The organism is uncultured Pseudoflavonifractor sp., assembly GCF_944387805.1.
In the GTDB taxonomy this organism is placed as follows: Bacteria; Bacillota; Clostridia; order Oscillospirales; family Oscillospiraceae; genus Pseudoflavonifractor.
This window is the reverse complement of sequence record NZ_CALXGI010000002.1, coordinates 1-57,671: the sequence shown is the minus strand read 5'-3', so window position 1 is coordinate 57,671 and position 57,671 is coordinate 1. Positions and strand designations below refer to the sequence as shown.

Below are 57,671 nucleotides of genomic sequence, written 5' to 3'. Positions count from 1 at the left end.
GTGACCTGGTGGAGGGGGCCGCCATGCGCCTCACGGCTCCTGGCATCGGTCGGGAATGCGGCGCTTCTCTGGGCAATAACCGCAGTCTCTATCAAGGACTTTTCCTTGCTCCCCATACCACAGCTCAGGCGGTCAAAACGGCGGTATTTGCCGCCCGAATGATGGAGTTGCTGGGCTATAAGACGGAGCCTGCCTCTGATGCTGTGCGCCACGACATCATCCAGATGATCCACTTCGGCAGTCCTGAGCCTCTCAAACGGTTCTGCAAGGGCATCCAGTTCGGCGCTCCTGTGGACTCCTATGTAACTCCGGAGCCTTGGGACATGCCGGGCTATGACTGTCAGGTTATTATGGCTGCCGGCGCCTTTATTCAGGGGGCCTCCATTGAGCTGTCCTGCGACGCCCCCATGCGGGAACCCTATACAGCCTATCTCCAGGGGGGCCTGACTTATGAAAGCGGAAAGGCGGGCGTCCTGCTGGCGGTGGAGGAACTGCTGAAGGAGAGATGAATTTCCCGTTTTAAGACGAGCCATGCCACGCATAGACTCTCCATAGGGGGTGACCCGTATGGAGAGATGGCGGCGGTACTTCTGGCCGCGCTGGCGGATCCGTCAGCGCGGCAGGCGGCGGGGAAGCGGGATTCAGCTCCTTCTGTCCGCTGCCATTGGCCTGGGACTGGCGCTGATATTTATCAGTTTTTTAGATGGCAAGGCACGGCCTGCCATTGCCGCTATGGCGGAAAGCCGGGTAAAAAATATTGTCACGGGTATTATAGAGAGGGAAATCAGCAAAACCATGGCCCAGGAAGCGGTGGCCTATGATGATATCATCACATTCCGAACTGACAACAGCGGCCGCATCACTGCTTTTACCAGTAATTCAGCTGAGATGAATCGCCTGCGGACAGAGCTGCTTGGCGCGGTTATCTCTCAGATTGATACTTTGGATACCGGGACGCTGGGCATTCCGCTGGGAAATCTATTGCCCTTTGCTGCACTGGCGGAGAAGGGGCCTTTGCTCCCTGTGCGGATTCGCTCGGTGGGCGATGCAGAGGCAGTATTTGAGCATGTATTTGCAGCAGCAGGTATCAACCAGACACACCACCAGATTATGCTGGATTTGACTGTTTCTTTAACCCTACTGATACCAGGCGGGTCAATGAACACTCAAGTCAGCGCACAGGTCTGTGTTGCGGAGACTGTGCTGGTGGGTGAGGTGCCGGATACCTATCTGAGCCTCTCGGGGCAAAACGGCTGAGATTGTAAGAAAAGCGCAGGAAACCGGCCCCTTTTTTGTGATAGAATGGTGTCAAACCAGGTAGAAAGAAGGGGTGGAATGAATACACTGCTTTGGTACTGGGAGATTACCTGGGACTATATCTATGAGATGCTGCCCTGCATGGTGCTGGCTGCTGCGGCTTTTTTCCTGCTTCGTCCCATGCGGCGCTTCCGCCTTGGCCGGATGAACTTGTCCAGCAGTATTTGGCGGGAGGGGGCAATGCTTGTCTTTGTACTCTTCTGCGCCGGGCTGGCGGCGCTGACCGTGTTTCCGGCGGGGTTCTGGGGCGGATTGATGCACGGTTATCTGCCGGAAGCGGGCTGGTTTGGCTGGCACGGCTACGGCATGTACCTCCAGGTCACTATTCTGGCGGAGCTGCTGGAGGGCCGCAAATGGGGCATCTACATGTTGCTGGGCAATGTGGTCATGTTTTTGCCTTTGGGCTTTTTCCCGGCGCTGCTGTGGCGGCATCCACGGTGGTGGCGGTCGGTGCTGGCTGCCGGAGGTGTTTCGCTGTTCATCGAGATTGTGCAGATTTTTGTGGGCCGCAGCAGCGATATCAATGATTTGATTCTCAACACTCTGGGTGGTCTGGCCGGGTATGTCCTTTATAGGTTTCTTGCCCGACTGGCCCCTAAATTCACCCGAAAATTCCAAGTGGAGGTCCCCTATGGACGAGATTCAGGAGATAGCGCTGCTCCGTGCAGAGCTAAATAAAGCCAGCTATGAGTACTATGTGCTGGATAACCCCACCATGTCTGACTACGACTTTGACCATAAACTCCGGCGTCTGGAGGAGCTGGAGCAGGCGCACCCTGACCAGATTACAGAGGATTCTCCCACCCGCAGGGTCGGAGGACAGGTAGCCGAAGGCTTCCAGGAGGTCACCCATGAGGTTCCTCTGGAGAGCCTTCAGGATGTCTTTGACCTCGAGGAACTGGGGGACTTTGTCCGGCGGGTCCAGGAGAGCCTGGATGGCGACGCGGAGTTTGACGTGGAGCCCAAGGTAGATGGACTTTCCGTGGCGCTGGAGTATCAGGATGGCCTATTTGTCCGAGGCGCCACCCGGGGCGACGGCCGGGTTGGGGAGGACGTAACTGAGAATTTGAAGACTATCCGCTCTCTGCCTCTCCGGCTGCCGGAGCCTATCCCCCGGCTTATTGTCCGGGGCGAGGTCTATATGTCCAAGAAGGTCTTTGAGCAGCTCAACGAGGAACGGGAGATTAAAGGTGAAGCCCTCTTTGCCAATCCCCGGAATGCTGCGGCAGGGTCCCTGCGCCAGTTGGATCCCAAGGTAGCTGCATCCCGCCGGTTGGATATCGTAGTATTCAACATCCAGAAGGCAGAAGGGATTGATTTCAGTACGCACACTGAAACGCTGGATTATCTGGAACGGCAGCAGTTCCGTGTGATTCCCCGTACCCTGTGTACCAGCATGGAGGAAATCGGCAGCCGTATCGCTTTAATCGGCGACGACCGGGAGAAATTTCCCTATGATATCGATGGCGCGGTTGTAAAGCTAAATAGCCTTTCAGACCGGAAAATCCTTGGCTCTACCGCAAAATTCCCCCGGTGGGCCGCCGCCTACAAATACCCGCCAGAGCAGAAGGAAAGCGTGGTGGAGGATATTGTAGTCCAGGTTGGGAGGACTGGTGTCCTTACGCCTAAGGCAGTTGTAAAGCCAGTTCGCCTTGCAGGCACAACAGTCACAAATGCTACCCTCCATAACCAGGATTTCATCACGGAGAAGGACATCCGCATCGGGGACACCGTTCTGGTCCAAAAGGCGGGTGAGATCATTCCGGAGATTGTCTCTGTTGTAAAAGAAAAACGGCCCGAAGGGACCGTACCATATCATCTGCCTGACTGCTGTCCAGTGTGCGGTGCACCGGTGGCCAGAGATGAGGACGGCGCCCATATCCGCTGTACGGGTGCGGAGTGTCCAGCCCAGCTGCTGCGTCACCTGGCCCACTTCGCCTCCCGGGATGCCATGGACATCGACGGCCTTGGACCCGCGGTTATGGAAGCGCTCGTCAACGCCGGTATGGTAAAGACTCCGGCGGATCTCTATCATCTAGCTCCAGAGGCTGTGGCTAAGCTGGATCGAATGGGAAAAAAGAGTGCAGAAAATCTGGCCGCCGCTATTGAACGCTCTAAAGGTGCCGGTCTGGCGCGGTTGCTCTTTGCCTTTGGTATCCGCCAAGTAGGGCAGAAGGCGGGCAAAATATTGGCCGCTCATTTCTCCAATATGGATGCGCTTCTTGCGGCCACAGAGGAGGATTTTACCGCTGTCCCGGATGTTGGCGCTATCACGGCTAAAAGCCTCTGGGAGTGGCTTCACAGCCCCCAGAGCCAACATCTTATCCAGTCTTTGCGAGAGGCTGGCGTAGTGATGGAGAATACCGACGCCCCCACAGGTGACGCGCTGATGGGCAAGACCTTTGTGCTGACTGGTTCTCTGGAGCATTTCACCCGTGACGAGGCGGGCGCCCAGATTGAAGCGTTGGGTGGGAAGGTGTCCGGCTCGGTTTCCAAAAAGACCAGCTATGTAGTAGCAGGTGAGGCCGCAGGCTCTAAACTGAAAAAGGCCCAGGAGTTGGGAATTACAGTGCTGACGGAGGAAGAGTTTCTCACCATGCTCCGGGAGCTTGGCGCTACAATTGGATGAGTGCAGAGAGAAGAACAAGCGGCAGCGGCCGGCTCATGTGAGCTGGCCGCAATTTTTCTCCTACTATACAGCTTTCAGCATCAAGACACTTTTCTGCACCACTTTTATCTCCAACACGTATACTGGCTTGGGTGTGCTCCGTCAGGAGACCGAAGCTGAACGGCACAGCCCGGATTAATTAGGAAGGAGGCGCACGGATGCGTCTGCCCAGCAAGCGAACGGTAAAGACTGCTGCAGCCTGCACGCTGGGCGCAGCTGTACTAATCTTTCCCGGAAGCGTTCTGATGCTGGCCGCTGGAGCTGCCCTGGGCTTCTGGGGCTGTACCTGGCTGGAACAGCGAAACCATGAGTCACGGTGAGGAGGGTATTTAGATGAAAATTGTTGTGGTACGATCCCCAAAGGCGCTTCGCGGTATTCTGAGAGCCATTTTTGGCCTGCGCTGACATATTGCTCACTCCTTGTACATAGAATTTCACAGCATGAAATGGGCGGGAACGCCCCGACAAGGAGTGGAATGCAATGGAGCTGACATTAAACCGAAACTGCCTAAGCTGCTATGACACTGTGCTGGAGACCACAGTGTTCCATGAGGAGACCATGGAGATGATTGTCCCGGACGCCTGTCCCGATATTCTCCGCATTGTGGATACTGCCGGACTGGTGTGTGTTAAGGACAAGGGAACCCAGGAGGGAAGGGCGGAGGTGACCGGTACCGCCCGCTGCTCCGTGCTCTATCTGCCAGAAGGGGAGAGCGGCCTGCGCCGTATTGAGGCCAACATTCCATTTTTCTGTACTGCGGACGGCCCCGGCATCACGCCCGGCTGCTCTGTTGTGGCAGTCCCCAGAGTACAGACGGCGGACACACGGATTATCAACCCCAGAAAAGTGGTGGTGCGGGTCAATTTGGCCATTGACCTGCGGGTGTACGCCAAGGTGGAGCACAGCCTTTGTTCTGGTGCAGAGTGGGAGTCCGGCATGGTGGTAGAACAGTTGAAAGAAACCCAGGATACTTACATTGCGGTCTGTATGCAGGAAAAACCTTTTACATTCTCTGATGACCTGACCATCTCCGGCAGCCGCCCAGAGGCAGAGGAACTGCTCAAGTGCCGAGCGGATCTGGTATGCAGCGAGTCCAAAATCATCGGCAATAAGCTGATTTTTAAGGGGGCGGCAGTGCTTCACCTCGGCTATCGGGCGGGAGATAACACGTTATGCACGGCAGACTATGAGCTCCCATTTTCTCAGATTATGGAAGTCTCAGGGGCAGGGGAGGAAGCGGACTGCGATCTGGAAGTCCTTTTGACAGATCTGGCCTGTACCCTGAGCCCGGGAGACGGTCGGACGATTTCGGTATCTATGGGGCTGCTGGCCCAGGCGGTAGTGTGGGAGCGGCGGAAGGTGGAGCTGCTGACGGATTTGTACGGCGTCTCGTGTGAGCTGACGCCGGAATTCCAGCCCTTCATATTCCACAGCATGCTGGATCGGAGCGTTCGACGGCAGACTGCACGGGAGATCGTGGAGACTGGAGCTATGGCTAAGCTGGTGTCTGACGCCAGGGTGAGTATCGGGCAGGTAACCCAGCTCAGAGAGGCGGAGCGGCTCACACTCACCGCCGAGACGATGCTTACGGTGGTATATACCACCGAAGATAACGAGGTCTATGCGGTGTCCAGGCAGGTCTCTGTGCCCTGTCAGCTGGAGCTGCCCGAGGGGAGCAGCTGCTCCTGTGTCTGCCGATGCGCGGGTGAGATCTACGCTACCCCCACCAGCGGAGGCATTGAGGTCCGATTTGACGTGGATTTCTCCTATCTGGCCCAGAGTACCCGGCAGATCTCTGCTGTATCAGATGTGCAGGTAGGGGAGGCGGAGGCCGGGGAGGACGCGCCGTCGATTGTTCTGCGTGTAGTAAGCCATGAGCGGCTGTGGGACATCGCCAAGGCCTATCGCACCACTATGGACGATATTCTCCAGGCCAACGAGCTGGAGAGCGGCGCGGAGCTGACTGGCCGGCTTCTGCTTATTCCCCGGCGACGCTGAATAGGATAAAATGCACCCCCTCCGGCTATGTGGAGGGGGTGTTGTTCTGTATAAGGGCTTGTCCAGAGCGGGGATTTCGCTGTCATAAACTATGGCTTATCCCCATACCTATATAGGGAAAGCCAGGCTTGCTCGCCCATGCCTGAATCGTCCGCAAGGAGGAGTTGAAGTGGAACACCGTAAGATTTATGAGGATATTGCGCTGCGCACGGAGGGCGATATCTATATCGGCGTGGTGGGGCCGGTCAGGACGGGAAAATCCACCTTTATCAAACGTTTTATGGAGACCTTGGTCATCCCCAACATTGAGAATGTCTACCGACGGGAGCGTGCAAGAGATGAGCTGCCTCAGAGCGGCTCAGGCCGGACCATTATGACGGCAGAGCCCAAGTTCGTCCCTGAGGAGGCGGTGGAAATTGCCATGGAGGACGGGGCAGCCTTCTCCGTGCGGCTGATTGACTGCGTGGGGTATATGGTGCCCGGCGCGGTAGGGTCGCTGGAGGACGCATCCCCGCGCATGGTGACCACTCCCTGGTTTGACCACGAGATCCCTATGTCTGAGGCCGCCGAGATTGGCACCCGGAAGGTCATCGCCGAACACTCCACTATCGGCATTGTAGTCACCACCGATGGCACCATCACCGATATCCCCAGAGAAGACTATCTGGAGGCGGAGGAGAGAGTGATTACCGAACTGAAGGAGCTTGGGAAGCCCTTCCTGGTGGTACTCAACTCGGCGGAACCCGGCTCGGAGCGGGCCAAGGCAATCCAGGCTGATCTGTCATCCCGGTACGATGTCACCTGTATCTGCGTCAACTGTCTGGAACTGGACGAGAACGCAGTTACCAGCATCATCAAAGGTGTACTCTATGAGTTCCCGGTGAAGGAGTTGGACCTGTTCCTGCCATCTTGGGTAGATGCACTGCCCTATGGACACCCCATCAAGAGTGGGCTGTACACTGCGATTCGCTCAGCGGCAGAGGGAATGCGGAGGATTCGAGATGTGGAGCGGGCAGTCTCTGCGATTGGTCAGTGCGAGAATGTGTCCTCTGCCAAGGTCAATACCATCAGCCTGGGCACTGGCCTTGCCTCGGCTTCCCTGGAGCTGCCCAGAGGGCTTTTCTATGACACCATCTCCCAGCAGTCTGGTTTCACCATCCATGATGACGGAGACCTGATGGGACTCCTTACCGAGCTGTCCGGAGTCAAGCGGGAGTACGATAAGGTAGCGGACGCCCTTCGTGAGGTGAAAGAGACCGGGTACGGCATTGTGGTGCCTGGTACAGATGAACTCAAACTGGAGGAGCCGGAGATTGTCAGGCAGGGAGGACGGTACGGCGTGCGCCTGAAAGCCAGCGCCCCAAGTATCCATATTATATGGAACAAAAAGAAGTTTAGAACTGCAAAGTCCACAAAACGGGAAGATGTTACAAGTGGAGTGGGCGGTGCTGATCTGAATGTGAAAAGGAGACGATTCCCCAAAGGGAACCGTCTCCTTTTACAAAGAAAATCGATCGCCAAGCGAGGCAATTTAAAAAAGCTCATAGTGATGACAAACTCCTATTAGAGTAAAAGTACGGTCTCCCAACTGGCGCAAAGACTAACAGCGAGAAATCATCCATAATGGAAATATATGACATAAAGACTTTATCACGCACAAGTTTAATTTTTGAAAATACATGTAATCAAAGTTGAAATGAGTAGAATTATCAGATAAAATACAACTTATATACGTGTTCTCTTCGTAGAACAGACATCAGAACAAAGAATTATGTTAATATTTGAAAGCTACCTGGAGGTGCAAGTTTGTGGAGGAGAACAAAAAAGTAACCGTCTATACCTGGAAGTATGACAATGGCGCCCGGGGGTATGCGGTGAAGCAAGAGGACAAAAAAGGATGGTTGGAGCAGGACGTCTACACGACTAGGAAAGCAGTTATAAAGCGTTATAAAGAGTATAAAAAGCAATTCGATTGTCAGCCTGGCAGAGAAGCGACACCTGTTAGAAAGAAGAAAATCGATATTCTAGGAGGGCTCTACTGTGTCAAACAGAATTATCCGTATGAGCAAAAAGATTATCAGGAGAGGAACGGACTTGACGCAATGCTTGCTCTTCTGAACTCCTGCGGGGAAACTCCGGATGCCAAGAGGGAAATGTTGCGCTTAGTGGCATCTGTTCTGGCTGGGTACTGCGCACATGTATCTTCTAAAAAATATATGCAATATTTATCTCAATTACAGCGACGTGCTCCCATCATAATAGTAAAGCCAGCTCCATTTGCAGGGGAGGTGCTGGAGCGTGTTATTCGTTCCTTGGCACTGGATACTACCGATAATACTTTGTTTGGATACATTAGGAGCGGTCCGACAATGAAGTGTAAATACACTCCTGTCCTCCCCAGAAAGGCTAGCGATATAAAGATTACAGACCGAGCTTTTTTAAAGCTTCAAGGATATAATGAGCGGATGTTACCTCAATACCGGGACACTACTCTGATGGTTTACGGTTGGTTTTTGCGCGGAAATGATAGTAAAATTCTGCAACTAATGAATAAGTGGGTAAGCATAGTAATCTATGGAGCATCTAACAAGAGGGCATCTAACAAGTCAGTGGTGATTACGCCGGTAGAAATCAAGGGTAAGGACTTGGCAAAGTCTGACTGCCAGTGGGATTTGGATGATGTGCGATTCTCTGTGGTACGTTATGCCCGCTATGTATACAAAGCCGACCAGAAGAATCAATGGGAAACAATGCTTCAGTCTGAGTTCTCCAGATATGATGCAATGATCGACTCCCATAATCAGAACAGTAATACCAAAATAAACACAGTGGAAAGGTACCATGTTTCCTTACAGTTGCTGGCCCTTCATCTGTTCCTAAAATCTTGTGTAAGGGGACAGGATTTAGACCAGTCTAAGGTAAATAAACTAGAAAATGAGTGGTTTACTGTGCTGCTCCCAGGCTGTGAAATAATTAGCACTTCTGATTTTGCGGTACAAGAGGAGATAGAGGCCGAGAATAGGGTAAAGGAAAAATTTGAAAGTACGCTATTTAAAATTTTGAAAGAAGGCTTCCCAGATAAGTTTTATATATCCGAAAAAAACTACAAGGTAGGCATGTGGGGCGATATTTGGCTACGTCCTCAAAAAAATCCACCTTCAGGTATTTATTATATTCGGTTTTCGACAGAACATTTTAAGACGCTTTTAAATAATTTTGGCGGAGTTAATGGTGGAACATGGCTATATGAAGAAGTGAAAAAGCTGGACTTAGACTATATAGAATATAGTAAAAAGATGCGTGTCAATGCTACCGACACTAATGAAAAAGGAGTTTTCTTTCAGATCGATAAAATGACATTTTTGCCTCAAGAGCTTCGTGCCAAATTGAATGACGCAGGGCAGCGTGCAGAAAAAGATAAAAACGAGAAAAAGCATAAAAAAAGAAAGAAGTCCTAACTTTATTGAATCGTTCTCTGTTCCATTTGTTCTTTGTTCCAGCGTGCTTAAATAGATAAGCTACTATCCCTGGCAGACGTGATTTGTCCGCCAGGGATTTTTTCATTTCCGGTCTGATAGCTAATATCTCTTTGAAGGGAAGTTTTAGTAATCCGGTTAAAGCCTTATAGTTCATATAGTACCTACTAAGATGAGGGAAATTATAATTTGATTTGCAGCCCAACATCTGTAAAAAGATGAGAGGAGCTCGCAAAATGCTTATATCAGAAGAATGTACCTTATCACAGGATTGCCTCAAAGAGATCAAACTACAGATTAACCAGCGGCTATTCGAAACGGGATTGATTTCTAACGATGTGTACAGGTTGGCACAGGAGCGGATCGTAAGTGAAGAGTAGATTTTTCGTTACTATTAAGTAACGTCTACTTTCCTTCTAATCTTTCTCACATACTGCGGAAAACACCTAACAGGGCACTTCCCACAGAAAATCTATTGCCGGGATACATTGAGTGAAATTCTTAAAATCGTCACCGGATCGCATTAAAAAATGATTTATCTGAAACAGGCGTATAGAGTGCTCACATGAGCTAAGAAAATGTTAGGAGGCAGTTAACATGAAAATCAAGTATGATGTTCAAGACGCTATGGACACAATGGGTATCAGCAAACTCCGCAAACAACAAATCAAACCAATCAATAGTATACTGTCCTGCGAGGATACCCTGATGATTGCACCGACATCATCAGGGAAATCAGCTGTATTCCAGATTCCGGCCAATGTAAGGTGGAAGAAAGAACAGCAATGGACACTGGTCATTGAACCAACGGTTTCTCTCATGGAAGACCAAGTGAGAGAACTCCTTGAGAAAGGAGTCCCGGCAGTTGCAATGTCTAGCCATAATAAAGCAGAACATAAGAATATCTTGGAAAAACTATCCAATCACCAGATTGCGCTTCTCTACGTGACACCGGAACGTCTTCAATCGCCTGTATTCCAGCAGGCGGTGCGCTACAACAGTCCCTGTCTGGTTGTCGTGGATGAAGCCCACTGTGTATTAGACTGGGGATATACATTCCGCCCCAGCTATCTGTTAATCAAGACATTCATCAAAACGCTCAAACAAAGACCTGTCATTGCAGCATTTACGGCTACAGCTCCCCCAGAGTACCACAAGGAAATTAAAAAGTGCCTGGATATGAAAAAGCCGAACATATTTCAAGGCAGTTTGGCCAGAAAAAATATTGCTCTGCTTAAGGAAGACTGTTCCGTTCTTTCCCTTAAGCAACGCCTGTCTCGCGTCAGTTACAGTATTAAGAAATACCGCGAAGAGGGAAGGGTGATCGTCTACTGTGCATCCCGAAAAAACGTGGATCTGGTGGCGAACTACCTTTCCAAGAAGTTCCCGGGCGAGGTAGTCAAATGCCATGCGTATATGGAATCGGACAAACGTGAAAAACATGAGCTCCTGTTCGTTCATGGCGAGAAACCTATTATGGTGGCCTCTACCGCCTTTGGCATGGGAATTAACGCCAAGGATATTCGCCTGGTTATACATTTCAATTTGCCGCTCAATGTGATTGATTACTACCAGCAGATTGGCAGAGCAGGCCGGGATGGAGAGAGAGCCCATGCGGTGCTTCTGTACCATCCAGATGATATTGCACTAGATCACTTCATTTTGGAGAAAGAGGACCTCTCAGAGCAACTCAGAGCGTGGCTGAACAATCGCCTGGAAGAGTTGGTATCTATCATGAGGGGGGATGAATGTCTAGCCAGTCAAATCCTTCTTGCACTGGGGGAGACCCCTGATAAGAATTGTGGACGCTGTAGCAACTGCCAACGGAACAGGAGAAACAGTTATGAAGATTGAAAAGGCCGAGTTTGGTATCCATACGATTGAACTCTATGCAAAAGATCTGAAATACCAGGAAGTGCAGAAGGTGATTGACCATCTGGCAGGTGAGGACAATATCCGTATAATGAGTTCTGACCCATATAACATTGACCGGCACCTAACCAGTACGCTTTTGGTTAATAATGGAATTCGTCTTCGGATACATCAGTCCCACGACAAATCAAATGGTATCGCCTTCATCATAAATCCCAGTACGCTTTTGAAGGGAAAATACCAGCCTACGAAGCTATACCGTCCAAAGGAACGCTCGTGTGAAAAATTGCTGGAGCAGGTCGGCGATGCCTTGATAGAAATAGGGCTTGGCACATACGACGGTAGTGAGCCAGTGTTTATTGTCTCTCCGGACGAATTGAGCCTTAGCCAGATTGATCTCACTGTAAACCTATGGCTTGACAGAGAAACAGATATAGAGGAACTCATCCGGCTATTCTGGAAGGGGCGAATTCCTAAAAACTTCAGCAGGCAGGGCGGGCTATCTGCTGTAGAACGCCAGCATTACTTCGGCATATCTAACCGCACGGTTGCTTTCAAGGCATATGATAAAATTTACGAGTTGGAGAGAAACGGACGATGTCCTAAGAAGCTAACCGGGAGAAAGTTATTACGCCTGGAGGTTAGCTTAAAACGGGAATCTTTTCTTAAGAAACTGGGAGTAGAACGACAAGATTCTCTTTGTACAATGTTAAAGACAGGATTCAATCTTGTGCAGGGAGTTATCTTTCACTATTTAGAAAAGCTGTTTCCGTGCTCTGGTAACCACGTTCGCTACGAAATTGCTAAAGAGGAAATCTTGAACGGCATTGAAGATCCTCTTCTGCGAGAGCAAATGATATTCCTGCTGAGAAAGACGAGCAACGGTGCAGGTCTGGACACCGCCGCTCAAAAACTGAAAAAAGATTATAAAGATGTCAAAGATAAACGGATGAAGAAAATCTACAGTGCCTTTGATACGTTGGACATCAATCCTATCACGCTACCGAACAGCAGTAAGGTTGCACAACTGCCATCCATTAAAGCAGTTGATGAGCTAATTTTCTGATGCTCCAGGGCCGCCGGATTATGCCAAAGTGTAATCCGGCGGCCCTGGAGCATCATCCGCTCAGCTACCATTTGGAGCATCCGAAAGGAAAAATGATTACTTGAGGGGAGACGATTGGTGTCCTGTATTGGCCTGACATTATGATGACTGCATCATATCTATACACTGCGGCGTGTCTCTTAGACCATTCGATTCCGTACATCTGCCAAAAAGGATTTATAAAAAAAGAGAAGATGCGCGAATGATCAGCCTGCAGATTGAACAACAAGATTTCAAAGAAATTAGGAAAAAAGGAAAAAGAAACAGGAAGAAAAGCGAACTTTTTAAGTGCAAAATATTTGCGACTATACTTTTACAAGACAAAGTCCGGAGACATATTCCGGTGGTGTACACCGAGTCTTGCACATGGTGATGGCGATTTATCAATATCGCAATCAATAATCGGATTTTTATAGCAATTATTTGTGAAAAATGTTATATTTCAATAGAAATGTTCGGTGAAAGTGCTGCCGGACAGGACACACCACGCCGCCGTCCGCAGGGGGAAGTGCTGAAGAGAAGCGCAGGGCGGAAGGGTCGGTGTGTAATCTTGAGAGAGGTGATCAGACAATGAAAAAAGCACTGTCCACATTCCTCGCGCTGTGTATGGCAGTCAGTCTGCTGCCGTCCGCAGCCCTTGCGGCTGAGGACGGAGGACTGACCCAGGCGGAGGCCGAGGCCGCAGTGGCGGCCCTAAACGCCAAGGCCGGCTCCGACTTCTACTATGAGCTGGTAGACGACTACGCGGATTCTGAAATTGAGTACCGCACCGAGGTGCGCTGGTGGATGGCCGAGGGCGGCCACACCGATCAGACCCTGGAGGAAGAGGTACAGGCCATGTATGACGCCGGTTTCCGGGGCGTTGAGCTGTGCCAGCTCAATGAGAGCAGCCTGGACGCCTCCGTCTACGGCTACGGCTCCGAGCAGTGGAACCACGACTTCCATGTGGTGCTCAACAAGGCCCTGGACCTGGGCATGACCGTGGGCATTACCTCCGGCACCAACTGGAACACCACCAATGTGCCCGGCCTGGACCCTGACAGCCAGGCCGCCATGCAGGGTGTGTTCGCCACCTCCGAGCTGGTGGAGGGCGGCGCCTCCATCAGCGGCCCGGCCCCCCGTGAGGTACTGGTGGCCGGCTCCTTCGGCGCGCCCGATACCATGCAGCCCGTGCGGGACGAGAACACCTTCATCGGCGCTTACGCCTTCCGGGTGATCGGCCCCGACACCCAGATGGCCCTGGGCGAGGAGGTAGAGATGACCCGTCTGGACTCTGCCAGCTGCATCGACCTGACCGGCCGGATCACTATAGACGCCAATGGCCAGGAGTGTCTGGACTGGACCGCCCCCGACGACGGAGACTACTACGTCTTCTTCTACTGGCAGCAGGGCACCGCCCAGCAGTCTTCCCCCTCGGTGGAGCCTTCCTACTGCGTCAACTACTTTGACATCCGGGGCTTCGAGGCCTTTAAGGAGTACTTTTCCGCCAACGTCCTCAATGACCCGGAGCTCAACGAGAAGATCAAAAACGGCGACGTGCAGCTGTTCATGGACTCCCTGGAGATCAGCCGAGGCAACTGCGTCACCTACTGGACCGAGGATTTTGCCGACGAGTTCATGGCCCGGAAAGGGTATGACATCCGGCCCTATCTGTTCATGAACATCGGCCTGCCCGCTGAGTCTGAGCTGGCCCGCTGGTCTCCGCTGCCCGCCGAATTCGGTACCTTCTGTGTGGAAACCGATGACCTGGGCACCAAGATCTTCAACGACCTGCGGGATGTGCAGACCCAGCTGTACATGGAGAATCTGCTGGAGCCTATGGAGGAGTGGCTCAATGAGTACAACATCTCCCTGCGGGCCCAGATCTCCTACGGCCGCTACTTTGAGATCTCCGAGCCCACCATGGCGGTGGACTACCCCGAGGCGGAGAACCTGAACCAGCGCAACCAGGTGGACATCTACCGCCTGTGGACCGGCGCGGCCAAGCTGGAGAACAAGATTCTTTCCAGTGAGACCGGTGCCCTAGGCGGCATGGGTTACTCCTACGACCACCAGCGCCATCTCCAGGAGGCCTACGCACTCTATGCCGCCGGCTTCAGCCGCATCAACTGGCATGTGTGGACCTCCTCCTGGTCTCCCGAGAGCATTACCCAGAACTGGCCCGGCTTCCAAAGCCTGCCCTTCGGCCCCGGCTTTAACCCCAACTTCAACGTGCTGGGCACCCGCGAGCCGGAGTACGCCACCTACTGGGCGTTCAACCAGCATCTGGGCCGCATCCAGAAGCTGCTGCGCCAGGGCGTGTCCCGCACCGACGTGGGCATGCTGTACCTGAAGTACGACCAGCATATCGCCGCCCAGTGCCTCGCTGAGGACGACATGTGGATGCAGCGCCACGACTATATGCTCTTCCCCTCCACCGAGCTGCAGGAGAACGGCTACACCTATGACTACTTCAGCCCCGCCTTTCTGGAGGACGACGCGGTCTCCTACAACGCTGAGACCGGCACCCTGGAGCAGGCCGGCTACAAGGCCCTGGTCCTCTGGCAGAACTGGCTGTCCCTGGACAGCGCGCAGGAGCTGCTGGACCTGGCCAGGCAGGGCATGAAGATCGTGGTGGTGGACGGCGCCGCTGTGGAGACCCCCTATGACGACGGCCAGGACGAGGCCCTTGCCCAGGTGATGGAGGAGCTCAAGGGCCTGGACAACGTGGCCACCGCCGCCACCGCCGACGATGTGATGGAGGCGCTGGAGTCCCTGGGCGTGGAGCCCTACGCCGGCTTTGTCCAGCGCAACCAGCAGCTACTCACCCAGGTCCGCCAGGACGGCGATAACCGCTACATGTATGTCTACAACTACTGCGACGGATCCCTCCACGACGGAGACGACCCCGACCACGGCACCCACGCCACTGTGGATATTGAGCTGGACGGGCTGTACCTGCCCTATCAGATTGACGCCTGGACCGGCGAGGTGACCCAGCTGGCCCAGTACCGCTATGAGGACGGAAAGACCGTCATCACCGTTGACCTGGACTACGGCAACGTGGCCCTGTACGCCTTTGAGGCCGTGGACAGCGAGGACGTGCATGTGGTCTCCGCCGACCAGGCCGACGCGCTCTTCACCACTGCCGACGGCGCCGTCATCCTGCGTGCCACCGAGAGCGGCACCTACACCGCAACTCTGAGCGACGGCACCGCCTACACCAACACCCTGGCCGTGGCCGCCCCTTATGACATCACCGGCTGGGATCTGACTGTGGAGGCATGGAGTGCCAGCGACGAGAGGTTGACCCGCACCGATACCTACACCGACAGCAAGGGCAACACCAGCGTGGAGTACATCTACGACACCGTCAAGACAGACACCACCGTCCATCTGGACAAGCTGACCACCTGGGACAGGATCCCCGAAATCGGCCAGGGCGCCTCCGGCACCGGCCACTACACCGCCCAGTTCAACTGGGACGGCCAGGCGGACGGTGCCTACCTGGATTTCGGCAGCCTGGTCAACAGCATGAAGGTCTACATCAACGGCGTGCAGACCGCCGACCTGAATATGAACCAGCCTGTGCTGGACATCACCGAGTATCTGGTCCCCGGCGTCAACACCATTGAGCTGGACTACTACTCCAACCTGGCCAACGAGCTGCTGGAGACCGGCGTGCTCACGGCGGGCAACGCCGGTTGGGCCGGGTATGACATTGAATACCGCAGCTACGGCCCCACGCAGGCAGTCATTATCCCCTATGCCCAGATGGACATCACCGATGAAGTGGCCCTCTATTTCACCGACGTGGGCAAGGACAGCCCCTATGCCGGTGCGGTGGCCGCCCTGACCCAGCAAGGCATCATCAAGGGCGTGGGCCAGACTAAATTCCGGCCTGAAGCTGTCATCACCGTGGCTGAGCTGGCCACCTTCCTGGGCCGCATGGATGGCGCGGCAGTAGACAACAGCGCGGCAGCCGCCGGGCTGACTGCAGACGGCTGGTCCGCCGGCTATGTGGCCTGGGCCAGGGAGAAGGGGTTTATGGGCGGACAGGCACAGTATGCGCCCCTGACCACTGAGGAGGTCAACGCCGCGCTCGCTGCATTCTGCGCCTCCCGGGGCGCGACGGCTGTCACCGCCCAGAGCGCCTCCCGCGGCGACGTTGTGGCCGTCCTGAGCACACTCTAAATCTGATAACAGAACGGGACACCCGCAGCAGAATTTTTGCCGCGAGTGTCTCGTTTTTGTAGTTCGCGCCCCGGCTATGCCGGGGAGTTCCGTAAAAGCTTTAGCGGAGAGTAGGAAATAAAAACTCCCGTTGCTATACTGAGAGTGCGGTCTGCCAACTGCACAAAAGAAAGCAAAGGGAGGTCATCCAAATGAATGACACAAATAGTGCGCACTGGGAAAGTTTCAAACGGCACCGAGCATCAGGACACCTACACCTACAATTATGTAGGCGATCTTCTGACCGAGCGCACCGCCGCCAGTGCGCAGAAAGGTCTGGCATATACCGCCCTTTACGAGTATAATGGACTTAGGGAGGCGGTAAAGGTCTACAATAGCTACGACAGCCTTGGGAACGTCATTACTGTTTCCGAAACAGACCAGGAGACTGTTGTCACAAAAACGGATCCTCTTTTGCAGATACCGCCGGACCCAACGCCGGACCCGGAGTTGGAACTGTATTCCATCACCTTCCCGGGCGGATCCGGTGGCGGTGGCGATAGCGGCAGCGGGGACAGCGGCTCCGTTCAGCCCGATTCCACAGAATTGGTCCCGGTATATGCAAAAAACTACGCCTATGACCTGGCCGGCAACCGGGTATATTTCCAGTTGTCCGTCAACGGCAATGCTGTTGAGAACATCAATTACAACTATGATGCCCTGAATCGCCTGATCCAGGTAGTTGGGAGTGGAGCACTCCAGGCGGCCTACACATACGATGTCAACGGCAACCGCGCCACCCTGACCAATGGCAACGGCATCACCACAAATTACGAATATAACCTGGCCAACTGGGTCACCAGTATGTCCGCAGGCAAACGTGGTGAAACGCTGTTCGATTACAGCTATGCCTACTATGCCAGCGGGACCCAAAAAACCAAGACTGACAATCTCACCGGTAAAACCACCAGCTACGCCTATGATGGTCTTGGACGGCTGACCCAGGAGAGTGAGAGCGGCGGGACAACACTGACCTATGTCTACGACCGCAACAGCAACCGTGTCCAGATGAGTGCCACAGGGGCGGAGTCCTATGTGGTGAACTACGTCTATGATGGGGCCAATCGCCTGCTGAGTGAGGCAGAGAGCAAGAACAGTTCCACCACAGTCACAAGCTATACCTACGACGGCAACGGAAGCCTGCTGACCCAGGCGTCCACGAGCCCGAGCGGGATATCGACCGCCTCTTACTCCTACGACGCCTTTGGCCGGCAGACCAAAGCCAGCATAAACGGGACGGTTGCCCTCTACAGCTACAACGCCCAGGGGCTCCGCACCGGTAAGACGGTGGGGGAGCAGAACACCAGCTTCCTGCTGGACGGGGACAACATTGTGGCCGAGACCCGGGGCGGCTCCCTGGTGAGCCGCTACGTCTACGGCGTCAACCTCGTCTCCTGTCGGAGCGGCAGCAGCTTGCTGTACTACCACCAGAATGCCCACGGAGATGTGGTGAAGATTACCACCGCCGCCGGGGCAGTGAACCGGTCCTACGATTACGACGCCTTCGGCAACGAGAAGAACCCCTCTTCCGCCGACGCCAACCCCTTCCGCTACTGCGGGGAGTATTGGGACAGCGAGACCGGGACCTACTACCTGCGGGCTCGGTACTACGACCCAGGCATTGGCCGCTTCACCCAGCAGGACACCCACTGGAACACCGCCAACATGATCTACGGGGACAACCCCCAGAAGATCAATGAGCGGCAGGACGCCCTGGACCTGACCGCCTACACCTATGTCCCCCAGATCTCCGCCATCATGCAGAGCGGGAATCTGTATGTGTACGCAGTCAATAATCCGGTGCTGTACGCTGACCCGAGCGGGGCCGTCATTACACCCGCAAACGTAGTTGGCGCGGTGATTGGCGCAGGCGGCGGCGCTTTGCTGGGCACCTTGGTTGCAGATTATTACGGCTTGACAGGATGGCGAAGGAACGCTGCCATTGCAGGTTTTACTGCCGGCGGTGCGGTACTGGGCTGGTTTGCAGGACCGCTGGTGGAGAAGCTGGCTCTCTCAATTGCTGCCGAATTAAAAATTGTTACATCTTCCACCATACCAATAATTACACAAAAGCTGATTGCTAGCATTGATACGCTCAAGTATTCGAATACGGTTTTGGGGCATACTGAGAGAACGTATACACATTCAATACAAACAATAAAAATGATTATGGAAGCGTGCACTCCTGTTAAAGATGCCTTCTTGCCAAATGGATTGAAGTGGGTTGTAGAAGGCTTTTACAATGGGACATCTGGTTTATGGGAGCTAGTTATTGATTTAGATAAAAACACTATCGTCCACTTTCTTTTCAGATCATAATAGGGGATGTGTTTCCATGCACTTTTTTTATAAAGCAAGTACAAATGTCATGAAAGGTTCTCTTTATTACATAACAGAGGAGCAATCTCTGGCATGTCTTCCTTTACGAAAGAGTGATTATTCTTTGGTGCTGGGACAATCCTACTGTTCCCTTGATATTCTATTGGAGACAAAAGAAGCCGTGCAGATTGCCGGATGGAATTCCATAAAACGCTGGAAGCACCATTCTTTGCAGGCTCCAAAATCATCGCCTGGCCACCTGTATCTTTCTACGGAAGAGAAACTGCTTTCCGGCTCCGGGAGAAATTATGGGCTCCATTGGGAGACATATTATGATCCACGGACAAGCTGGATCTGTATGGGTGAATCTACCAATTTAAGGGGATGCGAGTGTATTGCTTTTCGTGAGGGGCTGATTGCCGCCTTGCGAGAAAATCTGCTGATTTCTATTTGGGGACGGGTACATTTTATTGACCATCTTTTATCGAACAAGAACCAACATTATTTGGACTGAAAAGCTTATGGTCCATGTGCAGACAGCCGGAATACTCACTCATAGCGCGCATCCGAAAGACCTGTTCAACCTGTTCCAATGGTGGCGGAAAATATACCGGATCAAGTGAAGCCTTAGCAAACGCACCGATGGTACAAACCTATTTGGTATTTGGGAAGCCGCTGTGGGCTAAATAATCCTATGTAAATCTTGTGCAGCTGTTGCAAAAAGAGGCTACGGCGCTGTATAGGCTGCTCACCAAAGCACAGCGAATTCCGGGCAGCATCCGTCTTGGGGCAGGCCGCTAGAGCAGATGTTCCAGCGACCTGCCCCTCATCCATTTGAACGGCAAGACGGTGGGGGAGCAGAACACCAGCTTCCTGCTGGACGGGGACAACATCGTGGCCGAGACCCGGGGAGGCTCTCTGGTGAGCCGCTACGTCTACGGCGTCAATCTTGTCTCCTGGCGGAGCGGCACTACCCTGCGGTACTATCACCAGAACGCCCATGGGGACATAGTGAAGATTTCCACCGCTGCCGGAGCAGTGGCCCGATCCTACGATTACGACGCCTTCGGCAACGAGAAGAACCCCTCCTCCACCGATGCCAACCCCTTCCGCTACTGTGGGGAGTACTGGGACAGCGAGACCGAGACCTACTACCTGCGGGCCCGGTACTATGACCCGAGCATAGGCCGCTTCACCCAGCAGGACACCCACTGGAACACCGCCAACATGATCTACGGGGACAACCCCCAGAAGATCAATGAGCGGCAGGACGCCCTGGGCCTGACCGCCTACACCTATGTCCCCCAGATCTCCGCCATCATGCAGAGCGGGAACCTGTATGTGTACTGTGTGAATAGCCCTGTAGCATACCGTGATTCAACAGGAGAGGCTCTGATTAACGCAATATGTGCGGCAATTGGCGCTTTAGCCGGGTGGGCATTCGGAGATTTTGTAGCAAAAAATTTAGGACTTGAAGGGTGGAAATACTGGACTGTCCGTGCTGCGGTTACTGTGGGCGGCGGCGCAATTGGCTGGTTTGCTGGCAGCGCTATCACTTCTGCTGTGTCCAGTTTTTTAACAGCAAACCCTGCTAAGATGCTATCCTTGGCTCACAGTCTTGGACCGTCTGTGTTCTCAACTGCTATGAAATTTCTTGGAATTAACCCTGCACTCTTAATTAATGATTCAGGAAAATTTTATGGTCTGTTACAAACCGCCTTTAACACGCCACATGTACAAATTGGATATGAATGGGCAAAAGCTCTTATCCAGAAAGCACAACAGTTTGGTATATCTGTAAGACTTGATGCACCGCATAATAATAACTGGAATGTCTGGCATCTAAATATTGGAAAATATCATGTAGCTATAAATTCCCAAATTATCGATGCAATAAAAAAACTGCTGGAAGGAAAATAAATGTACTACATTGACCTATTGCCCATATCGGGCAGATACCGGGGCGTGACGCGGTATCTGACCATGCCCAAGCTGAAACTCCGCCAACACCGCGCCTTCTTTGCCGATTACGACCCCTATCTGAACTGGCTGGCAGGACAGGATGACGCCTACCGCCCGGAGGTGGCCGATATGCTGGAGAAACTACGGAGCTGGTACAAGGAGGAGCCCTGCGAGATTATCTGCTTTGCCGATGTGCCGGGGGAATTCCGCCTGCAGGAAGGCTTTTTGGGGTTTGACGTCCTGGGAGATTTTAGAGCATCTCCCCTGGCGGGTGAGATCCCTCCGCCCTTCTGCCTTCAGCTCAACGCCAACGGGCTGTTTTCCACCTATGGAGAGGCCCAGGATTTCTGCGCCTTCTGGCAGGGGCTTATCTCCTCCGACAACAGCCCGTGGGAGGTGGACCAAAATCCCCGGCCCTTCTGCGTCTGGCGCTATCAAAGAGAGGAGAGTGCACGTTATAGGTTATTGCTGGATTGAATTCTTTTGCATACACCCTCTCTTCTCTGGAACTCGGAGACTCTGTTCAAGCGGAAAAACATCCTACGTTTCGCCCCGTTTTCGTCCTTTAGCCTGTAGGGGCTCTAAATAGCGGAGGATTTTCTGCGTGCCCGCCTCCAACTCGCGGCCCCAGTTATTCTGTATCCTGCTCCCGAATCTTTTGCGGTTGAGCCTCAAGATTCAATGTTTTTCACTTGAAGTCCCAATCGCACTTAATCTGTTCTGTGCCACGAAGACCGTAGTCCTGTGTGCATCTGTACATCCGTCGCAAAAAAGATCCCTCAGCACCGCTCACCCAGAGAACAGCAAGTCCCAGACAGAATCCACCTCGCAGCAGGCCGCCGGAGCAGCTGCTCCGGCGGCCTGCCCCTTATCCATTTGAACGGCCCATGCTGCTTGTGACGCCTTTGGCTGGCAGACCAAAGCCAGCATAAACGGGACGGTTGCCCTCTACAGCTACAACGCCCAGGGGCTCCGCACCGGTAAGACGGTGGGGGAGCAGAACGCCACCCTGGCCGACGTTCTGGAGGGCTGCGCCGCCCTTCTGGCCAGGTACTACGGACAGTAACGCTTCATCCTCCGGCCTTAATAGGCCGGAGGATTCCTGTTTTGCCCGGTTACGCTACTTTCTCCCCGTTCGCCCTTTTTCTTTTTGTTTCAAATTATTTTTCTTTCTTTTTACCTATGTGGTTGCACCTAGAAAATCGCGGTGCTAAAATGTGATAAATCATCCTGCATATGTATTACGACTGATAAAAAACTATGGAGCTTGGGCAAAAATGAATTTGGCCAACTAGGGATTGGAAGTTTACAAAAACAGGTATCTCCGACCTTTGTAATGGATGGTGTGCAATACGTTTATGCAAATGAATACCAAAGTTTTGCAATAAGAGAGGATCATACTCTTTGGGGCTGGGGTGATAACGAGTTCGGAACACTTCTTGGGTCAGAAGAATATTACTGCCAGCCCAAACTTTTGATGGATTCTGTTACATATGTAAGTTGTGGCAATCAAATCACTGCAGCTATTAAGCGGGATGGAACTCTTTGGGCCTGGGGAAATAATATGAGAGGCACTATTTTTACGCAGCCTCAATACCACTATTGCCCACCAACACCTCTTATGGATGAAATTGCAAGGGTGTCTCTACCCATCTCAGAAAACTGTGATTATGGATTGGCCATTACAAAAAGTGGAGACTTGTATCTTTTTGGGGGTACTAAATACGGTTCGTTGATAAATAAGCAATTCAGAAAGCAAACAGAAAGAGCCCCAATCAAGTTAGCCAGTAATATTTCCGAAGCATATGCCGGGAATGACTTTATTCTAATGAAAGATTACTGGGGAAGATTATTTTCTTTGGGAAGAAATGATTTAGGCCAATGCGGCAACGGGAAGTCATCCTCTTTTCTTAAAAAACTGAACTGATTATGGGGCATACATTACAAGCTGCAGTCGGACATCATCATGGAATAGGTTTACAGGAAAACGGAAATTTGTGGATATGGGGCGGGGACTATGGCGTTTTAGTTGAGTTTTAAATTTTTACTATTTTAGTGAGGACGAAAACAAGATACATAAGCAGTCCCTCGCCATGCTCTGATGTCACCAACCTGAAGTGGAGCCTTTTGGGGGTGCATACAGCGCCCCTATCCCTGCAGCGATATCTGCTTGAAGCACACCGTATCAATGATCTGGATAAATTCCTCGGGTCCCTCGCCAAAATTGCGCTCCGCCCAAAGCTCAGGGGGCGGGTGCTGTCTAACAGCCACTGGCCATTGCAGATTTTTCCCTTTCTGCAGTAGGGACAGCCCGGCGGGACGACTTTAAGATAATGCTGATATCCGTAAGCCCGGAACTGCGCCAACTAATGTGTTCTGATTTGAGACAGAATAGGCCCCCGGCATAGCCGGTGGGTTTCGGACTACAAAAAGCCGCAGCCACCCCGGAGTGGGGTAACTGCGGCTTTTTGTGTATGGTAGATTTGGTATTTAGGTTTGGGTAAGTCTGGTCTAAGTGATTATCCGGCTTCCAGAAATGTAATTAAATATATGGGCATGAGAAACATTAGAGGCGCTTCTTTATAAAAGTGCAAAAGAGGAAAAACTATGTCCTTTAATGTCCAGGTAATTCCATGCCTCAATAACAAACAATAGAACATCAGCTCTTACGCCTGGTCGAGAATCATAATCGCCTATTTCAAGAACTAAAAATCTCTCTGGTTCTGGTGCTATAAGGGGATAAATTGGAGCATCTTGGGGTATGAGCGGAGCCCATCCCAGACAGTAGTGATGGGATTTTTTTGCAAATAATATGCCGTAAAAAGCCGCCATATTGATCAAATCTTCATAGTTTGCTTGAAACGAGTCCTTCAGTTCGTATAAATTCTTCGGGCGGATTGACTGTAGTATAGAATCAAGCTGTATAAGAGAAGATTTGTCAGGTATCATATGATATTTGAAGGAAAATAGTTCCGCTCGTCGCTCTGGGTGGTCCGCAAGCGCTTGGTAATCTTTTAGACACGGTACAGGGACGGCATATTTCTTCATGTCCTGTATGTAGGGCAAAGCCATATTTACCATAGCGTCAAACGTATGCCGCAATTTACCGTCCAACTCCGCCTGAGTCTCATAAGTCAGGGGATATTCTCCTGGAAAATTCGCCAGGCAAAGCCGCTTCCGGTTCAGATCGCGGACCGTAAAATCGACCTCGATCCTTCTTTCAAAGCGATGTGCCGTACGTGCTACGTGATAATCAATGATAATTCCTGTTTCGTTATTCTCATAGCAATACCATCCCTGGCCGCCATTTACTCTTCTATAGCCAAGTGAGAATAGGATCAGTTCCAATTCCGTTTCAATAATCCGTTTTATTGTTATTTTAGGTCACATCCCTTCATCTGTAACAAACGATTCTTCCAGAACAAGTACCTAATCGGGGAAGGCTACGGCGGAGACCGTGGGCTAGTTCTCCAGGCGCTAGAGAATGGTGGCGATCATACTCCGGGTAGTGGCAATATCCGGCTCGAAGAGGGGAAGGGGAGATGCCTCCCATCAGGTCGTTCTTATAAGCGTAGGCCACCGCGTCGCAGTACCAGTCGGAGGCGGCCACGGTTCCAGGGCCACGATTGCTAGGTGCACATTCTGCCGTGACCGTGCAGCTTTCTCCTGATGGCAGGGGAGCGGAGCCGATACTCGTGGTGGGAAGAAAAGCGATCGGAGAATCGCCGGTGAAGGTACAGCGCTTAAGGTAGATGACGGAGTCACCGCTGTTTGTGACGGAATGATGTGTGTATAGACAACCGGCGAGGTGATCATGGCCTGTATGCCCCCGGTATCTCACCGGGGATTTTTCGCATCAGGCTTCAATGGCCAGTGGATTCGTCAAATCCGATTTTGCTCTCCCCATTCGCACATCCCGTCCAGGATAGGGATGAGGGATCTGCCCCGCTCTGTCAGGCTGTATTCTACCTTTGGGGGAATCTGGGGATATTCCTCCCGGTGGACAAGCTGATCCGCCTCCAGCTCCTTCAGAGTGGAGCTGAGGGTCTTATAGGAAATACCGTCGATGTACCGTTTCATCTCGTTGAATCGAACCACACCGAACTCCATCAGAGTATACAAGATAGTCATTTTATATTTCCCGCTGATCAGGGACAGGGTGTAGCTGAAGCCCGTGGAACTTAGGCACTCACTGGAAATACATCTCTTGCTCATTTGACACTCTCCTAAAAGTAAGTACCACACTTAAATGTGCGTACTTGTTTTTCTTTCTGTGCTTGCTATGATTGTAGTAGAATCTAAGGGAAACGTCAATCCCTGGAAGATTGGAGGAAATATGCTATGAGCAAAAAAATCGTTGTTATCACCGGCAGTCCGCGGAAAAACGGGAACACTTTTGCTATGACGGAGGCTTTTATCCAGGCAGCGGAAGAAAAGGGGCACAGCGTCACCCGATTTGACGCCGCTGCGATGAATGTCGGCGGCTGTCATGCCTGCGAAACCTGCTATAAGAGTGGCAAAGCCTGCTCTTTTGATGATGATTTCAACACCATTGCTCCGGCTATTTTGGAGGCAGATGCTGTGGTCTTTGCCATGCCGGTGTACTGGTACTCCATTCCGGCCCAGATTAAAGCGGTTATCGACAAAATGTTCTCCTTCTGCGTAGCGGGAAAGAATATCGCCGGGAAAGGCTGCGGCCTGATCTGCTGCTGTGAGGAGGACGACAAGTCCGTCATGGACGGCGTCAGGATTCCCATTGAGCGCAGCGCCGCCCTGCTGAAATGGCATATGGTAGGCGAGGTGCTGATCCCTGGTGTGCTGAATGCCGGCGACATTGAGAAAACCGACGGCTGTAAGCAGGCGGCTGCGCTGGCAGACAACGTCTGATTGAGGAGGGGAGTGGTTATGAGCAAGAAGATTGTAATCTTAAACGGCAGCCCCCGCCGGAAGGGGAATACTTCCGCTCTGGTCAAGGCCTTTACCGAAGGAGCTGAAAGCGCCGGCAATACCGTGACGGAGTTTTTCCTGGACTCAATGAACATCCACGGCTGTAAAGGCTGTTTCGGCGGACACAGCAGCCGGGAGTGTCCCTGTGTCCAGAAGGACGATATGGAGAAAATCTATCCTGCGGTCAGGGACTGTGATGTGGTCGTGCTGGCGACACCCCTATACTACTGGAACATGAGCGGTCAAATCAGGACGGCCATCGACCGGCTCTTTGCCTTGGAGGAAGGGGACGGTAACCTGCTTCGTGGACATGACCGTTCCTGCGCTCTGCTGATGGCGGCGGAGGGACACGGTTTTGATGATGTGACGCTGTACTTTGACCATCTCATGGAGCATCTGCGGTGGAAGAACCTCGGCCATGTACTGGCCGGAGGCAACGGGGACATCGGCGACATCGAAGGCAAGCCGGAGCTGCAAAAGGCCTGGAATCTGGGGGCGTCCATTCGATAAGCAGAGTGGGAATATTCACGAACAGAGCATACTTTGACCCATGTGAACATGGGCATGGGATTCAGGACTTCTCTGGTTTCATCAATGCGAGTATCTCTCAGGAAGAATCCCTTCAGCACACGTTCAATGACCTAACAACATAGGCGTGCGGAGAATTCTCCGCACGCCTATGTTGTTTCTGTCTGACTCTCTTGAAGTACTCTGAGCGCACTGGTCAGCATGGCAGTAACGACCTTTATCTGGGACGGTGTTGCAGCTTTCCAAAGCGAGGCCAATTCGTTGACGGTCTCCAGTCCAATTCCTGGGAGGGAATCTATCAGCAATGAGTTTGGAGAAGCATCCAGGGCTTCACAGAGGCTGATGAAAATCGGGAGACTCGGTACTTTTGTTCCACCCTCGATCTGCCGGAGATAGGTCGCATTGATGTTGCAGAGCTCAGAGAGTTTCTCGCTGGTCAATCCCCGATCCTTCCGGGCCTGCCGGAGCCGGCTGCCAAATGCCTTCTTGTCCATGGACATCCTCCATTTATAAGCTGTAAGACAATTATTTGTTTTCTTATAGCTTATAATCTAGTAGACAACAGGAAAAGCATCTGATAAAATACAAAATATAAGCTGATAGACTATAATTCGAAGAAGGCATATCGGAGAGGAGAATAGTATGGTTGAGTATGTGTTATTGGGGAAGCGAGTGGCGTTCGATGACCCGTCCGAGCGCTTTTTTGACCTCCAATACGCCGGCTGGCAGGCGGAACAAGAGATGCAGCAGCGGTTTAATGCATGGTATGACAGCTGCGGAAAGATTGAAAATGTCTTGCAGGGGTACCTGAACGTCGCCAGGAAACTTATCCAGGATGCAGTGTCCCGGCCTCTCTACGAGTCTCTGGCTCAGTACGGAATCTATGACGTGAGCGGGGATGTGTACTGGCAGTGCTGTGCCGACTTTTCGGAGGCGGAGGCCGCGCTGCGCTCCGTCTCTGGGAAGGTAAACGCCATAGAGGGCAAGAAAGAGGCAGAGGAGGAGTACCGCGCGGCGCGGAAAGCCGGGCGGGGCCGCTGGCAGGGAGGCGGATTTGGCTTTTCCGGCGCTGTGAAGGGCGCGGCCATGGCCGGCGGCATGAACCTGCTCTCCGGAATGGCGCACAGTGCGGTCAATGCGGTGGGAAACGCCGGATCGAGCATCACGGCCTCTGGCGAAAAGCGTGCGCTTTATGGGAGGGCAGAGACGAGAGAAATCCTGTTCGATGGGCTCTCAGAGGCGCTCCTCTCCTTTTTTGACGCGCATATCGTTCTGGTCAACGAACGCCGGCCGGGCTGTATCCGCAGCGGCTTCGACCCTGATCGGTCGGAAGCGCTGCTGGAAAATGCCAAAAAGTTGCCCGACAAGCGGGTGGAGCTTCTGGTGCAGGCGGTGCAGCTGTGGCCGTGGAATGTCGAACTGCTCAAGTATATCTTCGTGAATTTTCCAAAAGAAAGAGCGGCCGTCAGCGCCATCGCCCAGCGCTTCCGTGTAGACCTCTCGGATACATATGAGGCGATTTTGGAACGGGAGTATACGGAGAAAGACCGGGAGACGGAGGAGGCCGCCCAGAGGGCCAAGGGGAGAATCCGCAAGCTCATGCAGGAGTACGGCATCCCCGTCAGCGCCACCCTGGACCGCCTGGAGAACGACTGCCTTGCGCGTCTGTGCGGTGGATATGAGACAGCTGGCAGGGAGGCATGCCTCGCCATGGTACGGGCGGTGGAGAGGTACGACGCCTTGGAGAAGAACAAGGCCCCCTATCTGGAGAAGCTGCGCCAGCGGATTTCAGCTATCTGGGAGGAAGAGATGGACGCTATCTGCGCCGGGTATGAGCAGGCGGACGAGGCCGCCTGCAACGACAGAAAGCGGGCCATCCAGGAGTATGACGCCCCGGATGAGGCAAAAGAACCCTTTTTCCAAAAGCTCCAGAAGCGAATAGAGGAGATCTGGTCGGAGGAGGACAGCAAAGCCTTTGATCAGCTCTATCTGGCGACGGATATCACAGATCCCGCCGCCGTGGCGGAGACGCTGAACCGTATCAAAGAGCGGGCGCGGACCTCGTCTTCCGAACAATACATCACCGCGCTTAACGCCTGCACTCCCAAAAATATTGAAAAGGCACGGATATACCGGAGAGGCCGACGCCCCAAGATATACACGGCGGCGGGGCTGCTCTTTCTGTTTCTCGCCCTGTCTGCGCTGTTTATCCTGCATCTCGGCCTCCCAGCCGGGATCTGCTGCATCGCGGCGAGCATTGTCTTCCTGATGCTGTATACCGGCCTCTATCAGCCGTGGAAGGAGCTGACCATCGACGGAGCCGTGGTCCATCCCGTGCTGACGAAGGACCTGCCCCAGCCCAAAAAGGGCGTGCCCGCCGCTCTGATTGCGCTGCTGGCGGCAGCGGTTCTGACCGTTGCGGCTCAGCTGATCCTGCGGGGCGTGGCGGAAGGCGCTAATCCCGGCGCCGCCGGGGATATCCCTTCTGCGGCAGTGGAAACAGAGGCGGTTGAGGACGAGGCTCTGGAGACGGCATATCCCTCGCCTGAGCCTGTCCCTGAAGAACCGGTTGCTTCTCAGACGCCGGAGCTGGCCATTTCCGCCAGTCCGGACAGTGATGTGAGCGGCTTTGACCGCTACCTGGGCGAGGACTACCAGGTATATTGGAATGACGGAACTCTGGACCAGACAGGGACAGAGGAATTTCAGGCTATATGTCCGGATGGGACGGATTTGGCCGGTATTTTTGACGGGGCCATTACCCTGGGGATTGACGCCAGCCGCTACCTCTCCGCACATGAGAATGACCCCGGCACGACAGACGCCTCCGACTCCAGCGGCGGGGAGGATCTCCCGCCTCAAATTACCCAGGAGGACATCCTGGCCGCCCTCAGCCAGGCCCTCCCGGAAGCTGTCGGCACGGGAAACGGGGAGAGCATCACAACACAGGCAGACGATGCCGACCCAATGACCGTCCATGCGTTGGTGGGGGAGATTCGCTCCGCTGACCCGGATCTATATGACACCAGCGCCATGACGGCGGAGCTGACCCTGTACTGGACGGGAGCGGGCTGGGACTGCACCGGGGTTCAGCTGTCCGGGGATCTCCTGCTGGAAACTGCCGGGAGCTACACAGTCTGGAACTACGGCCAGACCCAGAGCATCGACGTGGAAATAGGTCCCTCTGCCTGGATTGACACCGGAGGCAGCTTGGTTCTCCGGGACGTGGCCATCACCCGCAACGGGGAGACGACCAATGTCAGCATGTCCGTAGAGCGGCTGGACAACCCGGCCGGAATGGCGGCGACCAGCGAGACCGGGTCAGTCTATCTGGCGTACAGCGAAGAGGCCGGCGTGCACCTTTACTTTGGCCGGGATATGGTCCCGACCATCTTCAGCCCAGAGTTCTGAGGGGCCTCCTGTTGGAGGCCGGGAATGCCCGCTTCCGGCCACGGAGGAACTCCGAATATAAATTATATCTGTGAAGCCCACCGGCGCGGCATCCGCGCCGGTGGGCTATCTCTATATTCAGGAGGAGATCCCCATGAGAGTATTGCTGGTAGAGCCGGGAAAGGAGCCCCGGGTCTGTGAACTCCCGGACACTCTGGAGGCCATGCAAAAGGCGGTAGGCGGCGCCATCCAGGCGGTGTATCCCTTTGCGGAGCCGGTGGCGCTCATCTGCAACGACGAGGGAAAGCTGGCGGGGCTCCCACTCAACCGCCCCCTCTACCACCCTGACGAAGGCACAATCTACGACGTGATTGCCGGCGCCTTCTTCCTGTGCGCCGCGCCGCCAGACAGCGGTCGGTTTGCCGGACTGACAGAGGAGCAGGCCGCCCGGTACGGGGCCTATTTCCGGCTCCTGTCCCTGGAGGCTGCGCCATGATTGAGCGGCTGCTGGACGGAGAGCGGCAGCTTGGCGGGGAGGAGAGCCGCCGCGCCATCGGCGATATCTTGGCGGCAAGCGACGCCCTGGCCGGCTGTCTGGACGAGACAGGAAAGCAGTGGCTGGAGAAGCTGGGGGACGCCTATGGGCGGCGGGAGCGGTCCGTGATGGAGGCCGCCTTCCGGGAGGGCTTCTGCCAAGCCGTTTTATTGGCCCTGGACGTGCTGGCCTATCAGGCGGACCTGCCGGAGGATTGAATTTCAAAACGGAAGCCCCGGGGGAGACCCTGGGGCTTTTCTCATGACTGGAGGTGTTCATGGACAAACGATTTGCCAGAGTACAGGACCTGGTGCGCGGCCTGGACCGCTGCGGTTCCCATGCGCTGTTCCCCCATGTGTTCCTGGACTGCGACAAATGGCAGCGCCTGCCCTATACCTGGGAGGAGGGGCTGCCCACCAAGCTGGCCGCCGTATGGGAGGCGGAGAAGCTCCTGGGGGACCTGTACCGGCAGGCGGAACAGAAGGTTTGGCGCTATACGGACTCCCGCTCGCCGGACAGCTTCCTGCTCCGGTTCCAGGCCGCCCTGAACGGCCGTCTGTCCGAGCTGCGGGAGGCCCTGGGCCGCTGCCGTACCCGGGATACCGCCGCCCTGGTCAACCGCATCGGCGCCCTGCTCACACCGGAGCAGGTGTTCCGGGATATGGAGCGGGTCAATGCAGAGCTTGCCGCCGCTTATCCTCTGCCGGATGTGGCCCGTTACTTCAGCTGCGCCGAATATATGCGCTACGACCCCTCAGAGTCGGAGGATGGGCTGCTGAAGCTGGCGGCCAGGGCGTTCATCCGCCACGGCTATAACATTCTGCCCGCCATCGGGCAGATGGAGGAGGACGCGGGCAGCCAGCTTGCGGCCTTCCAGAGAGCCTTCGACGCCCAGGCGGCCATCAGCATCGGCAGGCATATCACCGCCCCGGTACAGGCCAAGCTTCCCATCCTGCGGGAGCTGCTGGACCGGGCCAACAACTAGAAATCGGAGGAAGATTATCATGTCAGAACGCACCTTTGTCTGCGACATCTGCGGCCACGAGCGGCCATGGGATGAGCGCGCCGAATTTGACGGCCAGAATTTATGTGCGGATTGTCTGGATGCCCACACCGTCCTCTGCGTGGAGTGCGGGGGGCGGATATGGTCAGACGACAACGCGGGCAGCCGGGACGAGCCCCTGTGCCAGGACTGCTACGATGACAATTACACCAGCTGCTGCCGGTGCGGGCGTCAGCTGCGGGAGGACCAGGCCTACTATGAATCATCCGATGAATATGACGAGCGCCCCTATTGCAGCCAGTGCTATGCCGCCCTGGATAAAGACCAGAGCATCCATCACTATTACTACAAGCCGAAGGCCGTCTTCCACGGGGAAGGGCCCCGGTTCTTCGGCGTGGAGCTGGAAATTGACGGTGCGGGTGAACGTGCGTCTCACGCCCTTGCCCTTCTGAACATCGCCAACCGGAACGGCGACTGCGCCTACATCAAGCACGACGGCTCCCTGGACGACGGTCTGGAGATTGTCACCCACCCCATGAGCCTGGAGTACCACCTGCGTGAGATGCCCTGGGAGGCGCTGTGCCGCAAGGCGGTCTCCCTGGGCTACCTCAGCCACCGGACCTCCACCTGCGGCCTCCACATCCACGTGAGCCGCAGCGCCTTTGGGGAGACGGAGGCGGCCCAGGAGGCCGCCATCGCCCGGGTGCTCTACTTCTTTGAGAGGCACTGGGAGGAGCTGCTGAAATTCAGCCGCCGGACGCCCCGGCAGCTGGAGCGGTGGGCAGCCCGATACGGCTACAAGGAGCAGCCCATGGAGATTCTGGACTTCGCCAAGAAGGGCTACCACGGGGGCCGCTACACCTGCGTCAACCTCCAGAACGCCGATACGGTGGAGTTCCGCATGTTCCGGGGCACCCTGAAGCCCAACACCATCTTCGCCGCCCTGGAGCTGCTGGATCAGCTCTGCGACATGGCGGTCTCCCTCTCTGACGGGGAGCTGAAGGCCATCCCCTGGACCTCCTTTGTGAGCGGCATCCCGGCGGAGCGGCGCCCGGAGCTGGTGCAGTATCTCAAAGAGCGGCGTCTGTACGTCAACGAGCCGGTGGAAGGGGAGGCGGAGAACTGATGTGCTGTCTGTTTGGACTTCTTGACTGCGGCGGCCGCCTTACCGGCCGGCAGAAAGGACGGCTCGTCCGCGCTCTGGCCCTGGAAAGCGAGGCCAGGGGCACCGACGCCGCGGGGATTGCCTACAACTCCGGCGGCAGCCTGCGGATTTACAAGCGCCCCGGCCCGGCCCATCAGCTGAACTTCTTCATACCGGAGGACGCGCATGCAATTATGGGGCACAGCCGCATGACCACCCAGGGGAAGGCGAAACGCAACCGGAATAACCACCCCTTTGCCGGGAAAGTGCCCGGAACGCGGTTTGCGCTGGCCCACAACGGGGTCCTCTATAACGACCGCGCCCTCCAGCGAGAGCGGAAGCTGCCCAGGACCGGCATTGAGACGGACAGCTATGTGGCGGTCCAGCTCATTGAACAGCAGAGAGCCCTCACACCGGACAGCCTGAAATACATGGCGGAGTCGGTGGAGGGCTCTTTTGTCTTTACCCTGCTGGACGATAAAGACAATTTCTACTTTGTCAGGGGGAGCAACCCCCTGTGTCTGGAGCACTTCCCAAGGCTGGGGCTCTATGTGTACGCCTCCACCTGGGAGATTTTGCACCGCGCGCTGGAGAAGACCTGGCTGGGACGGGAAGCGTCCGTCCAGGTCCCGGTGGACAGCGGGGAGATTCTGTCCATTACGCCCGAGGGGGGCAGGCTGTCCCAGCGCTTCGACCTTGGGGCGGACGGTTTCGCCGGCTGGTATTTCAGCCGCCGGGGCAGCCATCTGCGCCACCCGGCCTGCGGCCGGCAGGAGGACCCCTATCTCCTGGAGCTGAAAAGCATCGCCTCTTCCCTGGGCTATTCCGGCGAGGAGATCGACGACATGCTGGACGAGGGCTGGACCACCGACGAAATTGAGGAGGCGCTGTACGGCTGGGAAATGGACGGCCTGCCGTGCATGTGACAGCGCTGGTCCATGCGGCCCGGCTGCGCGGGGTGATCCAAACCCGCAGGCCCAGAGGGCTGTTCCTCGCCCATGAGGGGAAGGTCTGGGTTGCGGTGGACAATTCCACCGGACACGCATGGACAGAGGAGTTTTCATCCCCACAGGAGGCGGTACGCTGGCTGGGACAGGCCCGCCGCAATAACCTTCGTTTCTGGAACGGCGGCGGGAGAGGCGCAGAAGCGCCCCTTTTCCCCGCCGTTTCGGTCCCAAAACCCGTCTCAAAATCCAGTTCTCATTTGCCATGCGTTTATGAAACCGGAGGTGATAAAGCGGTGAAGCATCAGAAGATCGGATATGCCAGGGTGTCCACTGCCGACCAGAATCTGGAGCGGCAGTTGGATATGCTCCGCCAGCAGGGGGCGGAGATTGTGTTTCAGGAGAAGATGACCGGCGCCAGGCGGGACAGGCCGGAGCTGAACAGGATGCTCTCCCACCTGGCGCCGGGTGATACCGTTATCGTGGAGTCCCTGTCCCGCCTGGGCAGGAGCACCAAGGACCTGATGGAGCTGGTGGAGCTGATGGAGAAAAAGGAGGTGCAGCTGGTGAGCCTGAAGGAGCAGATCGATACGGGCACCCCCACCGGCAGGCTGCTCTTCACCCTGATGTCGGCTCTGGCCCAGTTCGAGAGGGACGTGATAGCGGAGAGAACCCGGGAGGGCCTCCGGGCGGCCAGGGCCCGCGGCAGAAAGGGCGGGCGGCCCCGCTGCGACCAGCGCAAGCTCCGGCAGGCCTTGAAGCTCTATGAGACAGGACAGCACACGGTGACGGAGATTGAGGAGCTGACCGGCATCAAGAAGGCCACCCTCTACCGGTATCTGTCAAAGGGACAGTCCTCCCCATGACGGCGGGGGGAGAATACACCCAGAGGAGGCGGAGCTGGCGGAGGGCATCCGAACAGAAGCTCTCTCATACTGATTGCTTTATCCTTGACCTGGGCCTAGCTACGCATAGGAAAAACGTGGAAATCATATAGTTGTCCCATGGAGGGGATGTGATGTCAGGACCAGTGAGAAGTGCGTTAATCCATGAAATTATGCTGCAAATAAACGAAAACTTGTACTTAAAAGGGGAGATCAGCCGGGAACTGTACGAGCAGGCAAAATTAAAGATTGTAGAGAAAAGAGTGTAGTAGCAGAAGATATAGGGTGAGAGATGTTAATGCCGCAAAGATCTCGGAAGGAAATAACAACTGTATCACATCTAAAATATATTGATAGCATCTGAAGAAGATCGGCACTTTCAAAATGGAATAGCCCTTTGAAACGGTGCGGAGCGATCCGCACCGTTTTTACATACTAAAAAATATCTCTCATTGGGATACACAACATGACATTGATTTTTTGATTTTGTTGTGTATAATGGAGATGGGTGAAGAGGATGAATTTGATTTTGAGCACTATCTTGCAGGAGAGAGAACGCATTGACCGTATGCTGGCAAAATACCAGGAGGAATTGGAAACACTCCCCAAAGGCACCATTTCTGAAAAAAAGGCCGGGCAGTCCACCTACTTTTATCTGAAGTACCGTGATGGGAAACGGGTAATTTCCAAGTACATTCCGCAAAAAGATGTGGAGACAGTGCGGGAGCAGGTGGAAAAACGAAGGCATATCGAAACGATGATCCGGTCTTTGCGGGAGGAACGTGCGATTGCAGAGAAAGCATTGGAGGGACAATTATGATTTTATATCATGGCAGCAATCTGGTTGTATCGGAACCCAAGCTGATCCAGCAAAATCGATTTTTGGATTTTGGATTTGGCTTTTATACCACAACCAATAAGGCTCAGGCAATCAGCTTTGCGGATAAGGTGGCGAAGCGCCGGAAAGACGGCCAAAGGGAAGTCAGCATTTATGAGATTGACGAGAATATCGCTTTTTCAGAGTGCTCTGTCCTGCGTTTTGATGAGCCGGGAGAAGCATGGCTGGATTTTGTATCGGATAACCGATCTGGCAATTATGAAGGTGAAGCCTATGATTTTATCTTTGGGCCAGTTGCCAATGATGATGTATACCGCACATTTACCCTCTATACCGCTGGCGTGTTAACCAAGGAACAGACCCTGGAACAGCTCAAAATCAAGAAGCTATATAATCAGTTGGTGTTGACAACGGAAAAAGCGCTGTCCTATCTGCGGTTTGTCGGTACAGTACCAGAGGAGGAATTTTGATGGCGGATAAAAAGTTTGAAGCAATTTTAACTTTATTGGTTCCCCAGGTTGTTCAGTTGATTTGTGAGAACTACCCCATGGATGAAGTGGCTGCGTCCAGAGAATTTTATGAATCCAAGGTATATTCTTTGCTGGAGCAGGAGGACACCAAATTGTGGCATTTCAGCCCGCTTACCTTATTTAACATGTATGACGAAGAAAAAAAGACAGGGAACTTTGAGATACCGGAGGAGGTATGAATATGAGCAGGCAAGGAGACTTCCTTATTTATTGCGTGGAGACCTATAAAAACGCCAAGCATTTGACGGGCAAGCAGGTGGCGGAACTCTTTACCCGTTACCGTGTATGGGACTATGTGTATTCCTGCTTTGAAGCCCTGCACACCACGGGAGCCAATTATATTGTGGAGGACATTGACCTCTATATTGAGGCAAGGAAACCCGCTATGGCCTAATACTGCTGTCTGAACCGGCACATTTCCCATTCATATCTGCACATAAAACGCAAAGCATATGCTGCAAAGGCCGATTGGAGTAAGCAATCCAGTCGGCTTTTTCCATATCTGAAAAGAGCATAGCAGGCTTTATATAGCCAGTTACTCCCACATGGGACAGCTAATCAACGGCGATATAGAGGGGCTGTATTTTTTATGCCTTTGTACAATAGTCAATATAATTGGAGAACTAGTTGGTCTTTTTATAGCCTCTTCTAAGATTGAAAATGCCCATTGACTACCGCATAAATTGATTTTATAATGGAACAAACAGAAGTTAAAGGAGGGCGTTCATTGGACTTATATGATATTCGTGCTGCGCTCAACGCAGGAAAAAGTATTTATGATCTTCCTCTGAGAGTGACCTACTATGCCCGCGTATCTACAGACAAGGATGAGCAGCTTCATTCTCTGGCGGCTCAGGTTCGCTATTATACGGAGTATATCCAGCGCAATCCCCAGTGGGTGTTTGTAGAGGGCTACGTTGACGAGGGCATCAGCGGTACAACGGTCGGAAAGCGGGAAAACTTTCTTCGGATGGTACAGGACGCGGAGGCAGGCCACTTTGATTTCATTTTAACAAAAGAAATTTCCCGTTTTTCACGCAACACCCTGGACAGTATCAAATACACGCAGGATCTGCTGCGCTATGGCGTTGGGGTCCTGTTTGAATCGGATAACATCAATACCCTTATGCCTGATGCGGAGCTCCGGTTAACCCTTATGTCCAGCATCGCCCAGGATGAGGTGCGGAAAATATCGGAGCGTGTGAAATTCGGCTTTAAGCGCGCCATTGAAAATGGCGTTGTGCTGGGGAACAATAAAATCTGGGGCTATGAAAAGAAGGACGGCCGCCTGGTCATCAATGAGGAAGAGGCTGCGGTTGTCCGCACGATTTTTAATCTCTACGCCAATGAGCGGCTTGGGATCCGCGGGATTGCGCAGCACCTCTCCAGCATGGGGTATAAAAACACCCGGGGCAACGACTTCTCTTTCAGCACGATTCGGGGAATCCTGTCAAACCCCAAATATAAGGGGTATTACTGCGGCAGAAAGACCAGCAAGCTGGACTACCGCACAAAAGATGTGAAAGTGTTCGACCCGGAGGACTGGGTCATGTATAAAGATGAAACCGGGCAGGTCGTTCCTGCCATTGTTTCAGAGGAATTGTGGGACAAGGCCAATTGGATTCTGGAAAAGCGATCTGTCAAGCAGAGCGCAGAGGACAAGACAGGCTATCAAAACCGCTACCCGTACAGCGGAAAGATTATCTGCGGCATTCACAAGCTGCCGTACTACCGTTCTCTCTACCGGTATAAGAGCGGAAACAAGGAGATATGGCAGTGCCAGGAGTACAGCCGAAAGGGGAGGGAAGGGTGCTCGGCCCCTGTCCTCTATACTTCTGAGTTAGACACTATCATGCGTCAGGTGCTGGAAGAGCTGTCGCTCAACAAGACAGATGTCATTCATGACTTAATTCAGCTTTATACTTCCATTGGAAACGGGAGCAAGACCGAAGAGGACATTGCCAAATGCAAGGTCAATATCGAGGGAATCCTAAAGAGAAAGGATAAGCTCCTTGACCTGAGTGTCGGGGGACATATTTCCGATGAGGAGTTTACCCAGCGCAACAGCCGTTTCAACGAGGAAATTGACAGGCTGCGCCTTCGCCTCGACGAGCTGGAGCAGGAGCAGTCAAAGAATCGGGAGATGCTGCAATCCATTGATGTGCTGCGGCAGGCCATTACGAAGGAATTAGATTTCACCAATGGTTTTTCTATCGGGGTGATCGATACGCTTTTAGACCATATTGAAGTACACCCCCAGGAAGGGAATAAGAAAAACGAGATTCATGTTTCCGTCTATCTGAAAGCAATCTCTGAGGAAGAGCAGTTTACCATCCGGAGAGGGCGCGGACGGACTTCTGTTTGTACCAGGCAATACATATGATCCGAGCCGATATCGAGACCGAAGTCTCTCCCATTGTAGGCAACGAGAAGCAGTCGGAAGAGATGGTCAATTTCCTGCTTCAGGAGTTTGAGGGAGATACCAGCGCTATCTGGCAGTCCAATATATTTGGGAAATCGTTCCACGAACTGGTCAGTGAGGACCTTCATACTAAACTACTCCGCATGCCGGAGGATGCCCGGAGTAAGCTCCAGGAGACCCTGACCCGTATCATCAATGAGGGCTCCGGCGGCCTTATCTGCATCATCCTGTAAAAAGAAACAATAGAAAGCACCGGACAGAGTAACATCCTGTCCGGTGTTTTCTATTGTTTCTCCTGGCTCCGTTTTGGCCGGTTATATTATTAACCGGCCAAAACGGAGCCAGATAAGGGAGAAAACTAAGCGATAGACTTCAGAAAGCGCCTCTTAAATGTTCCAGAATTTACATCATATCCTGAGTATTTATCCTCGAAAACAATAGTTTCCATTATAAGTCAATGGTTATGTTATATTCAGTTTCTATCAGCAAGTAATTGACCTTGTACTTCCGGGCGAGTTCCAGGAAGTGGGCATTGTCGGCCAAGACAGTTTCTATTGTACAGCATGTATCATCCATACGATTTTCAATCACATTGGCGTATAGTTTTATATCTGCAAAGTTCCTTTTTATATAGTCTTCACTCATTATAAGGCAGTAATACCGAATATGTGAAAGATAGTCCCTTTCAAAATCCTTTTGCCAATCAAAGGGGAGATACGTTTGCATCAGCACCGGTCCGCTTCGGCCATCCGGCGGAGCAGTGTGCTGTCTGCTATTTTCAGCGTGCGATAACCAGTGGAAACCGCACCCGCCTTCGCCAGTTCCCCCAGTACTCGGCTTACCGTTACACGGCTGACGCCTACCGCTGCACCAATCTCCTCATGGGTACAGCGTATAGTGCCATCTGCCTCCGGCGTTAGTGACAACAGGTAGCGGGCAATCCTTTGATCTGCCTGGAGCAGAGTGCCGTCCACGTGGACAGAGAGCAGACGAATGGTGCGGGAGAGATATTCCAGCATGGAGATGGCCAGATCCGGATGCCGGGCGAACACCTCTGAGAGGTGCCGCCGGTTTACGGATATCAACTCGCACCTGGTCACTGCGACAGCAGAGGATACCCGGGGCTGACGGTCGAAAAAGGCAGCCTCTCCAATCAGCTCTCCGCTATGGTGGAGCGTCAGAGTACGCTCGCTTCCTGCACCGGAGCTGAGGAAGCACTTCACCGTACCGGAGAGGATGTAGTAGAACTGCTCCGCCTGGGTGTCCTGGAGGTAAATCATTCGCCCGGGCTCATAGATATGGGGCGTTCTCCCTTCCGCAAGCGGCCGCCAAATATCTTCCCTTTTTTCACCCATGCCCATTCGCCTCCCGGAAATCTTGACTTCAGTTGTATGTCCGGAGAAATTGTATCACGCGTTACATTCTTTTTGCAAGTGTTCTGTCATACTAACTCCATAAAAACACTGCAACGTTCCAATACATTTCAGGAGGGAATCTAGAATGGGAATGACCATGACCCAGAAGATCCTGGCAAAGCACGCCGGGCTGGAATCCGTGGAGGCCGGACAACTGATTGAGGCCAAATTGGACATGGTGCTGGGCAACGACATCACTACTCCCGTGGCTATTACAGAGTTCAATAAGGCGGGGCTAACCCAGATTTTTGATAAGGACAAGATCTCCATTGTGCTGGACCACTCCACCCCCTGCAAGGACATTAAGTCTGCCCAGCTGTGCGCCCAGGCCAGAGAGTTTGCCAAGCGCTTTGACATTACCAACTTCTATGACGTGGGCCAGATGGGCGTGGAGCATGCCCTGCTGCCCGAGAAGGGCCTGGTCGCCCCCGGTGAGACCGTCATCGGCGCTGACTCCCACACCTGCACCTACGGTGCCCTGGGCGCTTTTTCCACTGGCGTAGGCTCTACCGATATGGCTGCGGGAATGGCCACTGGACTGGCCTGGTTCAAGGTGCCCTCCGCCATCAAGGTCACCCTGAAGGGAAAGTTCCGGCCTTATGTGTCCGGCAAAGATGTGATGCTCCACCTTATCGGTGAAATCGGTGTGGACGGCGCCCTGTACAAGTCTCTGGAGTTTGGCGGCGAGGGTGTGAAGGAGCTGGCCATGGATGACCGCTTCACCATTGCCAACATGGCTATCGAGGCAGGCGGCAAAAACGGAATTTTTCCCGTGGACGATGTGACCAGAGCCTACCTCAATGGCCGGGTCACCCGGGCGTGGGAGGCCTTTGAGCCTGACGCCGACGCCGTGTACGAGCGCGAGGTGGTCATTGACCTGGACCAGCTGCGTCCTACCGTGGCTCTGCCACATCTGCCTTCCAACACCCGCACCGTGGACCAGGTGGAGGGCATGCCCATCCAGCAGGTGGTCATCGGCTCCTGCACCAATGGCCGGTTGAAGGATATCAAAGAGGCCGCCGAAATTCTCAAGGGACGCAAAGTGGCAAAGGGTGTACGCTGCATCGTGTTTCCTGCCACCCAGCAGATTATGCTGGACGCCATGGCGGCAGGATATATCCAGGCTCTGATTGAAGCCGGCTGTGCCGTATCTACCCCCACATGCGGTCCCTGTCTGGGCGGTCACATGGGCGTCCTGTCTGACGGTGAGCGGGCCATCAGCACCACCAACCGGAACTTCGTGGGCCGGATGGGCCCCGTGAGCTCTGAGATTATCCTGTCCAGCCCCGCTGTGGCTGCCGCTTCCGCTGTCACTGGTTGCGTCACCGACCCCGCCAAGCTGGAGAAGCTCTGATTCCACCGCGGCAGGCCCTCTATTTCTCACTGAACAGAAAGGAATTTTGCCATGAAGGTTTATAAATACGGCGACAACGTGGATACCGATGTTATTATCCCCGCCCGTCACCTGAACAACCCTGACCCTAAGGCACTGGCCTCCCACTGCATGGAGGACATCGACGCCAGCTTTGCCTCCACCGTGGAGGAGGGGGATATCATTGTGGCCGGCGCCAACTTTGGCTGCGGCTCCTCCCGGGAGCACGCGCCTCTATCCATCAAGGCATGCGGCGTCAAGTGCGTCATCGCCAAGAGCTTCGCCCGCATCTTCTACCGCAACTCCATCAACATCGGCTTTCCCATTATGGAGTGCGCCGAGGCTGCTGAGGCCATTCAGCCCGGCGATAAAGTAACCGTGGACTTCCAGAGCGGCATTATTACCGACGAGACCCAGGGCAAGACCTGGCAGGCCGCGCCCTTCCCCGCGTTTGTCAACGGCATTATCCAGAGCGGCGGACTGCTCAACTCCCTGAAGGCGAGAGGTGTGGCGAAATGAACTACAAGATTGCCCTCATCCGGGGTGACGGCATCGGCCCTGAGGTGGTAAACGAGGCAGTGCGGGTGCTGGACGCGGTGGGCCGGAAGTTCGGCCACAGCTTCACCTATGTGGACGTACTCATGGGCGGCTGTGCCACCGACGCGGTGGGGAAGAGCTACCCCGACGGCACCGCCGAGCTGTGCAAGACCTGTGATGCGGTGCTTCTGGGCGCGGTAGGCGGACCAAAATGGGGCTCCGACAAGCCTGCTGAGCAGCGGCCTGAGACCGCCCTGTTGGCGTTGCGGAAGGACCTGGGGCTGTACGCAAACCTCCGTCCCGCCGCCCTGCGCCCCGCTCTGGCGGACGCCTGCCCCCTGAAGAGGGAGACCGCCGAGAGAGGAATCGACCTAATGATGGTCCGGGAGCTGACCGGCGGCATTTACTTCGGCAAACGAGGTCGCTACGAGACTGAGGACCGGGGCGTGGAGTGCACCGACCTGATGGCCTACTCCGAAATGGAGATCGAGCGCATCGGCCGCCGCGCCTTTGAGCTGGCCCGGCTCCGTCGTAAGAAAGTCGCCAGCGTGGACAAGGCCAACGTGCTGGAGACCTCCCGGCTGTGGCGGAGCGTGATGCACCGTCTGGCTCAGGAGTATCCTGACGTGGAGTACTCCGACGTGCTGGTGGACAACTGCGCCATGCAGCTGGTCCGTGACCCCAGCCAGTTCGACGTGGTAGTCACGGAGAATATGTTTGGTGACATCCTGTCCGATGAGGCCTCCATGATCACCGGCTCCATCGGCCTGCTGCCCTCTGCCTCTATTGGCGACAGCGCCCCCGGCCTCTACGAACCCATCCACGGCTCCGCACCCGATATCGCGGGCCAGGACAAGGCCAACCCCATCGCCACCATTCTCTCCGCCGCCATGATGATGCGTTACTCCTTCCATCTGGCCGACGAGGCCGCCGCCATCGAAAATGCGGTGGACGCAGTGCTGGCGGAGGGCTGGCGTACGCCCGACATTGCTGAGCCCGGCGCTCAGGCCGTGGGCACCCAGAAGATGGGCGAACTGATCGCCGCTAAAATCTGAGCAAGTTGAATTCCAAAAGACCGGATACAGAGCGCTGTATCCGGTCTTTTCTGAGCAGGAAAGAGAGTGTGATTCCATGGCAGACGGGCTGACCTTCCGCTTCGCTGAAGAGGCGGACGCCGGGACTATTTTGTCGTTCATCAAGGCGCTGGCGGAGTATGAAAAGCTGGCGGACCAGGTGGTGGCCACCGAAGAGCTGCTCAGGGAGTGGATTTTCCAGAAAGGGAAGGCAGAGGTGCTCTTTGCGGTCAAGGACGGCAGAGAGATTGGCTTCGCCCTGTTCTTTCATAATTTTTCCACCTTCCTGGGCAGGGCTGGACTCTATCTGGAGGATCTGTTCATTCTCCCGGAGTATCGGGGCAGGGGATACGGCCGCCGTTTTCTCAGCCAGCTGGCCCGCATCGCGGTAGAGCGGGGATGCGGACGGATGGAGTGGTACTGCCTGGACTGGAACAAGCCAAGCATTGCCTTTTACCGCTCACTGAAGGCCGTACCGCTGGATGAGTGGACCACCTATCGCCTCACAGGAAATACCCTGGAAGAACTGGCCAAACAGGCGGACTGAGCGCTTTGCTTGCGCTTTTAGAGCAGATCTGATAAACTTTAAATAAGGGAAAATGCCGGAATACACACCGGCCGCGGGAGCAGATTGCCCTGCATCCCCTGAAGCGGGGAGCGGGAGCAAGGAGGTTTTTGATATGGCAAATGGAAAGAAGACAAATACCAGTCCCCGCATACGATATCTTGTTCAGCTGGCCGTTCTGGTGGCGCTCCTGTTACTGTTGGAATTTACCGGGATAGGGATGATTAAGACGCCGTTCCTGGAATTTACCATCATGCAGATACCTGTCGTCATTGGCGCGATTGTGCTGGGACCGGCAGCCGGTGCAGCTCTGGGCGGCGTGTTCGGGTTGCTGTCCTTCTGGGAGTGCTTCGGCAAGAGCGCCTTCGGTGTCACCCTGATGGGCATCAGCCCTTTGGGTACCTTCCTGACCTGTGTGCCCACCCGGATCCTGATGGGGCTGTTCTGCGGCCTTATCTTTAAGGGCCTGAGAAAGGTAGATAGGACCCGGCCTCAGCTGATTGCCTTCGGCGGGTCCAGTCTGGCCGGTTCGCTGTTAAACACGGCGCTGTTTACCGGCGTGCTCACTGCGGTGTTCTACCATACTGACTATATTCAGGGTATTGCTCAGGGCTTTGCCGATGGCACTGGCCTGGAGATGAATCCTTTCCTGTTTGTGGTCCTGTTTGTAGGTGTGCAAGGCGTGCTGGAGGCACTGATTTCCGCCGTTGCCGGAACTGCCATCTCACGGGCCCTGTATCGCGCCTTGAATCACTGAAGCGCAAAGACCCGCTCCCTGTGTTTCGAGGGAGCGGGTCTTCTGTCAAATTACCTTTTCGCATTGAAAAGCTGACCGGCAGATTGATGAAATTGTAGTCTTGCAATATTGCATATCGCCGCATATAATAACTCTAGTTAAGCCAGAATTGGGAGGAGATCCACTGTGAAAGAACTGTCCCGTATTGCAAGTGCCGTCCAGGCGTCCACGACCATGGCGATCGACAGCATGTTCAAGCAGATGAAGGCAGACGGCCTTGATGTCATCGGCTTTGCCGCCGGTGAGCCGGATTTTAATACTCCGGATGAGATTAAAGCCGCAGGCATTGCTGCCATTGAGAACAACGATACCCGGTACACCCCCGCCCGCGGAACCGTGGAACTGCGGCAGGCCGTGTGTGACCGAATGAAAACCGACTGCGGCGTGGAATACGCTCCCAATCAGGTGGTGGTGGCCAGCGGCGCAAAGCACGCCGTATATATCGCCCTGCGGGCCATCATCAACCCCGGCGATGAGGTTATTCTCCCTGCGCCCTACTGGGTCAGCTATATTGAACTGATTAAGATTATGGGCGGAGTGCCTGTGGTAGTGACTGCCACTGAGGAAGAGAACTTCAAACTCTCCGCGGACAAGCTGGCCGCTGCTATCACCTCCAAAACCAAGGCGCTGATCCTCAACAATCCCTCCAACCCCACCGGTATGCTGTACGGCAGGGAAGAGCTGCAAGCCATCGCCAACCTGTGCGTCAAACACGATATCTATGTAATTGACGATGAGATTTATTACAGCCTGGTCTACGACAACCGTAAGTTTGTCAGCCTAGCCTCCCTGGGTGAGGAGATCAAGGAACGCACGATTCTGGTTAATGGCGTCTCTAAGTCCTATGCTATGACCGGCTGGCGCATCGGCTACGCCTGTGCCAGCGAACCCATTGCCACAGTGATGGCCAACTACATCAGCCATTCTACCGGTTCTCCCTGCGCCATCTCCCAGAAGGCAGCTTTGGCTGCTCTCACCGGTTCCCAGGAGAAGGTGGAGACCATGCGCCAGGCCTTTGAGGCCCGCCGCAACGCCATGGTGGAGGGCATTAACGCCATCCCCGGTGTGAGTTGCATCACGCCCGAGGGTGCCTTTTATGTGATGATGAACCTGAAGGATATTCTGGGCAAGACCCTCCACGGCGTTAAAGTAGAGACCGCTGACGATTTTGCCTCACTCTTCCTGAAAAAAGGCCTAGTGGCGGTGGTTCCCGGCACTGGCTTCGGCGCACCTGGTTTTGTCCGCTGGTCCTACGCCGCCTCCATGGAGAATATCCGGGAGGGCCTGCGCCGTCTGCGCAAGTTCCTGACGGAATAAATACTTCTGCTGCGGGGAGGGCCCTGCTCCACGCCGGATTTCCTCAGCTCGCCGGCGGAGCGGGACTTGTCCCCGCTGCTGTTTTGTGATATTCTAAAGGTACTTTTTGTTTAACCAAAAAACCAAGAAAAAGAGGTTGAATATGAGTAACAAAGCTGTTTATGAGAGTCCGCTTTCTTCCCGCTATGCCAGCGACGAGATGCAGTACATCTTCTCACCGGACAAGAAATTCTCCACTTGGCGCCGGTTGTGGGTGGCCCTGGCCAGAGCCGAAATGGAGTTGGGCTTGCCTGTGACCCAGGAGCAGATCGACGAGATGGAATCGCATCTCACAGATATCAACTATGAATCCGCCGCCAAGTGGGAGAGCAAGCTCCGCCATGACGTAATGGCTCATATTCACGCTTGGGGAGAGCAGTGCCCCAAGGCCATGCCCATCATTCACTTGGGAGCTACCAGCTGCTACGTTGGTGACAACACCGATGTGATCCTCATGCGTGAGGCGCTGGAGCTGGTGCGTGACAAGCTGGTGCGTGTTCTGCACGCCCTCTCGAGCTTTGCTGCCCAGTACAAGGCCTTGCCTACGCTGGGCTTTACCCACTTCCAGCCTGCCCAATTGGTGACAGTAGGGAAGCGGGCTACTCTATGGATGAATGAGTTGCTGATGGACCTTGAAGAGGTGGAACACCGGATTTCCAGCTTGAAGCTCCTGGGGTCCAAGGGCACCACCGGCACCCAGGCCAGCTTCTTAGAGTTGTTTGAGGGCGACCACGAGAAGGTCAAGGAGTTGGAGCGCAGGATTGCCCGGGAAATGGGATTTGAGGCGGTGACTCCTGTCTCGGGTCAGACTTACTCCAGAAAGATGGACTACGCGGTTCTCTCCACTCTGTCAGGCATTGCTCAGTCCGCCAGCAAATTTGCCACTGACATGCGTCTTCTCTGCCACCTCAAGGAGGTAGAGGAGCCCTTTGAGAAGAACCAGATCGGCTCTTCCGCCATGCCCTACAAGCGCAACCCCATGCGCTGTGAGCGCATCTGCTCTCTGGCCCGTTACGTGATGGTGGATGCTCTCAATCCCTCTATTACCGCGGCTAGCCAGTGGTTTGAGCGCACCCTGGACGACTCTGCCAACAAGCGCCTCTCTGTGCCTGAGGCCTTCCTGGCAGTGGACGCTATCCTCAACATCTATGACAATGTAGCCTCCGGCCTGGTGGTCCATGAAAAGGTGATTGAGCGGCATGTGATGGAGGAGCTGCCCTTCATGGCCAGCGAGAACATTATGATGGATGCGGTGAAGCGGGGCGGCAACCGTCAGGATCTCCATGAGCGTATCCGCGTGCTCTCTCAGGAGGCAGGACGGAACGTGAAGGATCGCGGCCTGCCTAACAATCTGATTGACCTCATTGCCGAAGATCCCATGTTCGGTATGAGCAAAGAGGAGCTGACTGTCCATCTGGAACCCGCCCGCTATATTGGACGTTGCCCGGAGCAGGTCGATGAGTTCCTGGCAGAATATGTGCAGCCCGTGTTTGAGCGCTACGCAGCCGCATTAAACGGGAAAGCAACTGAACTGAAGGTGTAAGACAGAATAAAAAATGCTGGTATCGAATAATTGAAATGGGAGGGTTTCCTATGAAGAAAAGTGCTGTAAAGTGCATTGGTGTCCTCACCAGCGGCGGCGACGCCCCGGGTATGAACGCTGCAATCCGTGCTGTTGTGCGTGCCTCCATGCATATGGGGATTAAGTGCCTGGGAATTCGGCGCGGCTTTAACGGCCTGATCAACGCCGATATTATTCCCATGGACTTCGTTCAGACCAGCGGCCTTATTGGCCGGGGCGGCACTGCCCTTTATACCGCACGCAGCGATGAGTTCCGCACGCCGGAGGGCCGTCAGAAGGCCGCCAACACCTGCAAGCTCTTTGGGCTGGAGGGTATCGTGGGTATCGGCGGCGACGGAACCTACCGTGGTCTGCTGGAATTCTCCAACGAGCAGGGAGTTGCGGTTGTAGGCGTGCCTGGCACGATTGACAACGACATCGCCTGTACAGAGTACACCATCGGCTATGATACCGCCTGCAATACCGCGCTGGAGGCCATTGACCGGCTGAAGGATACCATGCAGTCCCATGAACGATGCTCTGTTGTAGAGGTCATGGGCCGCCATGCTGGACACCTGGCTCTCTATGTGGGTATGGCCTGCGGCGCCACCTCGGTGCTGATCCCTGAAAAGGAGATTGATTTTGAGCGGGACGTAGTGGAGCCTATCCGTGCCGCCCGTCTGGCTGGCCGCACCCACTTCATGGTAATTGTTGCGGAGGGCGTGGGCAGTTCCTATGGCAGCTCTTATGATATTGCCAACAAGATCAAGGAGTACACCGGCCTGGATCCCCGCGTGACTGTCCTGGGCCATGTCCAGCGCGGAGGTTCCCCCACTGCCCGCGATCGCATGGAGGCCACTTATATGGGCTACAATGCCGTGGAGCTGCTGGCTCAGGGAAAGACCAACCGTGTGGTGGCCATGCAGAAGGGCACCTATGTGGACTACGACATCAACGAGGCTCTGGCCATGAAAAAGGGCATCGACGAGCGTGTGTATACCGTTCTGCGCGCACTGATTGGCGCCGAGGAAAATCACAGTTTCTGACTTACATAAAGGGCTGGGAGGCAAGGTGTCTCCCAGCCCTTTTAGCTGAAAAGGAAAGCCCCCGCCGCAACTGCGGCGAGGGCTTTTTGCTGTCAACTATTACATATCAGTAGTGAGAACCTTTTTCAGCTTGGCAAAGCGGGGGAGAGAGTTCTCCTGGGGCACATTCAGCTCGCCCTGGATGAGAGGCAGAACATAGTCAATAAAGGGCTGCTCAATGCCGTTGCCCTCAGCATTGATCCACTCACGGGGCACCTTCTTCTCAAAGTTGGCGCAGATGTCCAGGGGCTTGAGGACAGTCTTACAGGTGTAGGTGCCGCCGTCGCGGGTACACTCAAAGGCCACCATCTTATCGGTCTCACCGGAAACGGCAGCCTCAACGGCGGCCTTGCCGGCCATATAGGCCTCCTCAATGTCGCGGGCGGAAGCACCGTGGGAGGCGCAGCGCTGGAGCAGGGAGAGCTCAATGCCGCGGACCTTGGCGCCGGTCTTCTCCTTGATGATCTGGGCCAGCATGGCAGCCAGACCGCCCAGCTGAGCGTGACCGAAGCCATCGGTAGCAGAGGTCTTAGCCTCGGAAACGAAGCTGCCATCTGCATAGTGGATACCCTCAGACACGGCTACCATGCACTTGCCAGTCTTGTTGTAGATGGCAGTCACATCAGCGATGAACTTGTCCATGTCGAAGTCCACCTCAGGGAGGTAAATGAGGTCAGGACCATAGCCGGCCCAAGTGGCCAGAGCGGCAGAGCCGGCCAGCCAGCCGGCGTGACGGCCCATGATCTCCACCACGGTCACCATGCCGGTGTCGTACACGTGAGCATCCCGGTGAACTTCCATGCAGGAGGTGGCAATAAACTTGGCAGCAGAAGCGAAGCCGGGGCAGTGGTCAGTGCCGTTGAGGTCGTTGTCGATGGTCTTGGGTACGCCCATCACGCGGCACTCATAACCTACCTTCTGCATATATTTGGAGATCTTATTGCAGGTGTCCATGGAGTCGTTACCGCCGTTATAGAAGAAATAGCGGACGTCATACTTCTTGAAGATCTCAAGAATACGCTTGTAGTCAGTGTCGTCCACATCGGGATCGGCCAGCTTATAGCGGCAGGAACCCAGAGCGGAGGAAGGGGTGTACCGCATGAGCTGCAGCTCCTCGCGATCCTCCTGAGCCATGTCATAAAGCTTGTCGTCCAGGACGCCCTTGATGCCATGAGCAGCACCCAGCACACGAGTGATGGAACCGGAATCCAGGGCGGTCTCGATCACGCCCAGAGCGCTGGAGTTAATAACCGCGGTGGGGCCACCAGACTGGCCGATAATGCAAGCGCCTTTCAGTTCGCTCATAACTTTTCTCTTCCTTTCATAATAGCCGGATTTTTTTCGCTAAGGATCTGGTTAATTTTAAATTCCGCGGAAATATTCTAGCATATACTCTTGCAATTATCAATCAGAACTGATAGAATCATGATGCAAAATTTGAAAGGAGATGTTTCCTATGGCTTTGGTCACATCTACGGAAATGTTTAAGAAGGCCTATGACGGCGGTTATGCCATCGGTGCCTTCAACGTCAACAACATGGAGATCGTCCAGGGTATCACCGAGGCCGCCCAGGAGCTGAAGGCTCCCGTCATCCTTCAGGTGTCCAAGGGCGCCCGCGCCTATGCCAACCACACCTACCTGGTGAAACTGGTGGAGGCCGCTGTCATTGAGTGCCCTGATATCCCCATCGTGCTTCACCTGGACCACGGCGACAGCTTTGAGACCTGCAAGAGCTGCATCGATGGCGGCTTCACCTCCGTTATGATCGACGCCAGCTCCAAGCCCTTCGCTGAGAACATCGAGATTACCCGTAAGGTTGTTGAGTACGCCCATGATCACGGCGTAGTTGTCGAGGCTGAGCTGGGCGCTCTGGCCGGCGTGGAGGATGAGGTTAACGTCTCTGCCGAGGACTCTCATTACACCCGGCCCGAGGAGGTTGAGGAGTTTGTAACCAAGACCGGCTGCGACTCCCTGGCCATTGCCATCGGCACCAGCCACGGTGCTTACAAGTTTACCGCCGCTCAGTGCACCCGCAATGAGAAGGGCGAGCTTGTTCCCCCTCCGCTGCGCTTTGACATCCTGGACGAGGTCGTCCGCCGTCTGCCTGGCTTCCCCATCGTCCTCCACGGCTCCTCTTCCGTTCCTCAGGAGTATGTGAAGATGGTCAACCAGTACGGCGGCAAGATGCCTGACGCTGTAGGCATCCCTGAGGAGCAGCTGCGCCAGGCCGCCCGCGGCGCTGTCTGCAAGATCAACATTGACTCTGACCTGCGTCTGGCTATGACTGGTACTATCCGCAAGTTCTTTGCTGAGCATCCTGACAAGTTTGATCCCCGCGAGTACCTCAAGCCCGCCCGCGCCAACATTAAGGAGCTGGTTAAGCACAAGATTATCAACGTGCTGGGCTGCGACGGAAAGGCCTAATCCAGGTGCTTCCTCACTCACATGCAAACACATAAAAAGACAGGAGAGGGAAAAAACCTCTCCTGTCTTTTTATGTCTCCAGTTTGCTTCGCCGGCATAGAATAAGCTGGAAAGGGGAGTGGAACCATGCTGAAGCGGATATCATACGACCGTCAGGCGGCGGTGGCCTATGCCCACAAGTGGGCCTTTGGGCGCAATCCCATCTACTATGACTATGAAGAAATCGGAGGGGACTGCACTAATTTTGCCTCTCAGTGCCTCTTCGCTGGAACAGGCGTCATGAATTATGAGCCGGTTTATGGTTGGTACTATATCGACGCCAACCAGAAGTCTCCGTCCTGGACGGGCGTAGAGTATTTTTATGATTTTCTGACCAGAGCGGAGAAGAATCCTGGACCTTTTGGTGAGTTGACTTCTTTGGAAGGTCTTATGCCAGGAGATATGATCCAGCTCCGCTTTGGAAAAGAGATTTTCAGCCATACCCCTGTGGTAGTGGACGTGGGGGAACCCCCCACTGTGGAGAATGTCCTGTTGGCCGCCCACTCCTATGATGCTGATTGGCGGCCTCTGAGTACATACTTTTTTCAAGAGGCGCGTTTTATTCATATTCTGGGTGCATATCAGGATATTTGACAGGTGGAGGGCGGCAGTTTTTTGACGGCCGTCCTCTCATTTTTTACTATCCACTATGAAACTATATTATTTGTTGTCCGCCGGGGGAGTAGGAGGGGTCTTTTTTCGCCTGACACGCCCCAATGGATTGGCCTTCGCAGCAGTACGCAAGTCATCGCTGTCCACATGGGTATAGATCTGGGTTGTATTCAGGTGATCATGCCCCAAAACTTCCTGTAATGTGCGCACATCAACACCGTTCTGCAGCATCAGTGTAGCAGCTGTGTGACGGAGTTTGTGGGCGGAGTACATGCTGGCATCCAGTCCGGCGGCAGTCAGGCGTTTTTTTATCATATAGTGGACTGCATCTGTTGTCATGCGGGTGTGACGCCTGGTGATAAAGAGGGCATTTTTGTCAATGATGCCCTGTGTACCACGGACATCCAGCCAGTCGTCAATCGCCTGCCGGCAGGCATCATTGAGGAACAGAATTCGTTCCTTGTTGCCCTTACCTAATACTCTGAGCTGATCGTTTCTAATATCTGTCAGATTTAGGCCAACCAGTTCGGAAATCCGGAGCCCACAGTTAAGAAAAATCGTCAGAATACAGTAGTCCCGCTCCTTGTTTTCTCCATCGACCGATTCTAAAAGTTGAATACTTTCATCTAAACTGAGATAATGAGGCAACGCCTTTTTCAGCCTGGGAGAATCCAAGTCCTGCATGGGATTTTCATCCATTAGTTTGGCCTTGCTGGTGATATATTTATAGAACGAACGAATAGCAGCGATTTTTCGGGCCCGAGCGGCCGGAGTGAGCCCGTAGCCGGTATCCGGGCTGTTAGCATGTTTGGCCCGGTCACGGCTGAGGTAGTTCATATAGGAATAAACGTCGCTGAGCTTGACAGAGCGGACCAAATCAAGATCCAGATCGTCAATTGAGATTTGTTCTAAATCTGTACTGCGCGGTACGTAGCCGCGTTCAACTTTAATGTAGCGGAAAAAATTCCGCAAGTCCAGAAAATATTCATCCACAGTCTTGCGTGAGTGTCCTTGAATGGTCTCGTGGTAGGATAGAAAGTCACGAATAATTGCGGGTGCTTCAGTGCGATAATCCATAATAGTTTCGGAAACGACGGCGAGCCGCTTGGCCAGCCAGAGAGTGGTCCAAAGCCTGAAATCAAGACTTCGGCAGAGAACCCCCTCCCCTCAACTCAACAAAATTTTTATTTTGTTGAGTAGGATTTATACTGAGCCGCAAGGCTTCCAGCCGTCTCCTACCTCCTCTTTTGACGCCAACTCAACAAAAGGCGATTTATCCAGGATAGTTTACCACGTCGCACAGGACATTTCAACGGCACCTGTTCGAACTCTTTTTCCTTCAGCTCCGGCGCCACGAACGAATCAAAAAACTTGGCATACTTGGGTATGTAAGTCAGCTTCCGGGAACCAGCCCAAAACAGCAGCAGGCTGTCAAACTCCAAATCCTCAGCTATGCGGGATTCTCCACCCTGCGCGGCCTGAGACTTGAGCAGCACAGTTTTCCGAAGGATTTTCTTAGCATAGCTGAATACCCGGAGCTTCTTTGTTACAAGATACATCTCATCAGCCAAGTCACGAATTTTCTTGTCCACATCAAAAGTCTGACTTGCCAGGATGACCACATGTTTATAATGCCGCTGGAGCTTGAAATAGTCTCGAACATGAGCCGGAAAAGTCTTAAAACCACGATTGTCCCAAATCATTCCAGCTTCATCAATAATGATACAGGACTTGGGCGGAAACTGATAGACACCTATATCCTCATAATGGATTTTATAGCATCCAGGGAAATCCTCAGTAGAATAAACGGTATATCCACGGGATTGATACTCAAGAGCATATTTGGTAAGCAGGGTTGATTTGCCACTTCCCTTTTTGCCAAAAACAAAGATGAGCTTATAGGGGTTGAGATACTTCTTGGTAAGCTGATGATAAAGAACGAAACAGGCAGGAAAAACGAAAAATACAAAAACAGCAAAAACAATCATCTATTCATTAACCTCTTCACAAGTGCCAGGCAAAAACAGAAAAAGATACAAACAGTAGGGATGAAAACAATCAGGTTATCAGTACGGGAAAAGAGCATGAAACACAAATCCAGACAGGAACGCATAAACTCAGCCAAAGGAAAACACCTCCAAAAAGGACAATGCCCGGCCCTGCTAAAGCGTAGGGCCGGGCATTGTTATCAACCGCGAGAAAGCAGACGGCCAAAAATGCCGATACAGCCGCCGATGAACAGGAAACCAACCGTCAGGAGAAGCAAGGGCTCATCAACGATGGTCTGACAGATAGTACCCACCTGGGTAATCACGTTGGTAGCGACCGTGCCGAGGTCAGCAAGCAATGCAGCCATAGCGGTAGGAGTCTCGGCCTCCATACTTTACACCTCCAATTCAACCACGAGAGAGCAGACGGCCGAAGATACCGATACAGCCGCCGATGAACAGGAAACCGACAGTCAGGAGCAGCAGGGGCTGACCGACGATGGTAGTACAGATAGTACCCACATAGTCGATAACCTCAGTGGCAACCTCGCCGAGAGACGTCAGAAGCGCAGTCAAACAAAACACCTCATTTCACAAAATCAAAAACATGGAAACATCTATATAGCACAGGCACAGCGCTATGCCTGAAGCTATCAAGTTATAGCCCTGATAAGACGGACAATTTTTCTGAGCACCCAGAGACCCAGGACGCAGACCAGGACGACAGAACCGGTATAGAGATTAAATATCCTGGTGAGAAACTGAAAGATTGAATCGCCTATCAGAGAAAGAGAGGAAAAGAAATCCGCCATGCTCTCCCCTCCCCTATTTACCAGCTATCCAGTTGACAACGGACGCAATAATGGAGAACACGGAGCAGAGCAAATACAGCAGGACAAGCCCGGCGAATATCCAGGCGATAGGCTCATAACCGGCAGGGACAGGGCCGATTAATTCTAGAATCGCTTCATAAACAGACATAAAAGAATACCCCCTAGGAAAATGAGAGGAACCAGGGAAAGCACAGAATCAGCGGAGACGAGAGGCGGGAAGGAATCAGATATCTCAGCATTAGAAGCAGTAATGCTGGTAAAAGTCAAATCCTCATAAGAGGACCCCCAATCGCTTTCAAGACGGTACTGCGGCTCAGACCAGGAAGAGAGCCGGAATTGATACTCTGTACTCCCCTGATACAGAACGCCGGAAATAGAGCTACTGGAAGTGTTGAACAGGTTCCCCGAAGAGGTCAAGCCCAGATACCCAGACTGGTAATTGACTGGAACATATACCGTAACGCTGCCAAGCTCACGAGTAACGCCAGTAATATAGACCCCACCATAAAAAGGAGGGTTGGAAGGCGGCAAATCTTCATAAGCGGCAGCAGGTAAAAGAAAGAGAACGCCAACAGCAAAAAGAGCAGGCACAATCCGAAAGAGACGGCGAAACAAAGATATCACCCCTTATACAGGTAAAACCGGATCACAGCACCGAGGACAAAGACGCCGGCGAAGAAAGCCAGCAGCGACACACCTTCCACAAGCTGCATAGAACCGAGCCATTCGAAGAAAGTAGCCAGGAGGGCAACCGCCCAATTCAGGAAATCCGTCATGACTTACCTCCCAATGATAAAAAGGACAATGGCAATCCCAACGCCCAGCGTGGCAAAGGCGAAGATAGCAGGCGGAAGCCAGCCGATTACAACAGCGTTGAAGGACATCACAGAACCAAAGAGGCTAAAGATAGACAGCAGGCCGGAGAAGATATTCCCTATCCAAGCAAACACCGTGGAAATGGCGTCACCGACCATCTGAAAGAATTCAAGCATCTCCATCACCTCCACCAGCACGGCGGGAAGCCCGTGATATCATGCCGATGAGCAGGCCGCACACACCGAAAAAGAGGCCCAGGGTAAGAATCACCTTAAAATCACCAGTGGCCTCAAACAGGTTTGTCCACCAGGAGGACACCCAGGCGACACCGGAGAGCAGACCGGGGGCGATGGTGAAATCCGATATGCCGATACTCTGCCACTTATCAGAGAGAGAACCGGTATAATTGCTCTCTATCCCCTCTATGGCGTCCAGCTGATTATCCGCACCAGAGATACCGTCTGTAACATCGTCTGTAACGGCGGAGCCAAAAACAGTATTCAGATAGGCAATCAGCAGGTTGTATATCTCCTCCATCTTAGCCTGGATATCGTCACTCTCAGAAGAAACCGTGGAGATAAGAAGCTGAATATAGGTCAGAAAATCAGCGTGGAAAGAAGCGAGTTCCGACTTAATATCTTCCGCAGTCTGGGCAATGGACTCCAGATAATGCAGGTATGTACCCAGGAGAGTATAAATATTGGAAGCCGTGCTATTAAGACTTCCCAGAGAGCTGACAACCTGAGAAAGATACCCGTTCATTACATCAGCCGCCGCCTCCAGACCACCGAGCTTAGTGTCCATAGCCTGAAGAATGGCGATAATGTCACCATAAAAGGCCTGCATTATCTCATTCTGCTGAGTAATGGAATCAGCTATACTTTCCAAAGCCTCAGTATCAGCGGAAGAGGCCGTAGCAATCAAACGAGCAGAGCTGATATAAACCTGAGCTGAAGGAATACAAACAGTGCCATAAGTACGGCTTATATTCAAATAATAAGAAAAAAAGTCATCTGGAACAAGACGAATAGAAGAGATAGGCGTCAAAGCATCAGCAATAGTAGAAAACTTAAAAGAATAACCTGTAGATAAACCAGCAGAAAAAGAATCAAAAGAAGCTTCCCCTACACCAGTCTGACCATCAGAGTTAACATAGTAAGCTTGGACAGAACGAGGTGCATAAGAACTAAAAGAATAAGAAACAGGCCCCAAATCACCAACAGAAGCAGACAACCCACGAATCTGCACAGAAACATAGCAAGAAATAGAGCCAGACAATTCAGAAGGAGAAAAAGAAAATTCGCCAAGCCTCAAAGTACCGGAATACTGGCCAGAAGAAATACTATTACCGAAATCAGCAGAAAAACTAACTCCAGAAACAGGAAGTTTAGCAGAAAAAGTATAGCCTGCGGAAGGACTGGGAGAAGAAGAGCCAGGAATAATAAAACTAGAATAAGATACGGTAAACGTACCAGAAGAATCCTCAGCCGCCGAGGCCGGGACAGTCAGCAGGCCCGCCAGGAGGGCAAGGACCACCGCAACACTGGTTATTCGCTTCAACATCCTCTACCACCCCCCTATCAAATCCAAACATGACCATCTGCACCCACTCTTCACAGGGAGAGACGGTCTCGACCGGGACGGCAACCACGCCGTCAAAGAAATCAGCCGTAGGCAAGTCAATGGGATACGAGAGCCAATCACCCCAAGACTTATCACGCACCCAACCACAGGAACAGAAATCGCCTTTGTGCGTCAGGTACTTGTCTAAATCAGGGTAGGAACCATAAAGGTCACCAAAATCCACAGCGCGCCGAAGGGCACGAGAGCAATAATACATATGAGCGCCAGGAGTATGAGCGGCACTATCACACAAATCCTTAGAAACGTACTCCGCCATGTAGTTAGCGCATGCGACTTCATCTTTTATCTCCCCTAGAGAACAGAAGCCGAACTTCTTCTGATAGTCCGGCCAGTTGATATAACCGGAATCCACCAACTTCTTAGGATGAATACCAGGGATGAAAGCGGCGGTAGCCTCAGCAGGAAGGCCGGAGAGAAAACCATGAATGTGCCAAGCCCCATTCCTATGAGGCTCAGGAATAAAGAGATACTGAATCTTGGAATTGTACTTTTTACGCATATCCCGCACAAACTGGGAAATACTGTTACAAAAAGAGAACAAGTCGTACCGGTCACGCTTAGCATCGTCCTGCGTAGCAGTAAAGAAGTAATCCCACTTATTACAAAGAGCAAGCTGCATAATCACAGACCGGGCACGAGAGTACGCCGCCTCAAGCTTCTTGTCATGATGGGTATCTTCCCTATGGTCCCGGAGACTTACCATAGTCCTGTCGGAGTTCTTGAACTTGATAAGCTTGTACAAGCCATCCCGATATTCTTTCACACGGTAATCAGGACGAGCGACTTCATAAAAAGCCATGTAATTTCAACACCTTCCCGGAAAACGTTAAAGGGTCAAGTGCCCCTACGACGATACCCCGGAGGATATCGCCAGACCGCACACAGCAGCCAGAGAGGCACCCTGTCTATCATCACGACAGTCAGGAAGGGTCACGGTAGAGAGAGCGCGGGAGCCGGAAACCATTCTCAGCACAGTAGTCCTGTATACGCTGATTTATCTTGCTCTCACAAAAATACAGGTACTCAACACGGTTATAGTCACGCTGGAGCGTGGCCAGGTCAGAAGTAAGCGCTGCCACCTGCTTTTCCAAGGCCTGGACACGCTCAGACGGCGTAAGAGACACGTTGAGATTTAGGGGTATCCCCTCACCTACCCCGGCCAGAAGAGCGGCCAGGGAGGCGAGGAGAGCGTCAGACGAGGATGTCACGCCGCCGCGAAGCTGGAGACCTTGCCATAGCGGTTGAAGTAGACAAGGCACTCAGCGCCGACCTCAGGATGGTAAACCAGACCATCCCAATAGGCACGAGACACGAAGAAGTTACCGGCAATGTCACCAGTGAGGCCACGCCGAGTCACCTGCTGCGTATAGAAGATTTTCACGCCGGTGACAGGCTGACCGTCCTGGCCCTTAAACTCCATATGCTGCACACCAACTACATAAATTTTTTCACCCATTAC

General features: G+C 53.6%; 56 protein-coding genes and 1 pseudogene (1 of these 57 running past the window's edge). 42 read left to right on the top strand and 15 right to left on the bottom strand.

Annotated elements, in window-relative coordinates:
- From Q0K06_RS01000 to Q0K06_RS00925, 17 genes are all read left to right on the top strand, one after another.
- Nucleotides 1–509: the 3' end of a methionine gamma-lyase family protein gene (locus Q0K06_RS01000; protein ID WP_294547402.1), read on the top strand. It extends 742 nt beyond the left edge of the window; the window shows 509 of its 1,251 coding nt (coding positions 743–1,251); its start codon lies beyond the left edge, outside the window; it ends in the stop codon at nt 507–509.
- 58 nt (nt 510–567) lie between these two features.
- Entirely contained in the window at nt 568–1,257 is a 690-nt protein-coding gene (gene yunB / locus Q0K06_RS00995) for a sporulation protein YunB (protein ID WP_294547399.1), read from the top strand.
- 78 nt (nt 1,258–1,335) lie between these two features.
- Entirely contained in the window at nt 1,336–1,995 is a 660-nt protein-coding gene (locus Q0K06_RS00990; protein ID WP_294547396.1) for a VanZ family protein, read from the top strand.
- Nucleotides 1,949–3,946 (top strand): NAD-dependent DNA ligase LigA, encoded by a 1,998-nt coding sequence (gene ligA, locus Q0K06_RS00985; protein WP_294547393.1) that lies wholly within the window; start codon nt 1,949–1,951, stop codon nt 3,944–3,946. The genes Q0K06_RS00990 and ligA overlap by 47 nt, the downstream gene beginning before the upstream one ends.
- Nucleotides 3,947–4,143: 197 nt before the next feature.
- Nucleotides 4,144–4,305 carry a hypothetical protein gene (locus tag Q0K06_RS00980; RefSeq protein WP_294547391.1) on the top strand — a complete coding sequence of 54 codons (162 nt, stop codon included), beginning with the start codon at nt 4,144–4,146 and terminating at the stop codon, nt 4,303–4,305.
- A gap of 13 nt (nt 4,306–4,318) precedes the next feature.
- The gene (gene spoVM, locus Q0K06_RS13910; protein WP_365924221.1) at nt 4,319–4,390 is read left to right on the top strand and encodes a stage V sporulation protein SpoVM; all 72 of its coding nucleotides are present in this window, start codon (nt 4,319–4,321) and stop codon (nt 4,388–4,390) included.
- Between the two features lie 76 nt (nt 4,391–4,466).
- Nucleotides 4,467–5,984 carry an SPOCS domain-containing protein gene (locus tag Q0K06_RS00975; RefSeq protein WP_294547389.1) on the top strand — a complete coding sequence of 506 codons (1,518 nt, stop codon included), beginning with the start codon at nt 4,467–4,469 and terminating at the stop codon, nt 5,982–5,984.
- Nucleotides 5,985–6,153: 169 nt separating this feature from the next.
- Nucleotides 6,154–7,551 (top strand): stage IV sporulation protein A, encoded by a 1,398-nt coding sequence (gene spoIVA, locus Q0K06_RS00970; protein WP_294547387.1) that lies wholly within the window; start codon nt 6,154–6,156, stop codon nt 7,549–7,551.
- A 241-nt stretch (nt 7,552–7,792) separates the two neighbouring features.
- Complete coding sequence (locus tag Q0K06_RS00965) at nt 7,793–9,442, top strand: hypothetical protein (protein ID WP_294547384.1); 1,650 nt, start codon at nt 7,793–7,795, stop codon at nt 9,440–9,442.
- A 615-nt stretch (nt 9,443–10,057) separates the two neighbouring features.
- A complete protein-coding gene (locus Q0K06_RS00960; protein WP_294547381.1) occupies nt 10,058–11,314 on the top strand; it encodes a RecQ family ATP-dependent DNA helicase in 1,257 nt (418 codons plus the stop codon).
- Entirely contained in the window at nt 11,304–12,398 is a 1,095-nt protein-coding gene (locus tag Q0K06_RS00955; RefSeq protein ID WP_294547378.1) for a hypothetical protein, read from the top strand. The genes Q0K06_RS00960 and Q0K06_RS00955 overlap by 11 nt, the downstream gene beginning before the upstream one ends.
- Nucleotides 12,399–13,007: 609 nt before the next feature.
- Nucleotides 13,008–16,610 carry a glycosyl hydrolase gene (locus Q0K06_RS00950; protein WP_294547375.1) on the top strand — a complete coding sequence of 1,201 codons (3,603 nt, stop codon included), beginning with the start codon at nt 13,008–13,010 and terminating at the stop codon, nt 16,608–16,610.
- A 489-nt stretch (nt 16,611–17,099) separates the two neighbouring features.
- Entirely contained in the window at nt 17,100–18,968 is a 1,869-nt protein-coding gene (locus tag Q0K06_RS00945; RefSeq protein WP_294547371.1) for an RHS repeat-associated core domain-containing protein, read from the top strand.
- Between the two features lie 16 nt (nt 18,969–18,984).
- Nucleotides 18,985–19,482 carry a hypothetical protein gene (locus Q0K06_RS00940; RefSeq protein ID WP_294547367.1) on the top strand — a complete coding sequence of 166 codons (498 nt, stop codon included), beginning with the start codon at nt 18,985–18,987 and terminating at the stop codon, nt 19,480–19,482.
- A 407-nt stretch (nt 19,483–19,889) separates the two neighbouring features.
- Nucleotides 19,890–20,888 carry an RHS repeat-associated core domain-containing protein gene (locus Q0K06_RS00935; protein WP_294547364.1) on the top strand — a complete coding sequence of 333 codons (999 nt, stop codon included), beginning with the start codon at nt 19,890–19,892 and terminating at the stop codon, nt 20,886–20,888.
- On the top strand, nt 20,889–21,407 hold the full coding sequence (locus tag Q0K06_RS00930; protein ID WP_294547362.1) for a hypothetical protein: 519 nt from the start codon (nt 20,889–20,891) through the stop codon (nt 21,405–21,407).
- A gap of 790 nt (nt 21,408–22,197) precedes the next feature.
- The gene (locus tag Q0K06_RS00925; RefSeq protein ID WP_294547360.1) at nt 22,198–22,857 is read left to right on the top strand and encodes a hypothetical protein; all 660 of its coding nucleotides are present in this window, start codon (nt 22,198–22,200) and stop codon (nt 22,855–22,857) included.
- A gap of 653 nt (nt 22,858–23,510) precedes the next feature.
- Here the strand turns inward: Q0K06_RS00925 and Q0K06_RS00920 are convergent.
- Together Q0K06_RS00920 and Q0K06_RS00915 are read right to left on the bottom strand one after the other, a co-directional pair.
- Nucleotides 23,511–24,278, bottom strand: a complete 768-nt coding sequence (locus Q0K06_RS00920; protein ID WP_294547358.1) for a hypothetical protein — start codon at nt 24,276–24,278, stop codon at nt 23,511–23,513.
- Between the two features lie 534 nt (nt 24,279–24,812).
- On the bottom strand, nt 24,813–25,145 hold the full coding sequence (locus Q0K06_RS00915; protein ID WP_294547355.1) for a winged helix-turn-helix transcriptional regulator: 333 nt from the start codon (nt 25,143–25,145) through the stop codon (nt 24,813–24,815).
- 126 nt (nt 25,146–25,271) lie between these two features.
- Here Q0K06_RS00915 and Q0K06_RS00910 point away from each other — a divergent pair, with 126 nt between their 5' ends.
- Complete coding sequence (locus Q0K06_RS00910; protein ID WP_294547352.1) at nt 25,272–25,817, top strand: flavodoxin family protein; 546 nt, start codon at nt 25,272–25,274, stop codon at nt 25,815–25,817.
- 18 nt (nt 25,818–25,835) lie between these two features.
- Entirely contained in the window at nt 25,836–26,387 is a 552-nt protein-coding gene (locus tag Q0K06_RS00905; protein WP_294547349.1) for a flavodoxin family protein, read from the top strand.
- A gap of 167 nt (nt 26,388–26,554) precedes the next feature.
- On the opposite strand, the gene Q0K06_RS00900 is transcribed toward Q0K06_RS00905, so the two are convergent.
- Nucleotides 26,555–26,899, bottom strand: a complete 345-nt coding sequence (locus tag Q0K06_RS00900) for a helix-turn-helix transcriptional regulator (RefSeq protein ID WP_294547346.1) — start codon at nt 26,897–26,899, stop codon at nt 26,555–26,557.
- A gap of 148 nt (nt 26,900–27,047) precedes the next feature.
- Between Q0K06_RS00900 and Q0K06_RS00895 the strand changes: the two genes are divergently transcribed.
- The 13 genes and pseudogenes from Q0K06_RS00895 to Q0K06_RS00835 all read left to right on the top strand — a co-directional run.
- Nucleotides 27,048–29,816: a hypothetical protein gene (locus Q0K06_RS00895; protein ID WP_294547344.1), complete on the top strand. Its 2,769-nt coding sequence runs from the start codon at nt 27,048–27,050 to the stop codon at nt 29,814–29,816.
- A 133-nt stretch (nt 29,817–29,949) separates the two neighbouring features.
- Entirely contained in the window at nt 29,950–30,291 is a 342-nt protein-coding gene (locus Q0K06_RS00890) for a DUF3846 domain-containing protein (protein ID WP_294547341.1), read from the top strand.
- A complete protein-coding gene (locus Q0K06_RS00885; RefSeq protein WP_294547338.1) occupies nt 30,288–30,548 on the top strand; it encodes a hypothetical protein in 261 nt (86 codons plus the stop codon). Before Q0K06_RS00890 ends, Q0K06_RS00885 begins: the two co-directional genes overlap by 4 nt.
- 59 nt (nt 30,549–30,607) lie before the next feature.
- Nucleotides 30,608–31,315, top strand: a complete 708-nt coding sequence (locus tag Q0K06_RS00880) for a hypothetical protein (protein ID WP_294547336.1) — start codon at nt 30,608–30,610, stop codon at nt 31,313–31,315.
- Nucleotides 31,316–31,334: 19 nt separating this feature from the next.
- Nucleotides 31,335–32,459, top strand: a complete 1,125-nt coding sequence (locus Q0K06_RS00875) for an amidoligase family protein (RefSeq protein ID WP_294547333.1) — start codon at nt 31,335–31,337, stop codon at nt 32,457–32,459.
- A complete protein-coding gene (locus Q0K06_RS00870; protein WP_294547330.1) occupies nt 32,459–33,403 on the top strand; it encodes a class II glutamine amidotransferase in 945 nt (314 codons plus the stop codon). Before Q0K06_RS00875 ends, Q0K06_RS00870 begins: the two co-directional genes overlap by 1 nt.
- Before the next feature lie 314 nt (nt 33,404–33,717).
- On the top strand, nt 33,718–34,287 hold the full coding sequence (locus Q0K06_RS00865) for a recombinase family protein (protein ID WP_294547327.1): 570 nt from the start codon (nt 33,718–33,720) through the stop codon (nt 34,285–34,287).
- A gap of 547 nt (nt 34,288–34,834) precedes the next feature.
- Entirely contained in the window at nt 34,835–35,125 is a 291-nt protein-coding gene (locus Q0K06_RS00860) for a hypothetical protein (RefSeq protein WP_294547325.1), read from the top strand.
- Nucleotides 35,122–35,613, top strand: a complete 492-nt coding sequence (locus Q0K06_RS00855) for a DUF3990 domain-containing protein (protein WP_294547323.1) — start codon at nt 35,122–35,124, stop codon at nt 35,611–35,613. Before Q0K06_RS00860 ends, Q0K06_RS00855 begins: the two co-directional genes overlap by 4 nt.
- Nucleotides 35,613–35,852, top strand: coding sequence for a hypothetical protein (locus Q0K06_RS00850; RefSeq protein WP_294547321.1), 240 nt, complete (start codon nt 35,613–35,615; stop codon nt 35,850–35,852). The genes Q0K06_RS00855 and Q0K06_RS00850 overlap by 1 nt, the downstream gene beginning before the upstream one ends.
- Before the next feature lie 2 nt (nt 35,853–35,854).
- Entirely contained in the window at nt 35,855–36,067 is a 213-nt protein-coding gene (locus tag Q0K06_RS00845) for a DUF3791 domain-containing protein (protein WP_294547319.1), read from the top strand.
- 333 nt (nt 36,068–36,400) lie between these two features.
- Entirely contained in the window at nt 36,401–38,056 is a 1,656-nt protein-coding gene (locus Q0K06_RS00840) for a recombinase family protein (RefSeq protein WP_294547316.1), read from the top strand.
- Nucleotides 38,044–38,328 (top strand): annotated as a pseudogene (locus Q0K06_RS00835) (sporulation stage IV protein A); the annotation flags it as partial. The gene Q0K06_RS00840 and the pseudogene Q0K06_RS00835, both read left to right, overlap by 13 nt.
- Nucleotides 38,329–38,820: 492 nt before the next feature.
- Here the strand turns inward: Q0K06_RS00835 and Q0K06_RS00830 are convergent.
- Entirely contained in the window at nt 38,821–39,450 is a 630-nt protein-coding gene (locus tag Q0K06_RS00830) for a Crp/Fnr family transcriptional regulator (protein ID WP_294547313.1), read from the bottom strand.
- Between the two features lie 145 nt (nt 39,451–39,595).
- Between Q0K06_RS00830 and leuC the strand changes: the two genes are divergently transcribed.
- The 8 genes from leuC (at nt 39,596) to pfkA (ending at nt 47,816) form a co-directional block, all read left to right on the top strand.
- Nucleotides 39,596–40,864: a 3-isopropylmalate dehydratase large subunit gene (gene leuC, locus Q0K06_RS00825; RefSeq protein ID WP_294547310.1), complete on the top strand. Its 1,269-nt coding sequence runs from the start codon at nt 39,596–39,598 to the stop codon at nt 40,862–40,864.
- Nucleotides 40,865–40,915: 51 nt separating this feature from the next.
- Nucleotides 40,916–41,401 carry a 3-isopropylmalate dehydratase small subunit gene (locus tag Q0K06_RS00820; RefSeq protein WP_294547307.1) on the top strand — a complete coding sequence of 162 codons (486 nt, stop codon included), beginning with the start codon at nt 40,916–40,918 and terminating at the stop codon, nt 41,399–41,401.
- The gene (gene leuB / locus Q0K06_RS00815) at nt 41,398–42,474 is read left to right on the top strand and encodes a 3-isopropylmalate dehydrogenase (RefSeq protein WP_294547304.1); all 1,077 of its coding nucleotides are present in this window, start codon (nt 41,398–41,400) and stop codon (nt 42,472–42,474) included. Before Q0K06_RS00820 ends, leuB begins: the two co-directional genes overlap by 4 nt.
- Nucleotides 42,475–42,550: 76 nt before the next feature.
- A complete protein-coding gene (locus tag Q0K06_RS00810; RefSeq protein ID WP_294547301.1) occupies nt 42,551–43,039 on the top strand; it encodes a GNAT family N-acetyltransferase in 489 nt (162 codons plus the stop codon).
- A gap of 133 nt (nt 43,040–43,172) precedes the next feature.
- Nucleotides 43,173–43,814 (top strand): ECF transporter S component, encoded by a 642-nt coding sequence (locus Q0K06_RS00805; RefSeq protein WP_294547298.1) that lies wholly within the window; start codon nt 43,173–43,175, stop codon nt 43,812–43,814.
- Between the two features lie 213 nt (nt 43,815–44,027).
- Nucleotides 44,028–45,170: a pyridoxal phosphate-dependent aminotransferase gene (locus tag Q0K06_RS00800; protein ID WP_294547534.1), complete on the top strand. Its 1,143-nt coding sequence runs from the start codon at nt 44,028–44,030 to the stop codon at nt 45,168–45,170.
- A 142-nt stretch (nt 45,171–45,312) separates the two neighbouring features.
- A complete protein-coding gene (gene purB, locus Q0K06_RS00795; RefSeq protein ID WP_294547295.1) occupies nt 45,313–46,752 on the top strand; it encodes an adenylosuccinate lyase in 1,440 nt (479 codons plus the stop codon).
- Between the two features lie 50 nt (nt 46,753–46,802).
- Entirely contained in the window at nt 46,803–47,816 is a 1,014-nt protein-coding gene (pfkA, locus tag Q0K06_RS00790) for a 6-phosphofructokinase (protein WP_294547293.1), read from the top strand.
- A gap of 99 nt (nt 47,817–47,915) precedes the next feature.
- Here pfkA and Q0K06_RS00785 read toward each other — a convergent pair whose 3' ends face one another.
- Entirely contained in the window at nt 47,916–49,160 is a 1,245-nt protein-coding gene (locus Q0K06_RS00785; RefSeq protein ID WP_294547291.1) for a 6-phosphofructokinase, read from the bottom strand.
- Between the two features lie 151 nt (nt 49,161–49,311).
- On the opposite strand from Q0K06_RS00785, the gene fba reads away from it, so the two are divergent.
- Both fba and Q0K06_RS00775 read left to right on the top strand, forming a co-directional pair.
- A complete protein-coding gene (gene fba, locus Q0K06_RS00780) occupies nt 49,312–50,280 on the top strand; it encodes a class II fructose-1,6-bisphosphate aldolase (protein ID WP_294547289.1) in 969 nt (322 codons plus the stop codon).
- A 126-nt stretch (nt 50,281–50,406) separates the two neighbouring features.
- Complete coding sequence (locus Q0K06_RS00775; protein WP_294547287.1) at nt 50,407–50,913, top strand: amidase domain-containing protein; 507 nt, start codon at nt 50,407–50,409, stop codon at nt 50,911–50,913.
- Between the two features lie 66 nt (nt 50,914–50,979).
- Here the strand turns inward: Q0K06_RS00775 and Q0K06_RS00770 are convergent, their stop codons facing one another.
- The 10 genes from Q0K06_RS00770 to Q0K06_RS00725 all read right to left on the bottom strand — a co-directional run.
- Complete coding sequence (locus Q0K06_RS00770; RefSeq protein WP_294547285.1) at nt 50,980–52,008, bottom strand: tyrosine-type recombinase/integrase; 1,029 nt, start codon at nt 52,006–52,008, stop codon at nt 50,980–50,982.
- A 158-nt stretch (nt 52,009–52,166) separates the two neighbouring features.
- Complete coding sequence (locus Q0K06_RS00765) at nt 52,167–52,919, bottom strand: ATP-binding protein (protein WP_294547283.1); 753 nt, start codon at nt 52,917–52,919, stop codon at nt 52,167–52,169.
- Between the two features lie 200 nt (nt 52,920–53,119).
- Nucleotides 53,120–53,311, bottom strand: coding sequence for a hypothetical protein (locus Q0K06_RS00760; RefSeq protein ID WP_294547280.1), 192 nt, complete (start codon nt 53,309–53,311; stop codon nt 53,120–53,122).
- Between the two features lie 16 nt (nt 53,312–53,327).
- The gene (locus tag Q0K06_RS00755; protein WP_294547278.1) at nt 53,328–53,495 is read right to left on the bottom strand and encodes a hypothetical protein; all 168 of its coding nucleotides are present in this window, start codon (nt 53,493–53,495) and stop codon (nt 53,328–53,330) included.
- 380 nt (nt 53,496–53,875) lie between these two features.
- A complete protein-coding gene (locus Q0K06_RS00750; RefSeq protein WP_294547277.1) occupies nt 53,876–54,367 on the bottom strand; it encodes a hypothetical protein in 492 nt (163 codons plus the stop codon).
- A gap of 5 nt (nt 54,368–54,372) precedes the next feature.
- Nucleotides 54,373–54,528, bottom strand: a complete 156-nt coding sequence (locus Q0K06_RS00745; RefSeq protein ID WP_294547274.1) for a hypothetical protein — start codon at nt 54,526–54,528, stop codon at nt 54,373–54,375.
- Nucleotides 54,529–54,531: 3 nt separating this feature from the next.
- A complete protein-coding gene (locus tag Q0K06_RS00740; protein ID WP_294547272.1) occupies nt 54,532–54,744 on the bottom strand; it encodes a hypothetical protein in 213 nt (70 codons plus the stop codon).
- A complete protein-coding gene (locus Q0K06_RS00735; RefSeq protein ID WP_294547270.1) occupies nt 54,737–56,131 on the bottom strand; it encodes a hypothetical protein in 1,395 nt (464 codons plus the stop codon). Before Q0K06_RS00735 ends, Q0K06_RS00740 begins: the two co-directional genes overlap by 8 nt.
- Nucleotides 56,052–57,011, bottom strand: coding sequence for a hypothetical protein (locus tag Q0K06_RS00730; RefSeq protein WP_294547268.1), 960 nt, complete (start codon nt 57,009–57,011; stop codon nt 56,052–56,054). Before Q0K06_RS00730 ends, Q0K06_RS00735 begins: the two co-directional genes overlap by 80 nt.
- 405 nt (nt 57,012–57,416) lie before the next feature.
- Nucleotides 57,417–57,671: hypothetical protein (locus Q0K06_RS00725; protein WP_294547266.1), on the bottom strand; the 255-nt coding region annotated here is incomplete at its 5' end.

What these genes read in the sequence shown, in the direction of transcription:
- Q0K06_RS00930 (WP_294547362.1), top strand. Translation starts at nt 20,889, where the DNA reads ATGTACTACATTGACCTATTGCCCATATCGGGCAGATACCGGGGCGTG.
- Q0K06_RS00990 (WP_294547396.1), top strand. Translation starts at nt 1,336, where the DNA reads ATGAATACACTGCTTTGGTACTGGGAGATTACCTGGGACTATATCTAT.
- Q0K06_RS00895 (WP_294547344.1), top strand. Translation starts at nt 27,048, where the DNA reads ATGGTTGAGTATGTGTTATTGGGGAAGCGAGTGGCGTTCGATGACCCG.
- leuC (WP_294547310.1), top strand. Translation starts at nt 39,596, where the DNA reads ATGGGAATGACCATGACCCAGAAGATCCTGGCAAAGCACGCCGGGCTG.
- leuB (WP_294547304.1), top strand. Translation starts at nt 41,398, where the DNA reads ATGAACTACAAGATTGCCCTCATCCGGGGTGACGGCATCGGCCCTGAG.
- yunB (WP_294547399.1), top strand. Translation starts at nt 568, where the DNA reads ATGGAGAGATGGCGGCGGTACTTCTGGCCGCGCTGGCGGATCCGTCAG.
- Q0K06_RS00740 (WP_294547272.1), bottom strand. Translation starts at nt 54,744, where the DNA reads ATGCTTGAATTCTTTCAGATGGTCGGTGACGCCATTTCCACGGTGTTT.
- Q0K06_RS00880 (WP_294547336.1), top strand. Translation starts at nt 30,608, where the DNA reads ATGGACAAACGATTTGCCAGAGTACAGGACCTGGTGCGCGGCCTGGAC.
- Q0K06_RS00975 (WP_294547389.1), top strand. Translation starts at nt 4,467, where the DNA reads ATGGAGCTGACATTAAACCGAAACTGCCTAAGCTGCTATGACACTGTG.
- Q0K06_RS00810 (WP_294547301.1), top strand. Translation starts at nt 42,551, where the DNA reads ATGGCAGACGGGCTGACCTTCCGCTTCGCTGAAGAGGCGGACGCCGGG.
- Q0K06_RS00905 (WP_294547349.1), top strand. Translation starts at nt 25,836, where the DNA reads ATGAGCAAGAAGATTGTAATCTTAAACGGCAGCCCCCGCCGGAAGGGG.
- Q0K06_RS00775 (WP_294547287.1), top strand. Translation starts at nt 50,407, where the DNA reads ATGCTGAAGCGGATATCATACGACCGTCAGGCGGCGGTGGCCTATGCC.
- Q0K06_RS00855 (WP_294547323.1), top strand. Translation starts at nt 35,122, where the DNA reads ATGATTTTATATCATGGCAGCAATCTGGTTGTATCGGAACCCAAGCTG.
- pfkA (WP_294547293.1), top strand. Translation starts at nt 46,803, where the DNA reads ATGAAGAAAAGTGCTGTAAAGTGCATTGGTGTCCTCACCAGCGGCGGC.
- Q0K06_RS00980 (WP_294547391.1), top strand. Translation starts at nt 4,144, where the DNA reads ATGCGTCTGCCCAGCAAGCGAACGGTAAAGACTGCTGCAGCCTGCACG.
- Q0K06_RS00875 (WP_294547333.1), top strand. Translation starts at nt 31,335, where the DNA reads ATGTCAGAACGCACCTTTGTCTGCGACATCTGCGGCCACGAGCGGCCA.
- Q0K06_RS00955 (WP_294547378.1), top strand. Translation starts at nt 11,304, where the DNA reads ATGAAGATTGAAAAGGCCGAGTTTGGTATCCATACGATTGAACTCTAT.
- Q0K06_RS00820 (WP_294547307.1), top strand. Translation starts at nt 40,916, where the DNA reads ATGAAGGTTTATAAATACGGCGACAACGTGGATACCGATGTTATTATC.
- Q0K06_RS00910 (WP_294547352.1), top strand. Translation starts at nt 25,272, where the DNA reads ATGAGCAAAAAAATCGTTGTTATCACCGGCAGTCCGCGGAAAAACGGG.
- Q0K06_RS00730 (WP_294547268.1), bottom strand. Translation starts at nt 57,011, where the DNA reads ATGGCTTTTTATGAAGTCGCTCGTCCTGATTACCGTGTGAAAGAATAT.
- Q0K06_RS00800 (WP_294547534.1), top strand. Translation starts at nt 44,028, where the DNA reads ATGGCGATCGACAGCATGTTCAAGCAGATGAAGGCAGACGGCCTTGAT.
- Q0K06_RS00870 (WP_294547330.1), top strand. Translation starts at nt 32,459, where the DNA reads ATGTGCTGTCTGTTTGGACTTCTTGACTGCGGCGGCCGCCTTACCGGC.
- Q0K06_RS00850 (WP_294547321.1), top strand. Translation starts at nt 35,613, where the DNA reads ATGGCGGATAAAAAGTTTGAAGCAATTTTAACTTTATTGGTTCCCCAG.
- Q0K06_RS00785 (WP_294547291.1), bottom strand. Translation starts at nt 49,160, where the DNA reads ATGAGCGAACTGAAAGGCGCTTGCATTATCGGCCAGTCTGGTGGCCCC.
- Q0K06_RS00900 (WP_294547346.1), bottom strand. Translation starts at nt 26,899, where the DNA reads ATGGACAAGAAGGCATTTGGCAGCCGGCTCCGGCAGGCCCGGAAGGAT.
- Q0K06_RS00950 (WP_294547375.1), top strand. Translation starts at nt 13,008, where the DNA reads ATGAAAAAAGCACTGTCCACATTCCTCGCGCTGTGTATGGCAGTCAGT.
- Q0K06_RS00890 (WP_294547341.1), top strand. Translation starts at nt 29,950, where the DNA reads ATGAGAGTATTGCTGGTAGAGCCGGGAAAGGAGCCCCGGGTCTGTGAA.
- Q0K06_RS00770 (WP_294547285.1), bottom strand. Translation starts at nt 52,008, where the DNA reads ATGGATTATCGCACTGAAGCACCCGCAATTATTCGTGACTTTCTATCC.
- Q0K06_RS00735 (WP_294547270.1), bottom strand. Translation starts at nt 56,131, where the DNA reads ATGTTGAAGCGAATAACCAGTGTTGCGGTGGTCCTTGCCCTCCTGGCG.
- ligA (WP_294547393.1), top strand. Translation starts at nt 1,949, where the DNA reads ATGGACGAGATTCAGGAGATAGCGCTGCTCCGTGCAGAGCTAAATAAA.
- Q0K06_RS00830 (WP_294547313.1), bottom strand. Translation starts at nt 39,450, where the DNA reads ATGGGTGAAAAAAGGGAAGATATTTGGCGGCCGCTTGCGGAAGGGAGA.
- fba (WP_294547289.1), top strand. Translation starts at nt 49,312, where the DNA reads ATGGCTTTGGTCACATCTACGGAAATGTTTAAGAAGGCCTATGACGGC.
- Q0K06_RS00885 (WP_294547338.1), top strand. Translation starts at nt 30,288, where the DNA reads ATGATTGAGCGGCTGCTGGACGGAGAGCGGCAGCTTGGCGGGGAGGAG.
- Q0K06_RS00915 (WP_294547355.1), bottom strand. Translation starts at nt 25,145, where the DNA reads ATGAGCAAGAGATGTATTTCCAGTGAGTGCCTAAGTTCCACGGGCTTC.
- Q0K06_RS00960 (WP_294547381.1), top strand. Translation starts at nt 10,058, where the DNA reads ATGAAAATCAAGTATGATGTTCAAGACGCTATGGACACAATGGGTATC.
- Q0K06_RS00765 (WP_294547283.1), bottom strand. Translation starts at nt 52,919, where the DNA reads ATGATTGTTTTTGCTGTTTTTGTATTTTTCGTTTTTCCTGCCTGTTTC.
- Q0K06_RS00760 (WP_294547280.1), bottom strand. Translation starts at nt 53,311, where the DNA reads ATGGAGGCCGAGACTCCTACCGCTATGGCTGCATTGCTTGCTGACCTC.
- Q0K06_RS00845 (WP_294547319.1), top strand. Translation starts at nt 35,855, where the DNA reads ATGAGCAGGCAAGGAGACTTCCTTATTTATTGCGTGGAGACCTATAAA.
- Q0K06_RS00805 (WP_294547298.1), top strand. Translation starts at nt 43,173, where the DNA reads ATGGCAAATGGAAAGAAGACAAATACCAGTCCCCGCATACGATATCTT.
- Q0K06_RS00745 (WP_294547274.1), bottom strand. Translation starts at nt 54,528, where the DNA reads ATGACGGATTTCCTGAATTGGGCGGTTGCCCTCCTGGCTACTTTCTTC.
- Q0K06_RS00940 (WP_294547367.1), top strand. Translation starts at nt 18,985, where the DNA reads ATGCACTTTTTTTATAAAGCAAGTACAAATGTCATGAAAGGTTCTCTT.
- purB (WP_294547295.1), top strand. Translation starts at nt 45,313, where the DNA reads ATGAGTAACAAAGCTGTTTATGAGAGTCCGCTTTCTTCCCGCTATGCC.